Annotated in this window: 22 protein-coding genes (1 of these 22 only partly in view); 19 read left to right on the forward strand and 3 right to left on the reverse strand. The window is 34.1% G+C overall.

All coding sequences use genetic code 11. The annotated features are described in order from the left end of the window. From HGP29_RS19695 to HGP29_RS19730, 8 genes are all read left to right on the forward strand, one after another. Positions 1–1,518, forward strand: partial view of an FAD-dependent oxidoreductase gene (locus HGP29_RS19695; protein WP_168884142.1) — the 3' portion only. 414 nt of this gene lie to the left of the window's left edge; only the last 1,518 of its 1,932 coding nucleotides appear in the window; its start codon lies off the left edge, out of view; the stop codon is at positions 1,516–1,518. A 25-nt stretch (positions 1,519–1,543) separates the two neighbouring features. Further along, entirely contained in the window at positions 1,544–2,623 is a 1,080-nt protein-coding gene (locus HGP29_RS19700; protein WP_168884143.1) for a hypothetical protein, read from the forward strand. A gap of 201 nt (positions 2,624–2,824) precedes the next feature. After that, positions 2,825–3,217 carry a hypothetical protein gene (locus tag HGP29_RS19705; RefSeq protein ID WP_168884144.1) on the forward strand — a complete coding sequence of 131 codons (393 nt, stop codon included), beginning with the start codon at positions 2,825–2,827 and terminating at the stop codon, positions 3,215–3,217. A 274-nt stretch (positions 3,218–3,491) separates the two neighbouring features. Continuing rightward, positions 3,492–5,873 carry a hypothetical protein gene (locus HGP29_RS19710; protein ID WP_168884145.1) on the forward strand — a complete coding sequence of 794 codons (2,382 nt, stop codon included), beginning with the start codon at positions 3,492–3,494 and terminating at the stop codon, positions 5,871–5,873. 248 nt (positions 5,874–6,121) lie between these two features. Continuing rightward, positions 6,122–7,528 (forward strand): sulfatase, encoded by a 1,407-nt coding sequence (locus HGP29_RS19715; RefSeq protein ID WP_168884146.1) that lies wholly within the window; start codon positions 6,122–6,124, stop codon positions 7,526–7,528. A 271-nt stretch (positions 7,529–7,799) separates the two neighbouring features. Next, positions 7,800–10,832: a glycoside hydrolase family 2 TIM barrel-domain containing protein gene (locus HGP29_RS19720; protein WP_168884147.1), complete on the forward strand. Its 3,033-nt coding sequence runs from the start codon at positions 7,800–7,802 to the stop codon at positions 10,830–10,832. A gap of 74 nt (positions 10,833–10,906) precedes the next feature. Next, positions 10,907–12,151 (forward strand): glycoside hydrolase family protein, encoded by a 1,245-nt coding sequence (locus tag HGP29_RS19725; protein WP_168884148.1) that lies wholly within the window; start codon positions 10,907–10,909, stop codon positions 12,149–12,151. Positions 12,152–12,318: 167 nt separating this feature from the next. Then, complete coding sequence (locus HGP29_RS19730; protein WP_168884149.1) at positions 12,319–13,842, forward strand: T9SS type A sorting domain-containing protein; 1,524 nt, start codon at positions 12,319–12,321, stop codon at positions 13,840–13,842. Between the two features lie 79 nt (positions 13,843–13,921). Here HGP29_RS19730 and HGP29_RS19735 read toward each other — a convergent pair whose 3' ends face one another. Further along, positions 13,922–14,782, reverse strand: coding sequence for a sialate O-acetylesterase (locus HGP29_RS19735; protein ID WP_168884150.1), 861 nt, complete (start codon positions 14,780–14,782; stop codon positions 13,922–13,924). A 129-nt stretch (positions 14,783–14,911) separates the two neighbouring features. Continuing rightward, a complete protein-coding gene (locus HGP29_RS19740; protein ID WP_168884151.1) occupies positions 14,912–16,387 on the reverse strand; it encodes an arylsulfatase in 1,476 nt (491 codons plus the stop codon). Positions 16,388–16,817: 430 nt separating this feature from the next. Between HGP29_RS19740 and HGP29_RS19745 the strand changes: the two genes are divergently transcribed. From HGP29_RS19745 to HGP29_RS19765, 5 genes are all read left to right on the forward strand, one after another. Next, positions 16,818–18,311: a sulfatase family protein gene (locus tag HGP29_RS19745; RefSeq protein WP_168884152.1), complete on the forward strand. Its 1,494-nt coding sequence runs from the start codon at positions 16,818–16,820 to the stop codon at positions 18,309–18,311. Positions 18,312–18,473: 162 nt separating this feature from the next. Continuing rightward, complete coding sequence (locus HGP29_RS19750) at positions 18,474–22,580, forward strand: hybrid sensor histidine kinase/response regulator transcription factor (RefSeq protein ID WP_168884153.1); 4,107 nt, start codon at positions 18,474–18,476, stop codon at positions 22,578–22,580. Between the two features lie 249 nt (positions 22,581–22,829). Further along, positions 22,830–24,698 carry a right-handed parallel beta-helix repeat-containing protein gene (locus HGP29_RS19755; RefSeq protein ID WP_168884154.1) on the forward strand — a complete coding sequence of 623 codons (1,869 nt, stop codon included), beginning with the start codon at positions 22,830–22,832 and terminating at the stop codon, positions 24,696–24,698. Positions 24,699–24,712: 14 nt separating this feature from the next. Beyond that, the gene (locus HGP29_RS19760; protein WP_168884155.1) at positions 24,713–26,209 is read left to right on the forward strand and encodes a sulfatase-like hydrolase/transferase; all 1,497 of its coding nucleotides are present in this window, start codon (positions 24,713–24,715) and stop codon (positions 26,207–26,209) included. After that, complete coding sequence (locus tag HGP29_RS19765; RefSeq protein WP_168884156.1) at positions 26,209–27,756, forward strand: sulfatase family protein; 1,548 nt, start codon at positions 26,209–26,211, stop codon at positions 27,754–27,756. Before HGP29_RS19760 ends, HGP29_RS19765 begins: the two co-directional genes overlap by 1 nt. A 1,198-nt stretch (positions 27,757–28,954) precedes the next feature. Here the strand turns inward: HGP29_RS19765 and fbp are convergent. Beyond that, positions 28,955–29,992 (reverse strand): class 1 fructose-bisphosphatase, encoded by a 1,038-nt coding sequence (fbp, locus tag HGP29_RS19770; protein ID WP_168884157.1) that lies wholly within the window; start codon positions 29,990–29,992, stop codon positions 28,955–28,957. 597 nt (positions 29,993–30,589) lie between these two features. Here fbp and HGP29_RS19775 point away from each other — a divergent pair. From HGP29_RS19775 to HGP29_RS19800, 6 genes are all read left to right on the forward strand, one after another. Continuing rightward, a complete protein-coding gene (locus HGP29_RS19775) occupies positions 30,590–39,718 on the forward strand; it encodes a T9SS type A sorting domain-containing protein (protein WP_168884158.1) in 9,129 nt (3,042 codons plus the stop codon). A gap of 281 nt (positions 39,719–39,999) precedes the next feature. Beyond that, positions 40,000–44,097: a hybrid sensor histidine kinase/response regulator transcription factor gene (locus HGP29_RS19780; protein ID WP_168884159.1), complete on the forward strand. Its 4,098-nt coding sequence runs from the start codon at positions 40,000–40,002 to the stop codon at positions 44,095–44,097. 176 nt (positions 44,098–44,273) lie between these two features. Continuing rightward, positions 44,274–46,220 (forward strand): sulfatase family protein, encoded by a 1,947-nt coding sequence (locus tag HGP29_RS19785; protein WP_168884160.1) that lies wholly within the window; start codon positions 44,274–44,276, stop codon positions 46,218–46,220. Positions 46,221–46,273: 53 nt separating this feature from the next. Then, the gene (locus HGP29_RS19790; protein WP_168884161.1) at positions 46,274–48,670 is read left to right on the forward strand and encodes a fibronectin type III domain-containing protein; all 2,397 of its coding nucleotides are present in this window, start codon (positions 46,274–46,276) and stop codon (positions 48,668–48,670) included. 144 nt (positions 48,671–48,814) lie between these two features. Continuing rightward, positions 48,815–50,362 (forward strand): sulfatase family protein, encoded by a 1,548-nt coding sequence (locus HGP29_RS19795; protein ID WP_168884162.1) that lies wholly within the window; start codon positions 48,815–48,817, stop codon positions 50,360–50,362. Between the two features lie 518 nt (positions 50,363–50,880). Then, entirely contained in the window at positions 50,881–57,594 is a 6,714-nt protein-coding gene (locus HGP29_RS19800; protein ID WP_168884163.1) for a hypothetical protein, read from the forward strand. Positions 57,595–57,671 lie beyond the last annotated feature (77 nt).

Consider the following 57,671-nt stretch of genomic DNA (forward strand, 5'->3'; position numbering starts at 1 on the left):
AATCCGCAAGAATCTTACCCTGTTTGGGATCATGTGGTGTATGACTTTGTGACAAGGGAAAAGAATCTAGATGTAATGCTTAATACGCAGGCATTAGATACCAGTACTAAAAACAACAAAATCTCAGATATCCTATGTTGGCAGTCAACCACTGAAACCTACTATACAATAGAAGGTAAGATGTTTTGTGATTGTTCGGGTGATGGTTTAATGGCAGCTCAATCAGGTGCAGAATACCGTACGGGAAGAGAGGGGAAATCTGAATTCAACGAATCATTTGCTCCGGATAATGCTGATGGATGGCAAATGGGGGCTTCCGTGATGATGATTACAAAAGATATGGGCCGTCCTGTAAAATATTTCCCTCCTAAGTTTATGATTCCTTACGAAGCCGATAAGATGAATAAGAGAAGAATCAAACATTTTAAAGAAGGCTATTGGTGGGTAGAACTAGGAAGTGATTATGATATCATCGCAGACTATGAAGAAAATCGTCATAAACTATTGGGCTATATGCATGGTGTTTGGGACCATGTGAAAAATTCAGGCAAATATCCCGGGTCTGAAAACATAGTATTAGATTGGGTGGGTTCATTCCCAGGTAGAAGAGAATCAAGACGCTTCATGGGAGACCATATTTTATCTCAAACTGAAATGCAAAACAATAAACAGTTTGAAGATGCGGTGGCTTACGGTGGTTGGTCTTTTGACGAACATTGCCCTGGTGGTATAGAAAACCCGAGTGAACCTCCATCGTATTTTCATGCAAGGTTCGATGAAGTATATCAAGTTCCTTTCCGCTCATTGTATTCAAAAAATATTGAGAATTTAATGTTTGCAGGGCGAAATGTTTCTGTAACGCATGTAGCACTTTCTTCTACAAGGATACAAGCAACTTGTGGTCTAATGGGACAAGCTATTGGTACAGCTGCAAAATTATGCATCGATAATAAATGGTCACCAAGAGATTTGGCAAATAAGGATATAGCATCACTTCAGGAACAACTTTTAAGAGACGATGTTTATATTCCGAAAAGGCCAGCAAATGATAAAAATAACTTAGCGAAACAAGCATCTAGCATTATTGCCTCTTCTACAAGGTCGGGTGATAGTCAATTATTAGTAAATGGTATTTCTAGAGATGTAGGCGATGTGGTGCACCATTGGGAATCTGAAGGAAAGAATGCTGAAGTTTTATTAGAATGGGAGAAGAGTGTCTCAATTTCTCAACTTGAACTAAAAGGAGATACCAATCTGAGAAGAAATATGATGATGCATAAAAATCCTGATAAAAACGCAAAACAGGTTACTGCAGTTCCTCCAGAATTATTAAAGGACTTTACAGTGGAAGTAAGAGTAAATGGGCAATGGAAAGAAGTCGCAAAAGTGGAGGACAATTTAACTCGTTTGGTAAAGTTATCGTTCGATGCTACAAACACTACTGGAGTAAAATTGAAATTAAAGGATACTTGGGGTGCGGACAATATCCGATTGTATGAAGTGCGTTTATATTCTTAACTTTAGCTAAAGCTATCCAACAAATATGATGATACCGAAATTATTACTTGTACTATCTTTTGTGATGTATTGTTTATTCCCTGTAAATCATGATAGTGGAAAGGTGCAATCATTTCAAAAAATGTTATCCCATCCTGGATTAAAGGATGAAGGACAACAATTGCTGAGTTTTGAGATTGACAAGGAAACTTTTCAGGTATCATCAAAAGTAGCTTCAGTGATGTGCTATACCAATCAGTGTAAAATAATTACAGTTACTTTGGTTTGGGATAGATATGGTAATTTCCTTAAGGTAGATATTCCCAAAGGGCAGTCTCTAGAAAAACATGTAGATGGCCAAACCTTAGCATTTACAGTCAAAGACTATAAGAGGCTGTCTAGAATATTAAAGAACGATATATCAAAACTTGGAGAATTGACCTATAATGACCTTCAGGTTGATGAAGAAGATCTCGATGGATATTCTGGAGCTACAAGAGCTTTTATAGGTGAGAAAGATGTCGTTAAAGGAGCAACTTTAACCTGTTTCACATTGTGGCATTGGGCAAATCACCCAGAGATTAAAGAAGAAATTAGAAGTCAGAATAGAAAGTTATTGACAGAAACTTCATCCAAAGAACTTTTAGCATCGGGAGAAAAGGACGCTCAGTTATTTGTACTAGAATCGTTGAAGTTAAGTGGAGAATGTATCGATGTATACTGGAATGATTACATTCAAAAAGCCAATGAATTGACAAACCACGAGATGCTTTTGTTGCTCCAACTTACTAATGACTCGCAAAGACAGGAATTACTTCAAAGGCTAACAAATGTGACATTGAGAACTACGGTTTTAAATTACATTTTCAGTGAAGATGATTACAATGAAAATTGGTTAGAAGGAATACACTTCAACAGTTATCAAGAAGTAAGTAAACTCACAGATTACCTTTCAAGAAATAAAATTGATACACCGAATACTACCTCATTTTTGGTTCCAAAACTAAATGCTGAAAATGTTCTTATAAGTAGAAGTATCTATTGGTATCTTAAGTCAGTTTCTCTTTCTAAACAAGATCAAAAAGTGCTAAAAAAATACGAGAAGAAGCATAAGAAGAACTTGTGATTTACTATTTATTCTATCTTAAATTTCATCAATTATTAGATGATTAAATTAAGATATTTCATTTCGTAATAAAAATTTCTTTTTTCGTATTAAGCCTGTCATTTTTTAGTGTTTATATTATGTCGTTGAATGATAGTAGTTTAGACAACTTTTATTCACGAACGTATTTTTTTGATTAAACACTATTTAAATTAGACTTAAATGAACCTTCAAACTTCTCAAAAGGTAATCTATCTATGGATCATTCTGATCATCACTATGATTCTCCACTCGAATTATCATGTAGGAGAAATCTTTTATGGTATTGACATTGTCCTTGAAAGTGCAACAGGAGTAGTGCCAACCAGTACTCACATCATTAGAAATGTGTTTTATCATTTACCAATAATTTATATTATGCTTTTATTGTTAAATGACTCTAAAGTGCTTAAGCTAACCTTATTCATTATTGCTGTTTTATATACATTATCACATGCTATGCACCTATTTCAAGATCTTTCTCCATTTGATGGATCTCAGACTCCACTATTAACGATAACGTTAATCGCGTCAGTTTATCTTTCTATTGAACATTATAAATATTGGAAAGAATAAGAGAATTAAATTTGAAATAATTTGTGAGAGAGATGCTCAAAGTATGCCTATTTTTATAGATATACTTTGAGCATTTTTTTATATAACATCTAAATAAATGATCACTTTTTAGTGAGAACTGATGTGTTGTGTTGCTGTATATCCATAAATACACAAAGTGTACACCTAGGCACAGGAAAGGTTTCTATTTCGACCAATTTTGATTCAACCAAATGAAAAATGCGAACTATACTTTTTCGTATGAAATGAATTTTAAACGCAAAACATCAACGAAATGAAACAATTCAGGCTATCACTTTTTATCCTATCCTGCTTATTCTTTTTTGTGGGTTGTACAAAAGAAGATCAAGAACAAGTAGAAGATCTTATACCAGAACTATCTCCTGTATATGAAGTGTATCAAGGGGAAGAAAAAATAATGACAGTAACACTTGAAGATATTCTAAACCCAACAGAACAAGAGGATTGGGAAGTGATCCAACTGGTGTATGGTGATACATTAACCTTTAAAGATGTTACGACTGAAGGTGACCCAACAGGCAGATCTTGGGCACTAAATGGTAATGGAGATGGAGTAACATCTACTGAAAATGAAGTTTCCGTTATTTATAATGTAGAAGGAGAATATGCAGCCGGTGAGGTGACTTTTATTAGAGAAGGAAGTGATTATCCTGATGCATCAATCCAGACAGAAATTCCATTAAAAGTAAGTGTTGTAGTACCTGAATTATTACCGGCATTTAAGGTAATGTTGGGTGAAACAGTGGTTTATGAACTAAAAGAAGGAGAGACTATTCCAGAAAACAAAGAGGAATGGGCAACTGTTGAATTCGAACAAGGAGGAGAATTATCATTCATCAATACAACGAATGGAGATCTTTATACTTCAACATATTGGTTGATGGAAGGAGCCGAAGAAGACTCTACAAAAGGAAACGAAGCTATGATTCAATTTAATACAGCTGGAGAATATGCTGATCATCAGATTGTCATAGAAAGAAAAGAAGGCATGTATCCTGATTTAACGGTGAATGTGATAGTTCCTGTAGTGGTAAAAGTGACTGAACCTGTAGAAGAAGGACCAGCACCATTAACTGCAGGAGTGAAAGTATACCTTTCAACGGATCTAGAAAACGCTATCTATACTATTGACGCTGGAAATGAGGGGAGTAGTGAAAAAATTGCTATTGAAAATGGAACTTCATTAGTATTTATGGCTGAAGTAGAAGAAGGTATTGAGTTACTTTGGGCAGTAAATAACGGTAGTGAGCAAACATCTTCAGCATCTTCTTTTGAAGTAGCTTTTGAAGAAGATAACGCATCACTAACACCACACACATTAACACTGTCAAAAGAAGGCCATGATACTGAAGAAGTTGAAATACCTTTGACAATTGAAGTATTTACAACGGAAGATTTACAAGTAGCTTTCACAGTATATAAAAATGAAGACATGTCTAATGCTGTACATTCATTGGCTTTGGGAGAGGAAGAGGTAGCGAATGTATTAGAGTTGGAAGAAGGCGATAAGTTAACTTTTGTAGACCAATCAGCCGGAGAAGCAACAAGCAGAACTTGGACAATTAATAATGGAGTGGAAAATGTAACATCTCAAGAAGCAACGTTTGAAGTGGAATATTCGGCCGCTGGTTCAGATTTTGGAATTGCTTTGATGTTAGAAAGAAAGGATCATGAAAAGTATGAAGATGCAACATTAGATTTTACTTCTTTGGCAAAGGTCAATGTGGCTGAGGTTCAAAATGAGGCAACTGAAAAACAAGGTAAAATTATGGATAATGGGTCGGGAGTGATTTACTTCGAAACAACTCATGAAATTGCGGCCTTTACTTCTTCAGAGGTGGTCAATGATTTTACAATCTCTATTGAAAACATCGAAGCAAATTATTCGAATGCATCAGCAACAATTTCAGAGGTGAAAGTAGCTGATAATAATAACAAAATGATAGAAATCTATCTAGTCGAAAACTTCTATAACTCAGATGATATTACGGTCGCTTATTCTGGTAATAAGATTCAATCGGTATTGGATGTACCACTATCTACTTTTGATGCAGAACAAGTAGAGATGAATGGAGTGATGTCTTATCTAGACGAAGAAATGTCGGATTTTGAATTAATCAAATCTGATGAAGAACCATTGTCTCCACTAGGTTGGTTTATTAGCTTGAAAAACCCTAAAGAGGGTGAGTCTATTGAGAGAGTAACGACAAATTCATCTAAAGGAAATGCGAGTATGCACTTTAAGTTTGACCTAAGTAGCTCGAGCAATAGAGCACACAAATTCAGTACTTCAAAAAATGTCTTTAATTTCTCTGTTGAAGAAGGTGAGTACGAAATTTCAATTGATATTTTTGTGCCTCAGGCAACTAGTGCTTTGGATATTATCCGTACAAACATCTCAACAAATGATGATGCCGTAGACCAGGATGTATATGTAAATGTTCCATGGGACCTAAGTGAATATCCTCAAATGAAATACGGCGAATGGGTAACGTTACGTCAAAGAATTACCATGAAGAAAATTATTTATGGTGCCATCAATATGAATTTCAAAGAAGGTGATATGAAATTAGATGGTCTTCATGATTTCTACATGGATAACATTCAGATTAGAAAAGTAGAAGCTAGACAATAGTTTATTTATATAGTTTACAATAATTGAAACCTCGTCACTATGTAGTGATGGGGTTTTATTTTTTATAAGGATTGATCTAGAATAAGATCATTCAATTATTTTTGTGATGGGGAGTTTTTCTATATAGCAGCATCAAAAAGAAGTGTTTTCTATCAAAATAGACCTAGAGACACACTATTTAGATGCAAGTATACATCGCATAAGACCATATAGACGATTTTTGTAAAGTGAAATAAACTGAAATGGCAATGAAAAAATTCAAATTACTTTTACTTCTAATCGTAGGAGCAATGTCAACAGCATTTGCTCAAGATAGACCCAACATTGTACTCTTGTTTGTAGACGATTATGGGTGGTCAGACATTGGTTACAGAAATGAATCCTTCTTAACTCCAAACTTAGATCAATTTAAAAATGAGAGTTTAGAGTTTACGAGAGCCTATATACCGACGCCAACTTGTAGTCCAAGTAGAGCTTCTATGCTAACGGGTAAAGAAGCTGCTCGTATTCAAATGCCTCGTCATATTGGTCATGAAATGCCTGATGGCAGCAATACAAAAGAATTTGGTTTATGGTCTACAGATCCCGCACAGCGTGGGTCAAGAAACTGGCTTCCGTTGGAAGAAGTGACTTACGCTGAAAAATTAAAAGAATTGGGGTATTACAACGTATTTTTAGGGAAGTGGCATTTGGGACATGAACCTTATCACCCAATTCATCAAGGGTTCGATGAACAAATTGGAGTGAGTAACTTTGGTCACCCAAAGAGCTATTATGCACCATTTTTCAAAGACAAGAATGCATATCAAGAATTTAATGATCAAAAGGATGTGTATTTAACCGAGGTGATGACAGACACAGCTGTTCATTTTCTTGAGAATTACGATAAGCCACAACCTTTTATGATGACTTTATGGTATTATACCGTTCATGGTCCTCATATTGGTAAGAAAGAATTGGTACAGAAATATGTAGACCAAGGAATGTCGCAAAAGTATGCTGAATACCATGCCATGGTAGAAAGTATGGACCAATCAGTAGGTACTATTTTAAAAACACTTAAGCGTTTAAAAATGGACGAGAATACTGTGGTGATTGTGACTTCAGACCAAGGTAGTTTCTTTGAAAATACACCTTTAGCTGGCGGTAAAAGATACAATACTTTAGGAGAAGGTGGAGCTAGAGTACCTATGTTGATCAAACATCCAGCTTTAACTAAAGGAGGCAGTGAGTGTGCTACACCCATCCAAACAATTGATATTTTCCCGACAGTAATGGAGATCGCTTCTGGTAAGACTTATAAAGATGATAACATTCAGGGCAAGAGTTTAATGCCTGCTCTGAAGGGTAAGAAAATGAAGAAGAGAAATCTTTATTTCATGAGATCTTACGAAGATCAATATGCTGCAATAATGCAAGACAACTGGAAATTGGTGAAATACCATTCAGGAAAATTCGAACTTTTTAATGTAGTGGATGACATTTCTGAAGAGAAAAATATGATTGATGTGGAAATCAAAAGGGCATCAAAGATGAAACAAGAATTATTGAATTGGGAAAATGAAGTATATGCTGGGTGGAAAGAGGTAACACCACAAAATAGCCATTACTTCAAAATCAATAAGAAGAAAACAAATCGTAAAGACATTAAATAATTTCAGACAACAATCTTATACAGTATTAGTTACTTTTGTTATTGAGGTGATAGGTTTTTCTATCACCTCTTTTTTGTTGATTTCAATCGCAAAAAAGGGAAAGTCACAGATTTAGAAACTGTCTCATTGCGTGTTTCAATCCTTATGAAATTGGTTGTTAATATTCAGAAATACAGCTGTTTAACTTTGTAGGTACACATTATATACACACAGGTGCATGTTTTCGTGTGGAGAGTTCGACTTTTGGGTATCATTTAAAAATGAAATTCAAATGAAATATTTACTTATTATCGGGTTACTTTTTTCGACCCTACAATTATCAGCACAGCAGAGACTAAACTTTAATAAAGACTGGAAGTTTAAACTAGACGATCATAGTGGAGCTGAAAAGTTAAACTATAATGATAAAGATTGGAGAGACTTAAACTTACCTCACGATTGGAGTATTGAAGGAGAGTACGATAAAGACCATCCTATGGGAGGACAGTGTGGCTATCTTCCTGCGGGTATAGGTTGGTATAGAAAAACAATCAATGTACCAGAAGAATGGAAAGGTAAAGCAGTTCGTATTGCTTTTGATGGTGTTTTTATGAACAGTACAGTATGGGCTAATGGTAGGAAATTAGGAAATAGACCTTATGGTTGGATTTCATTTGAATATGATATTACAGAAGAGGTAGATCAATCAAATACGATCACATTTGCTGTACGCGTCGATAATAATGCTCAGCCTTCAGCAAGATGGTATACAGGGTCGGGTATTTATGCGAACACATGGATTGACATTAAGGAAAAAGTAAATATTCCTACTGATGGAATTTTTATTAGAACGGAGAAAAATGTCGTTAAAATAGAAACTGAGGTGAAGAACGAAGGCCGAAAAAAGGCAAAAGGTACTTTAACCACAGAAATTGTTGATCAGAATGGAAAAGTAGTTGCAACTACTACACAAAAATTTGCTCTTGAATCAGAAAATCAAAAGCTTTTAGAACAACAGCTAATCATTGAGAATCCTCAATTATGGTCTACGTCTACACCGAACTTATATAAGTTAGTATCTAGAATCGATGCGAAGAATATTCATGAGACCTATACTACCCGATTTGGTGTTAGAGATGTAGAATGGAAACCAGAAACAGGAGTTTGGATTAATGGTGAAAATGTAAAACTTCAAGGAGTTTGTAACCATCAAGATGCCGGAGCGTTGGGAGCTGCAGTTCCAGATAAAATACTCCGTTTTCGTTTAGAACAACTCCAAAAAATGGGTGTAAATGCTATACGAACAGCACATAATCCTCAAACTCCACAATTCTATGATATGTGTGATGAAATGGGACTAATCGTAATGGATGAAATTTATGATGGATGGCATAAAAAAGCACTAAATGATTATGGAGCACATTTCTTTGATAAATGGTGGGATAGAGATCTTACGGATTGGATTAAGAGAGATAGAAACCATCCTTCAATAATTATCTATTCGGTGGGTAATGAAACCAGAGGAGATGAAGCGGCAAAGGCTTTAGTAGAAAGATGTCATGAATTAGATAGCACTAGACCAGTTACTTCAGGACACTCAGGATCTGATTACATGGATGTATTTGGTGTAAATGGACATAGTGAAAGGAAGGGATTCTTTGACCACTTAAAGAAAGATCGCGTATTTATTGGTACAGAAAATACACATACCTTCCAAGTACGTGGATTCTATAGAACAAAAACATGGTATAGAGACGGTTACCCAAGTGTGCGTCATCAACCTTATGAATATCCTGATTTAACAGACGAAGAAGTTTTTACTTTTGACTGGACAACTTCTGCGAATAAAGCCAACTATAAGCAACTATTTAATTCAAGTTATGACAATGCTATGGTACGTCTGACTTCTCGTCAAAATATTGAGCAATTACGCGATATGCCTAATTATGCAGGTTCTTTCCGTTGGACTGGTTATGACTATATCGGTGAAGCAACATTTGTACATGGAGGCTGGCCTTTCAAATCCTTTATGGGAGGAGCAATTGATATGGCCAATTTTGAAAAAGACTTGTATTACCTCTATCAATCACAATGGACAGAAGAACCAATGGTTCATATTCTTCCTCATTGGACACATCCATTATTGGAAAAAGGGACTGAGATTCCTGTTTGGGTATATTCAAATTGTGATGAAGTGGAGTTATTCTTTAATGGTCAATCACTTGGTAAACAAAAACCAGGATTATCATGGGATAAAATGCAATGCCAATGGATGGTAGGCTATCAAGAAGGTACATTAAAAGCGGTAGGATACAAAAACAATAAAATCGTTTCTGAAGAAACAATTGCAACGGCAGATCAGCCATCAAAAATTAAACTGTCTATTGATGGTAAACCATTAAGTAATTCAAAAGAGGATATCGTTCAGTTAAGAATTACAACTACAGATGACAAAGGGGAATTTTATCCATATGGAGAAAACAGAAACTTCTTTAAAGTTCTTGGTGCTGGGCAAGTAAAAGCATTGGACAATGGTAGTCCTGTAGATGTAGAAAAACATTATTTAGCTACTGATAGAATTGGGTTTTATGGATTGACAAGAGCTTACATAGAATCTTTAGATGAGACAGGTGACGTAAATGTTATCGTTGGTGCTATACTTGGTGAAAAGAGATTATGGACATCTAAAAAAGTGAGTATAGACGTCCAAAAGATGACCTTAATAGGAGCTCCGGTTGATGGTGATTTTACCATTTATTATACTCTTGATGGACAAGAACCGACAACGGCATCTACAAAATATACAACAGCTTTTGACATAGAACTGGGAACCACAGTGAAGGCATTAGTGCTATTCAATAATACAGAGGTACTTCGTATGTATGAAAGATTTGCAGAGGATGAAGGTTTCGAAATGGACCCTGTTGTAACGGCTGCAAACCTTGGAGGAGACCAGGCAGAAGATGCCGCCTTTGATCAAGTAACAATCTCTGCTGAAGGAGCTAATTTTAACGGTGATGGCTATATCGATTTCGGAAAAAATCAAGGGGGCTATATCGAATGGTACCAAGAGAATGACGGAAGCGAAGGCGTATATACCTTAAAAATTAGGTACTCGGCTTCTAAAAAAGACATGCAAGAACACAAAGTATTATTGACAATCAATGGAGAGAGTCAAGAATTAATACTTCATGCTGTAGACAAATATAGAAGTGATTGGAACGAATATGAAGTGAATGTAACGTTGCAATCAGGAGCAAATACCATTCGTCTTACAACCCTTCATGCTAACGGTTTATGTGTAGACGAACTTAAGGCCATTTAATTTTTAAACTTATTACGTTGAATTGAATCACTTTTCGTTGCTCAATTCAATGAAATCCAATAAATTTTCGTGAAATGAAAAAACTTATCGTAACATTAGGTGCTTTATTGGTAAGCGCTAGTATGACTTATGCTCAAAAAGAGAGCGATTTTTACAAAGACAAAATCAAGCAAGTGTCTAAAACTGTTGACCTAGTGAAAGACTATAAGGTAAACAACAAAGACAATCAAGATGATAGTGACAAACTTCAGAAAGCGATTGATGACATGACCTCTTTAAAAAATGGAGGGCGTATCAACATCGGTGCTGGAACATATTATTTTGGTAGTATTGAGGTAAAATCAAATGTACATATTGTGATTTCAAAAGATGCCTTGATCTATCCTGTAGCTCCGGAAAAGAAAAACAAAAACTACGGCATTTTTGATTTCGGAACGAATGGTAATTATGTAGAAAACCTTAGTGTAAGAGGGGATAAAGGCCAATATACTGTAGATGTTAGTAAAGCAGAAAATAAGAGAGTAAGGGTATTTAGCATGAACAATGCCCATAACTTTTTAATTGCGGATATGAACTGTATTGATGACAACTCAAGGTTCTCGTCTATTACTATGGGCTATGCAAAGTACAATGGTAAATATGTGATGTCTGACAATGGTGTGGTTAAAAATTGTAGAATAGAAAAAGCACACTATGGTTATGGGTTAGTACAATCACAAGCCTTAAAAAATGTATTCTTCAAAGATCTTTGGGGCGATGGTGGTGTAACGCTTCGTTTAGAAACTGGCTTAAAGAAAATGAACAATGCCCAAACTGGCGGTAATCATGACATCTATGCGAAGAATATATATTGCCAAAATGGAAATGCCAGTGTGATGATCTCTCCACATGCGATTAAAAATGGACATGTAGAAGTAGACGGAGTCGAAGCCGTAAACACTGGATTTGCAGTAAGGATTGACAAAGGATATGCGAGCAAAGACCAGAAAAAGCTAAACCTTAAGCCAGGTTATTATGCCAATACTTCAATCGTTAAAAATGTAAAGGCCACTTATGGCGATAATGCACAAGTAAAGCCTAAGCACTTTAAATACATTACTTGTTATGCAAAACCATTAATCCATTCAAAACCTCACCCAGACGGTGAGAGTTATCCAGCACCTTCTGTTGCAGCTATTCTTTACAGAGCAGATGGAAATGCAGATAATGCCAATGGTTATTACAAAGTAGAAATTTCTAATGTAGAAGCCATCGGTTTCCCTTACCAAAAGAAAGCAGTCATCAATGAAAGTGATGAAGTAGTTAACTGCGAACAGTAATCAGAATTAGATAAATATAGAAGAATCACCTCTTGTAAAAAGGGGGTGATTTTTCATCACATCCAAGCATTTGTGGTAGGCAATCAAGCACTAAAAAAAGTGTCGGAATGATTGCCCTTGGAAGCATATGCACTATAAACAATTACTTACCTTAAATTTTAAATGAAATGAAACGAATTTTACTTACAACATGTGTAGTCTTATTCTCATGGGCGACACTTTCTGCACAAAACGAAAGCGACTTCTATACTGAAAAACTCAACACTGTAGATCGAACAGTAGACCTTGTAGTGGATTACAACGTAGACAACACAGACACCGGAGATGATAGTGAAAAACTACAACAAGCTATCGATGATTTAACGGTACTAGAAAATGGAGGAAGAATTAATATTCCTGGTGGAGAATATTTCTTAAAGGACATTCAGATAAAGTCTAATATCCACATTGTCATCCACAAGAATGCAACGATATACCCAACTGATCCAGGTGACGATAAAAACTTCGGAATTTTTAATATCGGGAAGGATGGAGAATATACCGAGAATGTGAGTATACGTGGTAAAAGTGGTCAATATACCATTGATGTTAGTACTTCAAGAAATACCAATGTAAGGGTATTCTCATTATTTAATACTCAGAATTTTTTACTGTCTGATGCAAGTGTGATAGATGACAATACTAAATTTTCTGCAATCATGATGGGCTATTCAGAATACAATGGCGAGTATGTGATGTCTGAAAACGGTGTGGTAAGAAATTGTAGAATAGAAAAAGCACATTATGGCTATGGGCTAGTGCAATCTCAAGCATTAAGACATGTATTCTTTAAAGATATTTGGGGTGACGGTGGTGTAACTTTACGTCTTGAAACGGGCTTAAATAAAATGAATGAGTTACAAATTGGTGGTAACCATGATATATACGCTAACAATGTGTACTGTGAAAATGGAAATGCCAGTGTGATGATCTCTCCACATGCGATTAAAAATGGACATGTTGAGATTGATGGAGTAGAAGCTGTAAATACAGGATTTGCTGTACGAATTGATAAAGGGTATGTTACCAAAGAGCAAGATTCTTTAGGAATTACACCGGGTTATTATGCAAACACATGTATTGTAAAGAATGTAAAAGGAACTTATGGAACTACTGCTCAAGTGAAATCAAAACATTTTGGTTACTTACCTTGTCAGGAGAGAGAGCTAATTGGAACAGAATACAATAAAGATGGTGAGAGTTACCCTGCTCCAGCAGTTGCTGCAGTATTGTACCGTGGAGGTAATGGCAATAATGCTGAGGGGTATTATACCGTAGATATTTCGTCAGTAGAAGCCATTGATTTCAAATATCAGGAAGCGATTATTGTCGAGGAAACTTGGATTGATGACTGTTCTCAAGTACCTGTTGATCCAACTAATCCTCCCGTTGATGGTGAGCCAACATCAAAAGAAGATCTATTGAATTTAGGTTATCAAGTTTATCCAAACCCAAGTGATGGAGTTTTCAATGTGAAAGGAACTACCATTAATGATGCTTCTACTATTGTGATTTATAATCTACAAGGGCAAGAAGTAACACCTGTTTTACTCAGAAGATTCCAACGTATTAAAGTGGATATAACAGCTTATCCTTCTGGATTATATATGGTTAATGTAGATGGAAATAGTTTTAGAATATTGAAAAATTAAAAATCCATTGATCGAATAAAAAAGGCCATACATTATATTTTATAGTGTATGGCCTTTTTTGTTAGACAACCATCTATGATTAATAATGACTATTCTGAATTAATATATCACCAAAGGCAGTTCCTAGTTTTTTCTGGCCTTGTGTATTGTAATGTACATTGTCACCTCTCTTAGGGAAATCATCCCAATCTTTATTCATAGATGTATTTATCATAAAAATATTTTGATCATTCTGCGCAATATGTGCCATTTGCTGACGAACAACCTCAGTGCCATCAGGAAATTTTGTTCTTGGAGGGCAATTGATCTGTCCGAAAATAAAAGGCATTTTCTCATGATTAAATGTCTGTCGATAACTCTTTATCAATAATTGGAAATTCTCTCCATAAGCAGTGGCTGTGGTTTCCAATCGAGAGTCTTTTTCTCCTTGCATCCAACACATTCCCATAAGCACAGGTGTTTTTCCATCAGACTTAATTCTTTCCAACGTTTTATTGATTGTTTCTACATGTCTAGAATACAATTTCATTTGTTGTCGTTTATCGTCAATTTCTCCAATCTTTGCTTTTTCATAAGACCATTCCGGATTCCAAGCACCATAAAGTGAAGTACCTCCTTTTGCTTCTTTGATAAAAAAGAACTTACGATCTGGATATTTCTCATGGAGTAAGATACCTGCAAATAGCTCAGGCCCAAAGTTAGTTTGTCGTTTATCTGCTCTTATATAAGAAAGTGGAACAGGTTGTTTTTCCCCATTAATGATGGAAATATATTTTGAAGCTTCTTCGACTTTTTGTTTGTCTTCTTGACTTAAACTTTGGTATTGGCCTCTCCCTGCCATATTGGATTGTCCAGCAAATAAAACGATATAGATCTTATCATCCTGACCAAAAGAGAGAAAGTGTAAAGCAAATAGGGTTGTAAATAATAGAAATCGCATTATTTCATTGTTAAAAAAGGGTATCACAAAATACCACTTAGTATGAATGGTTTTAATAGATCATTGAGTAATGATCCATAACATCATAACGAAGCATATATTTTATGATACCCTAGAGTAATCATCAAATTATTTAGAATCTTGTTTCCCTTTAAATAGAGGGAACATTTCGGAGTTAGTTCTAGCAGTCTTCATAATGCCTGCAATTTCTTTTACTACTTCAGGATTCTCTTTACTTACATCAGTAGATTCTTCTGGATCATTGACAATATTGTAAAGTTCTATAGAAGAATTTCCATTATTCACTTTGTATCTAACGCCTTTCCAATCGCCTAATCGTACAGCTTGACGACCGCCTTTAAGGTTTAATTCCCAATAAAGGTATGGGTGCTGTTCTTGTTCTCCTTTACCAATCATTGTTGGATAAAATGAGATGCCGTCCACATCGAAACGATCTCCTTTTCCTACAATATCTGCGAAAGTGGGTAAGATATCCCAGAATGCAGAAACATGGTCAGTAGTTGATCCAGCTTTAATCTTACCAGGCCACTTAATAATAAATGGTGTACGTACTCCACCTTCATATAAATCTCTTTTGATCCCTCTTAGATTTCCACCACTATTAAAGAAAGTAGGGTCGGCTCCACCGGCTTTATGTGGCCCATTATCACTGGCAAACATAATTATTGTCTCATCAGCAATTCCTAATTCTTCTACTTTAGCAACGATTTGCCCTACATAATTATCTAATCGGTTGATCATTGAAGCAAAAGCAGCATGAGGAATTTCTTGTGAACAATACATGTGTTTCTGAATATTTGGACCATAATCAGATGTATATTTATTGTCTACTGTATACGCCGTTTCTGGATATTTACCCTTGTATTTAGCTAAGATTGAATCTTCTGGAGAGATTAATTCTGCATGAGGTAGAATAAAAGGAACATATGCGAAAAATGTATTGTCTTTATTATTCTCGATAAAGTCTAATGTTGCTTCTTGAATAACATCGGGTGCGTAAGTTACCGTATTTGTCCAATCATTACCTTCTAAGAACACTTTTTGGTCATTATGCCAGATATATTCAGGGTAATATCTATGAGCAGCCGCTTGACATACATACCCAAAGAACTCATCGAATCCTTGTTTATTAGGGTCACCTTCATGATTTACAAAACCAAGTCCCCATTTACCAAAGGCACCAGTAACATATCCTTCTTCTTTTAATAGTTCGGCAATCGTAAACGAAGCTGCAGGTAATGAAACTTGGCCTTCCCCTTCAATTTCTTTGTTACCACGAATAGGAGTGTGCCCTGTATGTTGTCCTGTCATTAAAGATGATCGGGAAGGAGCACAAACTGCAGAACCGCAATAGTGTTGTGTAAACTTTAAACCAGATTCTGCTAATGCATCAATGTTGGGAGTAGTAAATTTTGTTTGACCATAACTACTTAAATCTCCATACCCTAAATCATCTGCAAGGATATATATGATGTTTGGTTTCTTTTCTTGTTGTGCTGTTGATTTACTTTTAGATGAAGAGGCACACCCTACACTAAGTATCAACAGTACAAATGAATACAAGTAATTTCTTATGTTCTTCATTTCTCTACTTATTGAATATTGAACGTTGCTTTTAAATAATCCGTGTGAAAGAATTTACCTCTGTTTGAAAGAGGTAATGTAAATAAAAAACACCTAGAGTTAAAAGCTGTATGTTATGGTTAGCTAAATGTATGCGATAGTTCATCTGAATTTGAAGGTACAATTTTTTTCAAATTTATGGTCAAAAATCAACCTTTTAACCTCTATTTGAATCGAAAATTTCATAGTGAAATAAAAAGATAGAAGGGTGTGTCTTACCATAAAGTTAATTACTGATGAATACAAAAATAGATAGGTAAGTTGTTGTAAATGAATTGACTGTACGCAGAGATACAACTTAAAAATACGGAGAGACAAACGAGTGAAAATCACTTCTGATATTGCTTTTACGTACGATTATGAGCTATATATGTTATAATTTTTTATAAGTATGAAATACTATCTACATCAAATAATAATATCTAGTATCTTTAGATACTTGAGTACCGTTTTCTGTTTATTATTACTTACACTACCTGCTTGTCACACTACTAAAAATAGTGTAAGTCAACAGGCTGAAAAAAGGCCTAATATAATACTGTTCGTCTCAGATGATCATGGAAAAGATGCATTGGGATGTTATGGGAATCCAGTGGTTCAAACTCCCAACTTAGATCAATTAGCCAGTGAAGGGACTATTTTTAATAACGCTTATTGTACCAGTGCTAGTTGTGCAGCGAGTAGATCGGTAATGCTTACAGGAAAATTTGGGCATGCCACAGGATCATATGGACATACGCATGATTATCATCACTTTAGTACATATGATACCGTTAGTTCTTTACCGCTAATCATGGAAGAGCATGGGTATTATACTGCTCGAATAGGCAAATATCATTTAGCACCAGAGAAGGTATTTCATTTTCAAAATGTGATTAAAGCCAATCAGAGAAATACTGTAGAGATGGCGGATAAATGTAAAGAAGTATTTGAAAAAGAAGCTCCATTTTTCTTGTACTTCTGTACAGGAGACCCACACAGAGGGCAACCAACTGGACCGAATTGGGATGATCCAAATAGTTTTGGGAATAGAAAGAAAGGGTATAAAGGCGTAAAAGAAATTACCTACTCACCTGAAGAAGTTTTAGTCCCAAGCTTTATTTCAGACACACAAGAAGCGAGAGAAGAGTTAGCACAATACTATCAGAGTGTATCAAGAGTAGATACTGGTTTTGGTTTACTTATGGAACACTTAAAAGCTTCGGGTAAAATGGAGAATACGATTGTAATTTATATTTCTGACAATGGAATTGCATTCCCTGGAGCAAAGACGACCTTATATGAGCCAGGAATGAACTTACCTTGTATTATTAAGAACCCTTTACTTGATCACCAAGAGAAGGAAAATAATAGCTTTATCTCTTGGGTCGACCTGACGCCAACGATCTTAGACTGGGCAAATATCAACTTTGAACCTAAAGAATTTCATGGTACTTCTTTTACAGGAGTAGTAGATGGAACGGAAAAGGAAGATAGAGATGAAATCTATGCTTCTCATACATTCCATGAGATTACCATGTATTACCCAATGAGAGTGGTAAGACATGAAAATTACAAATTGATTCTAAATATTGCTTCGGGCTTAGAATATCCTTTTGCATCAGACCTCTGGGTCTCTTCCACTTGGCAAGAAAGATACCGTTCGGGAGCGAAATATTATGGTAAAAGAACGGTCGAAGATTATCTGCATCATGCAGAGTTCGAATTATACGATTTAGAAAAAGATCCTGATGAAGTAAACAATCTAGTCGATAGTAAAGAGCATCAGGGAGTATTAGTGAAAATGAAGAAGAAGTTAAAAGACTTCCAGCAAGACACTCAAGATCCTTGGAAAATTTTTTGGGAGAAAGATTACAGTTTACAAGGAACAGGATTGGACTTGTAAAGAGAAATGATTTCGTGATGTGTGACTACTAACAAAGAATGTTCTTATTTAAATTCAATATAATAAGACATGTAAGTAAAAAACCTTATTTTTACATGCGTACTAACAGAATAAGAACATTCTTCTTTAAATTTTTTGAGATACTATTAACCGACTTTGTTGATGAAAAGAATTATTACGAAAATAGTATTACTACTTGTTGGATTTTTTCTACCCCTTATAAGTAGTGCACAAGACGAATATTTTGAAAGAGGAATATTAAATGCCTATTCAATGCCTCAAGGGTTATCTCACTATGGTGTTACTTCACTATTAGAGGATCAAAACGGATTACTTTGGGTAGGTACATTTGATGGATTAAATAGTTATGATGGTTTTGAGTTTAAGACCTTCAGAAATATCAAGAACTTGAATAGTAACCGTATACGTTCTCTATTTCAAGATGAATACAACAATATTTGGATTGGTACAGATCATGGTGTGAGTATCTATAATTATACTACACAAAAGTTTGAAAGTATCTACCTTTCTCAAACAAAGAAAGGAGTTAAAATAGGACCAATTGTTAGGCAGATCTCAAAGTATAAAGGGTATATCTTGTGTACCACAGAAGAAGAAGGATTGCTCTTTTTTGATCCAAAAACGTATAAGTTAAAAAACAATATTACCCTAAGTGAAAGCACAATTGCTTATAAAACTGAGCCATTAGACAAGCATAACCTATTAGTTGCTACTTCTAAGGGTTTGTATATTGTTAATTACCCAAATAGAACAAAAACAAGAGTCAATGGAGCTAACATTGATAAATACATCGATTTAGTAAAGTATAATGAGCATAGGTACTACAGTATAGCCAACAATGGTATCGTTATCCTAGATCATAATAAGGGGGATATAACATTGAATCATATTTTGAACCGTCAGAAGTTTCAAACGATTCATGTCGACTCTTCTAAAAATATATGGTTAGGACATAAAGAATTAGGTCTATATAAAACAAACAAGGAAGAGTTAGATCAAAAAACAAAAAAAGATATATTGGAGAAAGAGGCATACCCTATCTACAGGGTTAGTACGATGTCTTCAAATGATAAAGGAGACTTTTGGGTAGGATCATTTAGAAAAGGTTTATACCATTTACCTACAAAAAAATATAACTTCAAATACTCCAACCTTAAGACAAATAATCAATCTGGCGAATGGTCTAATCACGTATTAAACCTTCAAAAATGGACAGATACCAATGTTCTAATCAACGTTCATTTTAGAGGAATCCTAAATTTTAATACAGAAACGAATAGTATAGAACCATTACCTCCACACATCAAAAACTTAGCAGGAAAAGCAAATACTTTACTTTTGATGGATGATAAAGGAGGACAGTTTGTAAAGCTACAAGGAAAAACATCTAGAAACTTCTATTACAGTAAAGCCCTAAATAAGTGGGTTCCTCTGATAAGTAAGCTAGACCCTTCATTTGCAAATGCTAAAATGAGAGGGGTAATGCTAGATAAGTTTGGTTATCATTGGGTGGCATGTAGTGAAGGATTATACCGTTTACGTCTTACAAAATATGGTAAAATCGAAGACATACAATTTATGGATCAGCATCAAGGTTTTTCTTCTAAAAGTATAAAAGAAGTGAGATGCATCTATGAAGATCCCAAATACAATTATATCTGGATAGGAACAAAAAGAGATGGGTTAATTCGAATCAATAACAACCCGAAACGTACGTTGAAAAATATGAGGAAATCTCAATTTGTTCATGACCCCGATAACAAATATTCTATTTCCAGTAATTATGTGGCTTGTATCCAAAGATTAGATAATGGTGAGTTATGGATTGGTACAGAAGAAGGCGGTATTTGTTTAGTAGAGAACTCTCAGTTGGCTTGTGTTTTTAAATCTTTTATGGAAAAGGATGGACTGGATAATAATATTGTAAAAAGTATTCTACCAGATAAAGAAAAAAGACTTTGGATTACGACAAATAAAGGTTTAAATGCTTTTGATCTCACTTCTAGAAAGTTTAGAAATTATACCATTAGTGATGGAGTGCCTATTTCTCCATTCGAGCCATCAGCAACAATTTTGAAAAATGATGAATTGATTTTTGCTGGTGGTAATGGATTACTTTACTTTGACCCATCTCAAATTCAGGAAGAAGATCAAATGCCGAATCTATTATTGGGTGACTTTAAATTATTCAATAAGAAAGTGAATGTTTTAGACACTCTAGATGATCATGTAATCTTACCAAAGGCATTAAATGAAACTGAAAAGATTGACTTGAATTATGATCAAAATATCTTCTCATTAGAGGTGATTTCATTGCACTATTCCGATAAAAAGGGAAACTTAATTCGTTATAGAATGTTGCCTCAAGAACAAGAATGGGTGACAACACCATCTGAAATAAAAGTAGCCAGTTTTAATGGGTTGCCTCCTGGAAAATATACTTTTGAAGCTGCCGTTTCAAATTCTAAAAAAGCATGGTCACCATCAAAAACTATTGAGATTACTATTCATCCTCCTATATGGAAAACGACGGTTGCTTATATCTTATATTTTGTCTTGTTTGTAACGATTTTGTTTGTAGTTATCCGTTTTATCTTAAAGATGAATAAGATTGAACATGATTTACAAATAGAGCAAATGGACAAAGAAAGAATTGATGAGTTGAATAAAACTAGAACAAGAATGTTCATGAACATCGCTCATGAATTTAGAACACCATTAACGCTAATCTCGGGACCACTACAAGTACTTATTAAGATTTTTGAATCGAATAATGATGCGTATAAGCATCTGAGCCTAATTGAAAGTCAATCTAAAAAGATGTTCCAATTGGTCAATCAAGTACAGGATTTTCAAAAAGCAGAGCAAAGTCTACTTAAATTAAAGATGACTTCTTTCGAATTCACTTCTTTAATTTCTGAAGTGAAAAAAGGATTTAATCAACTGGCAGAACATACAGAGAGAAAATTTGTAGTCAACGGAGATGCGAATCAGTTATTTGTGGTAGCAGATCGACAAAAATTAGAAATTGTCCTTAACAACTTACTGAATAATGCCTTTAAATTCACAAAATCGGGAGATACGATTACCTTGAACTATGGAGTCGAAAACGACAAATTAGTATTCTCTGTAAGTGATACGGGTGTTGGGATTAAAGCAAAGGACTTACCATATGTTTTTGAGAGGTATTATCAATCAGAAGATGTAAATACCGCCACAGTAGGTTCGGGTATTGGATTGGCTTTTTCTAAGAGAATCGTTGAGTTACATTACGGTACTATTGGTGTAGAAAGTAAGGTGAAAGAAGGAACTCAGTTTAATGTTATCCTTCCTGTTGAAATTAGTTTGGAAGACACTTTTAATGAAGAGCGTCTTCAAGAAATTTTAAACATGGAGTCTGATGATGAGAAACAAAGAATCTTACCAAAAGGCATCGAACTTCCAGAGAGTTTAAAAGATGACTCATTAAAAGAATTAAATGTGTATTACGTTGAAGACAACGATGACTTAAGAGATTTTGTTCATTCGTCTTTATCGGAATATTTTAATGTGAAATCTTTTGTGAACGGTAGACAGTGTAAGGAAGCTGTAGAAAACGAATGGCCCGACTTGATAATTAGTGATATTCTGATGCCGGAATTAAATGGTTTAGAGCTTTGTAAAGGCATCAAAGCAGATATTCGTACAAGTCATATTCCTGTCATTCTACTTACTTCTAGGTCATCTGTAGATGATCAAGTATCTGGTTTTGAAAGTGGTGCGGATGCTTACATCAGTAAGCCATTCGATTTGAAACAACTGATTGCTACAGCACAAATGCTATTAAAAAATAGACGTCAGTTAAGAGAGAGGTTTAGAATCGATTTCCCTGTAGAAGTAGAGAAAAAGAATAATAATAAGAGCGAAAGAGTCTTTATGGAAAAACTCTATGCGTTGATGGAAAAACACCTTGATGATGAAGAATTAGATATCAATATCTTTATTAAGGAATTGCATTTAAATCGTACACACTTCTACCAAAAAGTGAAAACAATTACGAACCATACTCCTTATGAGTTATTGAAACTTTATCGTCTTAAAAAAGCAGCTGAAATGTTGGTCAATGAAAAGCTGACGGTTTCTGAAGTTTATCTCCGCACAGGATTTAAAAGTAGAACACATTTTAGTAGAATGTTTAAAGAACATTACGGTATAACACCGGGTAAATATGGAAAAGAACAGGCTGTTGAAGTAGAAGAAACAGCTTAATATATTTAGGCTACATCAAAATTTTGGTGTAGCCTTTTTTGTTTAAATACTATTGTAAATCAGTGTTTTGTATGCTATGACACACTAGATTTACTACTGCATACTATTGTTTCTTACCAATCATACACTTTTGTTCTGTGAAAGAATTATTACCGATCTAACAACTATTACCTTCTAACTATGGAATAAGGGAAAAATGGATCAGGTGCAATTAATGAGACTACTAAAACAAAGAATTTTAAAAAGACAATGAAGAAATTAATATTTATCTTTTCTCTCTTGGTTTCTTTTTCTGGTTTTTGTGATAAACCAGGTGAGGTGATCCAAGTAAAGAAAACTGCTGCAATAACAGAAGATGCCACTCCTTATGTATTAAAAAAGATACTAGAAAATAAAGAGGCAAAAGGAATTAAATTTGAGAAAGGAACCTATCATTTCTATCCAGATAAAGGCTTAACGAAGTTTGTATATATCTCAAACCATAAAGATGTTTTTGTTAACCTTGCTTTCCCAATTGATGGATTTAAAGATTTTACCATTGACGGACAAGGGTCTACTTTTATCTTTCATGGTAAAATGATTCCTTTTTTAGTCGATAATAGCGAAAACGTTTCTATTAAAAATGTAACAATAGATTGGGCAATGGCTTTTCATAGTGAAGGGGAAATAATCGCACACAATACAGAAGAACATTCTTTTGATGTTCGCTTTGGAGACGAATACCCTTATGAAATCCGAAATGGAGACATTTACTTTATCAAAGAATATTACGAGCATGATTTAGGGCAAACGATTATCTACGATAAACAAAGAAGAGCGATTGCTTATAACGACAAGAAATTCAGCCCGATTGCGACTTCTCAAAAATCGACTGTTCAACACGGTATTGACCAAGTTAAATACAAGTATAAAGTAGATAAAAGTGACCTTACTCTTCGAAAAGTAGGTACAGAAAGTCGTCTCAACTTAAAACAAGTGGCTCCAGGTGTGGTTAGGTTCTACAATCATAAAAAACAACTACCGCCAATTGGTACTATCCTTTCTACTAAGGGGCAACAAGGAGAAAATAGAGTCGCTCCAGGTATAAGAGTTAACAACACCAATAATTTTCATTTAACGGACGTTACTATTCACCATGCAGGTGGTATGGGACTGTTAGTAGAAAACTCTGAAGATATTTACATTGACAGATTAAAAATCACTCCATCGGGTGATAGAATGGTGTCAACAACGGCCGATGCTACGCACTTTGTGGGATGTAGAGGTTTTATCAAGATGACTAATTCTCTATTAGAAAATCAGTTGGATGATTGTGTGAATATCCACGGTGCTTACCAAGAAGTGGTAGAACAACTGGGAGAGAAGAAGTTAGGTATTAGAATGGGACATCACCAACAAGAAGGCTATGTGATTGGTAAAAAAGGAGATACTATTGGGTTTGTAAAAATTGATGAATCATTTACCCCTTTTGATAAGTTGACTATTGAGTCTATTGAGAGGGTCAACCAGCGTTACCAAGTGATCACATTTAAAGAGAAAATTCCTAAAGAGGTCGTACAGGGTGATTATATCGAAAATATCTCTGCTTATCCTGAAGTACTTCTAGAAAACAATAAATTCCAAGGGAATAGAGCTAGAGGCGTTTTGTTATCTACTCCTAAAAAAGCAATTGTAAGAAACAATTATTTCCACTCTGAGATGGAGGCGATTTTCTTACCAGTTGAAAGCTCAAAATGGTATGAATCAGGGGCTACATCAAATTTATTGATTGAAGGGAACACATTTGATAACTGTAATTTTGGAGGAACAAGTAGAGGAATTATCCGTCTTGTTACTGATGAGGATAATGAAAGTATTGCGTTTAATGACATCACAATTCGAAAGAATATTTTTAAAATGTTCGATAACCTAGTACTTGAAGCAAGCAATACTGATGAACTAAAATTTGAAGAAAATACCATTCTTTCAAGTGATAGGTTTCCTCAATTATATCCTGAAAACCCTGCCTTTATTTTACGTTCATCAAAAAATGTGACGTTTAAAAATAATGATTTCCAAGGAAAGGCGACAAAGATGATGGAGAGTGATAAGAGTACTATTAATGTTGATTTTCAATAAGTAATTATCTGAAGATGAAAAAAGGAATAGTACAGCTATTGGGTATACTTCTTTGTATATCCAGTAGCCTTTGCGCCCAAGAACGTCCCAATATTTTATTGGTAATGGCAGAGGATATCAGTAATGATTTAGCTTGTTACGGAATGCCCGAGGTGAAAACACCAACGTTTGACCAACTGGCGAAAGAAGGAATCAGATACACCAATTGTATTGGCACAAACTCTATTTGTTCACCAAGTAGATCTGCTTTAATGTTGGGTACACATCAGAATATTACCAATACTCACAACCATAGAAGTAATAGAAAGGTCGTATTGCCTAATGAGTATACGCCGATTACAAAATTGCTTGCTGATGCCGGATATAAAACAATCGTTGGTAGTAAGTTAGTAATGAAAAAAGGAGAGAAGATCGATTGTAATTTTATGCATCAATCGACTGGAGAGTATAATGGTTCTACTGATTTTGGGTTATTTAATGAAAAGTCAGCCGTATTAAAAAATGATGGAAAACCTTTTTTTGCTCAAGTTCAATTGAAGGTGACACATCGAGGAAATTGGTGGAATTCTATTAGAGAAAAATCCCAACATCCAGTGGACCCTAGCAAGGTAACCCTTCCACCATTTATTGCCGACACTCCAGCTACAAGATTGGATTGGGCGACTTATTTGGACCAAATAGAATATGCTGACCATGAAATGAAAATGTTGATGGACCAACTAGAGGAAAATGGGGTGGCGCAGAATACAGTGATCATTTTTATGGGAGATAATGGAAGAGCGAATATTAGAGGTAAAGGATATGTATATGATTCGGGTTTAAGAATTCCTTTGATTATTCATTACCCAAAGGCATTGAAAAAAGATAAAGTAGATGATCAGTTATGTTCATTCACAGATATATCTGCGACTATTCTTGAACTTGCTCAAGTAGATGTACCAACATATTTTTCGGGAACGTCTCTCTTCGATAAGCAGGAAAGAGACTATGTATATTCTGCTAGAGACATTTGGGATGAGATCAAAGATCGATCTAGAGCGATAACGACAAAACGCTTTAAATATATAAAAAACTATATGCCAGAAGTACCTTATGATGCACATCAAGGGTATTTAGAGTACAATCGTCCAGCAGTACATGTAATGAGAAAATTATATTCTGAAGGCCATCTTACTTCGGCTCAAGCATATTTTTTCTCCCCAAAAAAGGAAGTAGAGGAATTGTATGATTTAAAAAATGATCCTGATGAACTAGTTAACCTGATCCATGACCCAAAATATAAAAAAGAGTTAGAAAAACTTAGAGGGTATATGAATGAATGGCAATTAGAGCATATCGATAGAGGTTTTGAAGATGTTGCACCTGAAGGTTTTAGAGGTGTTGCTTTTGTGAAGTATTTAAAAGTGTATCATCCAGAATTATGGTCACAGCTTGAAGAAGGAAAGCTATTAGACCTTACAAAAGAGCAGTCAGATTTTAGTAAGAATCACTACAAGAAAAAAACGAAATAATGAAATCATATTTCTTAATATTATTGGTATCCACCTTCTTTTTCGGATGCAGTTCCTCTAAACCTGAAAAAGAAAATAAAACTAGTGCCAAACCCAATATCTTACTTATTTATTTGGATGATCTAGGCTATGGAGATATGGGGGCCTATGGGGCATCCAAAAGATTAAAAACACCCAATATGGATTTTTTAGCTCATAATGGGGTACAGTTTACTAATGGTTATGCTACCTCAGCTACTTGTACACCAAGTAGATATGGGTTATTAACGGGCACTTACCCTTGGAAGAATGTGAATGCAAAGATCTTACCTGGTACTGCACCGTTGATCATAGGTACGGAGCAACTTACTTTGCCGAAAATGTTAAAGGCTGAAGGGTATGCTACAGGTATTGTAGGCAAGTGGCATTTGGGCTTAGGTAATGGGTATGTAGATTGGAATAAGACAATCTCTCCAGGCCCAAATGAGGTGGGCTTTGATGAAAGTTATATCATGGCTGCAACGCAAGATAGAGTTCCTACAGTTTATATAGAAAACAATAAGGTAGTGGGGTTGAATCCTCAAGATCCAATTCAAGTAAACTATGAGAAAAACTTTGAAGGAGAACCAACAGCTATATCAAACCCCGAAATGGTAGACATGAAATGGCATCATGGGCATAACAATAGTATCGTTAACGGTATTCCAAGAATTGGTTTTATGAAAGGAGGAGAAGCAGCAAAATGGGATGACTATGAAATGGCCGAGCACTTCTTAATCAAAGCGAAAGAATATATTGAACAGCATAAGGATCAACCTTTCTTTTTATATTATGCACTTCAACAACCTCATGTACCAAGAACTCCCCACCCAAGGTTTAAGGGTAAATCAGGGATGGGACCAAGAGGCGATGCAATTATAGAAGCAGATTGGTGTATTGGTGAACTAATAAAAACACTTGAGAAACAAGGCCTATTAGAAAATACATTAGTCATCCTTTCGAGTGACAATGGCCCTGTACTTAATGATGGATATTATGATGAAGCAGAGGAGAAATTAGGCGATCATCAGCCAGCAGGTGTATTAAGAGGAGGAAAATATAGTTTATTTGATGGAGGAACACGTGTTCCCTTCCTAACGTATTGGAAAGGAAAAATTAAACCGACAAAGTCTGATGCTTTAGTTTGCCAAATGGATTTGCTTTCATCGATTTCAGCGTTAGTTGGTAGTAATTTAAAAACAGATGACAGTGAAAACTTACTATCTGCTTTTTTAGGTAAGAGCAAAATAGGTAGAGAAGAACTAATTTTAGAAGCCACATCAAGAACAGCATTTAGAAAGAATGATTGGTTATTGATTCCTCCTTATGAAGGTCCCGTTGCTTTAAAGAAAGTAAAAATTGAAATCGGTAATAGCGATCAAATACAATTGTACAATTTGAAAGAAGATCCTTCTCAACAAAATAACTTAGCAAAGATTCACCCTGATAAGGTAGCACAAATGATGCAAGCGTTTAAGGCTGTCAGAGGTGATTTTAAGAAGGATGTAAAAGTTTATAAATTAAGATAAAACTATCAGTAGACCAATATTTAATAATTACCTCACCCGGCATTGGGTGGGGTATTTTTTTATTCTCATCAACCCAAGATAGCCCTGGGTTAATGAGAAACATACTTTTTACAAGATGTATTTACTGAACATCGCCACAATTATTACAGGTAAAATCAATCCTGAATAAGTATATATTATTAATTTCTTAAGGTATCTTTTTTTTGGAGCATCATTGTCCTCCACGGCTTTATGATAATTGATATATACAATGTATCCGGAAATTATGATACACAAAGCACATAATATATTGGACAATATCTGATTATCAAAAATCGCAGAAGCAAATAGGTAGGCTATCGCATTACAAATCACAAAATATACCAATAGGTTTAGTCTTTTATCGATCATGGTTAATGTAAGTTTAATAGTTTTTAAGGTTATACATCTTAGACTACCACCTACTAAATTTGTCATCACTTCATATGTATTACGTAAGATTGAGGATGTTTTTTGAAAATAAAAAAGGTTTTATCATACAATAAAACCTTTTTATATAAGATAGTCACAACAAAATATTGAATGCTATACATAAATTTCTATATGCATATTTCTACAAATTATTATAGTTTCTAGCCGAATCTTATATTCATAATAATAACCTGAAAGCAAAGCTATCCAACAAAGGGAATTGAAGTGGAAAATATTTAATCTATAATAGAGGTTGATTTGACAAGTACCTTTAAATGAGTGGTATAAGTCGATGTTTTATGGTGGTTATGTTTGATTGTTATTTTTTTACGATCACATAAATAAAAAAGTCTCCATTATCAATAGAGACTTTTTCTAGGCTTTAGTTAACTTCTTATTCTATTACATTTTTTGTCGATTTACTTTCTTAATTCTTATACCACAAAACTAAACTAGATCATTTATTTAATGCGGGAATAATTAGTCAATGATGGGGTGAATTTTGCTCAATGTTACCTTTAGACTTTTTTTGCCCCAAAAGTTCTTGCAGTATTATTCCCAATAGTTTAAGTGATCTGTAAAAAAAAGAAATTTATTATCCATAAAACCAATACAAAGAGTATCAGCAATGTCCCACAAAGTCGAATAAAAAGATCCTACTCAAAAAGTATTTCTACTTTTTAGAATAGGATCATATTCACACATCATCAATAAATCTATACGTCACACAACAAAAACATTATTCTTGTTAGAAACAGATCAAACTTCTGATCTCTTCATATTCATCCACTAATTTTTTTGAACCAATAATAATAGGTGTTCGTTGATGTATATCTTTTGGTTTTATATCCATAACTCTAGCTGAACCGTTTGTCGCTTTACCTTTTGCCTGTTCTGTCAAAAAGGCCAAGGCATGGCACTCATACATTAGACGTAACTTACCTTCTTTATATTTATCGGTAGACGGATACATATAAACACCGCCTTTCAGAAGGTTTCTGTGAAAATCACATACTAATGACCCTACATATCTTGTCTCCATTTTACGAGACTTCAATTCATAAAGATAAGTTTTAAAGTCTCTAGAAAACTCTCCTTGATCTCTCTCATTGATACTGTAATATTCACCATTTTCAGGCTGTATAATGTTAGGGTGGGAAAGAAAGTATTCCCCTAATGAGGATTCATATGTAAAGCCATTTACTCCATATCCAGTGGTATAAACAAGCATGGTAGAAGGGCCATATAAAATATATCCGGCCGCAACTTGTTGATCGCCTTTTTGAAGAAAATCTTCTTTTTTATAAGGTTTTCCTTGTGGGCTAACTCTTTTATAAATGGAGAAAATGGTTCCAACAGATACATTCACATCAACATTCGATGAGCCATCCAAAGGATCAATAGCCACTACATATTTTGCATTATGATTTCCTGTATCTATTATTTCATCACTTTCTTCGGAAAGAATTGCACATACCTGCCCACCATTAATTAATGCTCTTTTAAAACGCACTTCTGCAATGATATCCAACATTCTCTGAGGCTCTCCCTGTATATTTTCTTCTTCAGTCATTCCTTCAATACCACTTAAGCCGGCTCTATTAATCTCACGGCTAATAATTTTTGAAGCAATAACGATATCTCTTAATAGCTGAGATAATTCACCTGTGGCATGAGGAAATTCACTTTGTCTTTGAGCAATAAAACGGTCTACCGCAATGCCAATATGTGAAGTAAAAGTTTCAATATTAGCATTGGACTTTTCAGTAGTAGTAATACTTTCCATAGTAATGTAATTATTATTTTTGAGTGAATACGGTTAGAGATTTTGCTCCATGAGCATCTATTACAAGAGATTACTCAATGTCAGCGGTTATTTTTAGAAGAGCTAGAGATAAATACTCTATAAACTTTTAGTTCTGTTTTATAATGATAGATCAAAAGTAAGTGATCACTGCATAGTAAGTATCCTTTAGTTTCCTGTTTACCTTGCATGAAACCATAGGACATTAACTTAAAAATAAATACTAGTATCGTTAGGTTGAATAGTGTTAATGGGGTAAAGGATTTACCTTCTTTTTATAAAAAAAATTAGAATAGCTAATGACTAAATGTATTGTGTCAACCCGATTCATTTCTTTATTTTTTGAGAACAATTAGCGTATAAATCCTTTTATCAAGGGGGGTAATTCGGTTTTACTAGACTCATTTATAAGAAGTAAGGTAGTTTATTGGTGGATACTAAATATTATTGTTTAGAAACTTCAACACCACATTTTTTGACATGAAGTATGAATATATAGGAATGGTTACTTGTATGCTATGAAAGTATACCACCTGTATCGTTGTAGATAATTGTTAAACAAATTTCTTCACGTTTGAGATGAAAACAAAACAACTACTTTTCTTCAAGCTAATATTTTTCATTATTTATTTTTTACCACTAGACAAAGCTTTTGGTACTTACAACTATGATAATAATTCGATTTACCCCTCAGCAACGTCTTCTGCTGTTAGAGATATTTACTCTAGGAATGGCACTTATACTTTGGAAGCAACAGATGCTTTTTCATTAAACTCTAATGGAGTAGGAAGTTATACTAATGCACAAAGTGGAGATGTATTGCATATCCTTAAAGATTCTTATTATACAATCACCCAAGACAATCATCTTTTTTCTAAAGTAATTATAGAAGAAGGAGGAACGTTAAGAGTTGGAAAAACTACCGGGCATAATTTTACCATAATTGAAGGAACAGGAATTTTATTTCTTAGTGGTGATAGTGATCAAATAATAAATCTTCCACAAGGTGATGGAAAGCTGACTGAAGAGGGGTTCTATCAATATAACACCTTAACAGGAAAAGGAGGAACTGTAGTTTTTGAAGGAGATCAAGATATACAAGTTGATGCTACAGTAAATGAATTGAGTAACATTATCGTCAATATTGGAGAAACAAATACTTTATTCCTACAAAGTATTACACTAAATGGAAATTTGATGATCAATAAAGGGATTGTTAGTTTTGGTTCCTTTAATGATTCTGACCAATGGAATTTAGGAGCAGCTCAAAACCTTACAATATTTCAGGACTTAAGTATATCATCAGCGGCTCAGTTTATTCAAAACTCGAATGATAACACTTTTAATCACTCTATTGAATCATATGGAAATATAACAATAGATGGTAATGTGACGTTACCCAATGTCAATCTAAAAGCATTGAATCAAGAAATAGATCAGAACGAGAAAGCTAGTCAATTATTTCTATTTAATGAGTATACTACATTTCGTTATTTAAATATCAACAAGCCTATTACCTCTACTTTAAAACTTGAAGCAAGTAGTAATGGAATGCTAACGTTAAATACTGATGGGTATGCCTTAGACTTACAATCTGGTACTTTAGAGATTGGTAAAGGGATTTCTTATGATTTATCAGGGGCAAATTATACAATACCCACAGGAAGTGAGGTGATTGTGTCAAATGGAGGAGAATTAATTAAGTCAGGAGTAAATGCTTTTTACCTAGAAGGTAAACTTAGCGTACAAGGTGGACTGGTAGATATTCAGACTGTTGTTCCGAGTGGAATTACATTAAGAGAAAAAGGAATACTGGAAGTAAATAATGGCACCTTAAAAGCCGTAGCCATTCGACCTACTATTGCTTCAGCAATCTCTTTGCATAGAGGTTCATTTGTGCAGAACGGAGGCACAGTAATATTGGGTAAAAATGCCCAAGGTATACAGAGTTTCCATACCTTAAATTTACCGTTTGCAGACAATTCATTCGAAGTTCATAATGGTGGTATTCTTAATGTGTATGCTCAATCTGGGTGGGGGATTCATATCGGTTCAGATCCAGAAAATGTAAAAGTGGATGGTGGGGAAATCAATATCTATGTGGCAGAAACGCCGAATGATTTCGATCCTAATGTTGCTACTCCAGATTATCCAACGTTTATTGTCAATTCGAGTTCTCCGTTATATGATGTTGCTTCATATTACCAAAAAAGTGATTCAGATAGCTATACAAATTATGGCAGAGTAAAATTAGATACTGCTTCATTTTTTAATGGAGACAAGACGATTATATCTTCAGAGGCGAACCATTTAGAAATAAAAGGATCTCTATCTTTAAATACTTACTTCGATGGTAATAACAAAGACTTATTTATCTATAAAGATCTTCACCTTAATATTTTAGATGCCATTGTATATACTGGGACATTAAGGTCAACCAATGAATCAAAGTACTTTAAGTCAACTGTCAATTGGTTAAATTTTGTAGGGAATGAAAACTCAATTCTAAATATTAATTATGAAGTTGAGGAAGATATAAAGGCTGATCTAACGAACATATCTTTTGGAAATTTCAGAATAAATAAAGATTCTCGTGATGTAAAAGTGACTTTACAAGCAGACCCTAGTTTTTCTATATCTGTCAATACTGAAGCTAATTTTGCGAATACGCCGGTAGATAAAGTAGGACATGGATTAATCCCGAAAGATAAAAATGGAAACCCTGTTAATGGAACGGATGGCTCAGGTTATGATAAAGGAGAGCGATTCGAAGATTACTCTAACCTCGTAGATTTTGAAGGAGATTTTGAACTTTTAGAAGGTACTTTCGACCATAGAAATTATTCAGTAAGGATGTTTAGAGAAGGTGCACAAGTTAAAAATTATGGTGTTTTTGGCCTCTACTCAGGTCAATCTTCATTAGAGGATACAGAAGGAACATTTGGTGTGCAGGCGCTCTTAAAATTTAGGGAGGGAGACATCACTTTGGAAACGAGTCAGAACTCAGAATTTGGGAATGTAAGAATCTTTTTAGAAGATCATACTTTATCATTAACCAGTGATGTTAAAATAAATAGGATACAGTATGTATCAGGTACTGTAGACCTATCAAATCATCAGTTGACTATTGACAGAATGAGGTTCGATCGTTCATTGAATAGCTATTGTAAAGACCTTAGTGATCCAGATTATGATCCTGCTTGTATCGCTGAAAAAGTACCAACCTTTGGTATTTCTAAATTAGTAAAAGGTAGTGAAAGCTGGAAAACGATCAATTATCATAATTTCTTTGTGACGGATGGGAAACCTTCCAGTGGTGGTTTAAAAATTAAAGTAGATAATTTTGATCGACTCCATAAGATGTTGACAAGGATCTATACTGATGAGAAATCATATCACTTCACGAATAATTCAAATTATATTGCTCAAGCGATTACTACATCAAATAGTCGAGAGTTATGGCGTTCTTTATTATTTCCTGTAGGAATAAAAGACAATGGAAATCTCTATTACACTCCAGCTTTATTGCATCTAGAAAATGGCCCTGTAGAGATTACGAATACAGGGTATGTTTCTGTACGACCTGCTTTGGGTATTCTTCCAACAGCTGGTAGTGATCCATCCAATGAGTTGTTAAATATCTATTGGAATGTAGAAAAGCATGATTTTACAAATAATACAGCACTACCAAAAGTCAATTGGTTCTTTAGTATTTCAAATGATTTTGCTTCTGGGAACAATCCATTTACACAATCTGGAAACAACTTAACCAAAATGGATCTTGAAGATAGAGTACCAGGAAAAGTATTGAACGGAGATGACTATATCAGACAAATCAACAATGATGTTATAAGTGCCTATCAAAGAAAAGGGTTTGCTGCTCCAACTTATAATAGTGATAATCATATCGTCTCAGGGCATATTCAGCAAAATGTACTTTTGCAATCAGAATATGATAACGGAAGTGCGTTTAATCCATCATCAACAGATGAAGATAAGGTGTATGCGGGTAAGTTAGTCTTCGAGTTTGAAAAAGATTATGATGCTACGAATGGACGATTTTACTTAGAAAATGCAAATTATACTGTAGGTCCTGAATCTGCTTTTAATGGATATCCGGGGATATACGTTTATCAGAATAAACTATCTGAAAGTGGTGGAAAATATAGTTATCATTATAATGATGGAGAAGGGAGTAATACTTGGGACAATATTTTAAATTGGTATGTATTAGAAGAATCATCACAGACTTTATCACAAGCATATACTATCCCAAGTTTAAATGACGTAGCCATCTTGGGAACAGAAGAAAAGTACACTATTGTTAGTGGAGCAATGACAGAAACAGTTCCAAGTACAACAAAAAGTTTCACCACAAGCTATGAAGGCGTTGATATCGAATTAGCACAATTGATTTTCAATCATTCTACTTTAAGAAGAAGTGCCTTGAAAATTAAAGGAGCGGATTTAAAAATCGGAAAAGTGGTTGGCTCTGGAGAAATTGAACTGGACTTTGGAGCAGATAAAGAAGATACTTTCTATCGTCCACAATTAATAGGAGATTTTGGAGACTGGGCAGCCAACGAAAAAAGTATTCTTAAAATTACTCTGCCTAAAGAATTAAAAGATGATGATGATCCTAGTTTAGGGTACAATAGAGTAGATATTGGTACGCAACGCTTGACAGAAATTGAATTGTATGATTTGCCAAAACTTCCATATGTTGAGATTCACTCTGGTGCAGGATATTTTACTGAGGATTTACGAGCATATCAACTTGATATTTATTCTAACGCCACTGTACTTGTAAGAGCAGATTATGAAAATGGAGATATTACCGCTGATAATAATATTCGTTTAAATAATAATGGTGCATTGATTTTCCAAAAGGGAGGAAACTTTGATAGAACAGTAAAAACTGGTGGAATTATCAGTACACTTACAACGTATAACAATGGTAATAACGAGAGAAACTACAATCATATTTATGTTGAACAGGGAGAAATAAGTACTGGAACACCTCGTCAACATCAGTTATATGTTTCTGGGAATATTGCTTTAGCAGATATTGTAAATTTTGATTTATTTGGAGCAGGGAATGATTTATGGACACCTTACATTATAGGAAACAATCAGCAGGTAGATTTTGAATATGATCCTGAAAATATTCCTCAAGTGATAGCTGATTCCGCTAATGTATCGAAGGTGAGTTTATATTTTGATGGAGAGACCGACGGAAAACTAACACATGCTGATAATGAATATAGGATTCTTCCTGAATTCTATGATATCGTGATGAATAAGTCGAAATCCACCAAGTTTACTATTGAAAGAGGGTTTAATTTAGCAAAACATAGTCAGGGTAATAAAGCAGAAAAACCACTTCAATTAGTTAGTGGGGAGCTAAAATTTGATCTTAAATTATTGACAGATCAAGCTGTTTTGGGAAATCCAACGGATCAAAACCTAAATATTGATGTCAACACAGGTGGAGAAGAATTTTATATAGCCTCAGATGCAAAATTGACGCTTGGTAATGCATCGACAATTTCTGTTTCCTCTATAGAAGAAATGGGTGGAGGTATTTTATTAGACGGAACATTGGAAGTCATTGATGGTGGAGTGGCAAGGGTATACAATGGAAGTCAAACTAGTAATAATTATATTAGTTATGGTAGTTCTGGATCTGCAAGAATTAATATTTTGGAAGGAGCTGCGTTGATAGTAGGTTCACAATTACGACGACAATTGTCAAGTGAGAGAGGTACGATTACCCTTTATCAAGAAGGTGGGAAAATTGAAATTGGTGGACAAGATATTCCTGATGAATTAAGGGGTAGAGCTATTTTAGAGATAGTCGATGAAGGAGCTATTCAACTTAACTATGATGTAACAACCTTAGATGGAAATCTGAATTACTTCAAACTAAAAGGTTCAGAATCATATGATTCAAATCAAGTGAGTTTATTGTTTACTCCGAATTCTCCATCTTTAAGTTATTTCTTTAAAGACAATACGATAACGACTCCATCTAGATTTATTATTGAAGGAGTTTCGGGGAAAGATTTTATGATCAATTCTTCTCTTCCTTTAGGAAATACAGATATTATCAATGGGCATGTAGGGGTTATCACTAATGACCTTTCTTTCTATGGTAATTTGATGATCAATGAAGATGTAATCTTTAATCAGCATGAAATGAATATTTCTTTTTATGGGAATATTTATAATAGTGGTACTTACACTGGCAATAGTAAAACAGCCAATTTTATTGGAGGAAAGCCACAATACTTAGGTGATTACAATGCTGTAAATTCAGGGAAAAAAGGGAGTTATAACTTTGGTCATGTTCACCTAAACGGATCAAATACAGACTTAGTAGTTCAATATGGAAAACAACAGAATAATGCAGATGGGGTAACTGTTGAAGGGAACTTAGTAATAGAAGGAGAGGCGGATATAGTATTGGATATTCCTCTAAGCTTGGAAAGAAACCTATTAATTCATGAAGGATCTTCAATAGAAGGAACTTCTGCAATTGCTTTTGAAGGTACAGAATTACAGGAACTTTATTCCGAGAATGGAGTGATAGAAAACTTGATCATCAATAATGAACATGATGTACATATTCAAGACCCGAACAATGAAACATTGTTTTTAAAGTTGTCTATAAATGGTGATTTAACGTTGGCTAAAGGGAATTTAGTGATCGATGAAAACTCACTTTATCTCGGAGAACAGGCCAACATTTTAGGAAGTGGCAACGGAAATAATAGAGGTGAATTTAATGCCTCAAGAATGTTGGTATTATCTGATAGAAATAGAGATGGTGGAGTGATCAAATTTATTGAAGCAGGTGATACGAATAACTTTTGTCTTCCAGTTGGTGTGTTAGGTAAATATACACCCATTGCCATCGACTTATCTTCCAATGTTATTGATGAAACGATAGGTATTGAGATAAAGTTATTAAACGAGAAGCCTGTAAAAGCGTATAGATCATTGGTTTACAATAATTCAGAATGGGTGAATAATCCGGTGTCTTTTGAAAATTCGGATATTCTTAACTATGCTTGGTATATGGATATTGTAAAGACGGATGGTACAAAATTCAATTATGATCAATTACCGACTTTAGATTTTGATGTCACTTTCTATTATGATGTGAATGACGTAGAGAATGATGAATCTAAATATTTACCTGCTATTAGTATTGGTAGTGGTTTTAAGAACTTCACAACCGATGAGGTGAATACTACAGACCACTCGGCTAAGATTTTAATAAATAATACCTTAATAGAATACTTTGATAACATCAATGGTGTCAATGAGTTTAGTGCATTAATCGCTGTAGGTGATCCTGACCATATTGCTTCTACGGTACCTATTTATCGATCAAAAAATGTAGCAGTATCTCCAACGGAAGAAAATTGGGATGATGCTTCAATTTGGGAAGTGAATTTAATTGGCGGTCATAATAGCGATGAAGAGGGTAATAATGCCTGGTTAAACACTACATCTTATCCTGACGGTGGACCTATTGTTATTATCCAAAGAGGAACAAAAGTAAAATTAGACCTTGAAACGGTCATTTCCGAGTTAATTATTGAGGGGAACAACGATAGTTACCCTGCCGGTGAATTTATTGTGGAAAGTAACACTGATAAATCTGACGTAAATAACTCAATAGTAGGTAATATTTCTGGTCAGGGAATTCTTGTGATGAGAACAGATAATATTCTTGATGATAATTGGACAGAATTCTTAACTATCAATAATGGCAGTTTAGTACTGGAGAAGAATGATTTTCAAGATAATTATTTCTTTCATGGTGGATTATTTAATGAATCGGATATTACAGATATGCCAAATAATAAGTTGATTGCTATTTCCGCAATTAACGCAACTACATCCGGTATTTATTCTTTACAAACTAAAGCCGCTGATGTAGAGGCAAAACAATCCTACCCAGTATATCATTTAAAAAACAATATAATGATAGGAGAAGGGGGTGTTACCGTTAATGAATATTCAGCGTTAGTAGTAGGCGATGATGGAGTCAATATTACTATGGAGACATCCACACTGAACTTAAAATCAAATTCAACACTAGCGTTAGCTGGAGGCTCTAAAATAGTGGTGAATGGAACTTTCAATGTCGAAAGTGGTACTAGGATTTATTCTTATTCCAACAGTTCTGGAGTAGAACGAATTCTTGAGTTCAAAGAGGATATTAATATCATTTCTGGAGTAGATTTGTCCGAAGATGCATTCACATTTGCATTAACGGGCAATGGCCAACAACAAATGATCAATGCGAATATTACAGGTAGTAATAGCTTAAGAAAGCTAGTAATTGATAATAACTATAACGAAAAGCTAAACAACCAAGCAGCAGTACACCTTTTACAAGAGATAAATGTCAATGATTTAGAATTGATTGATGGTATTTTAGATGTAAAAAATGGATTATTAAACCATATCGGAGATATCGCTATAGAGCCTGATGATATGATGAATACAATGGAATCTTATATTGTTGGACTCGCAAAATTTAGGGTGCCAAGTGATCATAAAGAAAACACCTTTTTTCCGGTAGGTACCATTCAAGAATTCCACCCTATTGGTATTGGCAGACATGAGGTAAGACCGGGTGCAGGTGATGATAATTTTAGTAAGAACTTTCCCGGCAGTTATATCACTTGGGAAGTAGGTTTTACATCTGGAGCAGCTGATTTGTTGATTCCGGATAATAGTATCAATGATGTTTATGAAGGATATTGGGAATTAAACCCTATCAACCTTTCAGCTTCGGAGAAATTTACAACTACCGTCAATTTTATTTATACAGGGAAATTAGACAAGAAAGGGGCTTCAGTAGAAGATTTAAGAATCTTGCATCAAGATATTGACAACATCAATAATATAAATAGTAACTGGAACTTCATAACTGGCGATTTAGATACGGAGCCTGAAGATATTACCACTTCAGGTTCCAATAACATTGTTCAATCTCAGCCAATTACATTTAATCATTCTTCTAATTCTAGTGTTCGATGGAGTTCGAATACAAGGACAATGACAGAAATATCTACACCATCTAATGAAGATAATGTAATAACTGTAGCATCATTAGGGGAAGATTTACCAATTGAACTATCTCACTTTACTGCCTCGGCAAAAGAAGGAAAAGTGTATTTGGCTTGGCAAACACTTACAGAAATTAATAATAAAGGATTTGCCATTTATAGAACCAAGGATGGAAAAAATTATGAGAAGGTTGGATTTGTGGAAGGCTATGGCAATTCAAATGTAAAACTAGACTATAGTTTTGTGGATGAAGCTCCATACAGTGGTATTTCTTACTACCGATTAATTCAAAGTGATTTTGACGGAAGGTCTGAAAGCTTTGGTCCAGTTGAAGTGACGATAGGTAATAACGGTCCTCGAGAGATTACAGAAAATGCAGTGGTTATCTATCCTAATCCTTCGAATGGTGAAGATGTAAATATGGAGTTATATCAAATGGAAGGAATCATCGAAATCAACCTAATAAATAATGAAGGTAAAATATTATCCACAGAGAGAATAAATACAGATTATTCAAGAAAGATGCTGATTAAAACATCTTCATTGAAGTCGGGCATCTACTTTATAAAAGTAGTCAATGGCTTTGATAGAATCGTGAAGAAGTTGATCGTTCAATAAACGTGATGCTTTGATGACGATTAAATATCACTCAAAAAAGGAGTACGATGAAAGTATTCCTTTTTTGTCCATAAATAATAAGTGAATTACATAAATACTTATTATTTTTAGGAGAGATTATGTAATGAAAATATAACTATCCATTGAAATGAAATCTACCCTAGTTATGTTTTTTGTCTTATAGTAAATGTTTAGAACCAAGAAGAGAAAAATAGGCTTTTTATTAAAATCACTTGTTTTCTTGAATGCATTCTAAATAGTAAATGAGTTTATGTATTGTTATGAAGTATATATATCAAGTAATTTTTTTAGTACTTTATTTACTAACACCTATTAATAGTCTTGGAGTTGAAAACTTTGAAATCCAAAAGTTGACAGTTTCCCAGGGATTAGCCCATTCTGATGTTAGAGGAATCTGTCAGGATGACTATGGTTTTTTATGGATTGCGACTCTAAAAGGGTTGAGTATGTTTAATGGTAAAGAGGTCACCAATTTTCAATACAACCAATTCAATAAAAGTGATTTTCCCACCAATAGAATTATTGCTATGAAGAAAGGGAAAGGTCCTTACTTATACCTACTACTAGAAAATCATGGTATCTCAATTTTCAATACAGACGATTACACCATAAAAAATTTCCATCTTTTAAATGACAAGGACAATGTGAATCTATTGGATTTAAGGACAATGTCATTGCTCTACATGGATGGCTATGGTGATAAACTATTTTTAGCTTCAAGAAAAGGATTTGTCTATCAAGTGAACCTTGATGCTAATGGTAAGCCTGTACAAATCGAGAAGTTGAAAATCATCAATGACTTGACAAAAAAAGATTATAGAATTCGAAGTATTCTAGCAGATGATGATGGTAATTTATGGGTTTGTTCAAGAAATGGTCTTTACTTAAGACAGAAAGGAGATGACATTAAGAAGGTGAATTTCAAAAATAAAAATATCACCGATCTAAAAAAGATCTTCAAAATAAATAAGGATAACTATTTAATTGGTACAAACCAATCGGCCTATAAATTTAACCTGAAGACAGGAAATGTTAAGAGGATACTTGCCAACAAAAAAATCAACGAAGTAACCGGTTTCTTAAAAAGAGAAAACAATGAACTTTGGATTGGTACAAATAACGGCATCTGGATTAAACCAGAACATGGTAAACCAAGACATCTGATCCCTGATGAATCGTCTATGGTGAATAGAATTTCAGTATTATACAAGGATAACTCGAACTCTCTTTGGATCGGCTGTAATGCTATTGGAGTAAGATATATCAACACCAAAAGCCAAGTAGTTGATAATATCCCTTTAAAAACCGGACAGGAAGATGGTATAAAGAAAGGGTTCATCACAAGCATTAGTAAGATTGATAATTATTTATTGATCGGAAGTATGGATACTGATTTATACTTCTATGACTTGAATAAAAAAGAGTTTACTACTTCTAGGGTTTTTAATAATAGTAATTTTGTTACAAAAATTTTAGTCACAAAAGACCGTAGAATTTGGATTGGTACAAGAAATAATGGCCTAAAGGTATCGAAAAAACCATTTACTTCTATCGCAGATTTAGAATGGATAAATGCGAGAAATGAAATAAAAAATGCAGAGAAAGTAAGAGGTAAGATATCGTATATACAAGATCTATTTGAAGATAAGTACAACAATCTTTGGGTAAGTAGTCATGATCTACCTCTATTTAGATACAACATCTCAGAGAAAACAGTTCAGTTGTACGAAGGGTACGATAATAATGAAATTCAGGTATCCAATCTTTACTATGAACCCACAAAAGATCTGATTTGGTTAAGTACAATGAACTACGGTTTATTTAGGTTGACGGTAGAAAATGATAAAATTAAGTCTACTAGACATTATAAAAGTAACCTAAATGATGCAACAACTATATCATCAAATTATACCTGGTCGGTAGTAAGAGACTTTAATGATAAGATATGGGTAGGAACCATTGGTGGTGGGTTGAACCTTTTAAAAGATGAGGAAAAAGGGATATTCGAAAAGTTAAATGCGACGAATTCGGATAGTGATATTGAATGTTTATTAGTGGATGCTATTCAGAAAAAGATCTGGTATGCAGGAGGTACAATTGCCAGTTACGACCCTCAAACGAAAGAAAATATTATCTACTCTAGAGTGGATGGGGTAAAAAATGAAAATGGTTTTAAAGTAGGAGCAGATTACCTTGCAGAAGATGGTATTATGTATTTCGGTGGTGTCGAAAACCTCTCATTTATTGATCCAAATAAATTAATACACAATAATTTTAATCCGACGATAAACCTTACAAGCCTGAGTGTTAATGAATCGCCTGTACATATTGGTCAAGAAGTAGATGGTAGAGTTATTTTGGAGAAAGGACTGCATATTACAGATAAGTTTGTTTTGGGTCCTGATCAGAAAAACTTTAATATCAGCTTTATTGCTATTTACCCTTCAGCGGTGAATCAGGTAGAGTATCAGTATAAACTTGAAGGTTATGATAGTCATTGGATTCGAGTAAATAAAGGGGAAAATAAGGTCTATTTCTCCAATTTACCTTCTGGAGAATATACTTTTAATGTACGAACTAGAATCAGTAACGGCGAATGGTCTATACCTGCAACTGTAAAAATAAAAATTGAAAAACCTTTCTGGAAGCAATGGTATTTTATCCTCACTTTGATCATTGTGGTTATGGTCATCCTTGTGATCATCAACATTAATTATCTAAGACAACAGAAACTAGCTCATAAATTGGAAATCACTGAGTTAGAAAGAGAAAAAGACCAAGAATTAATTGATCAGAAACTGAAATTCTATACTAATATCAGTCATGAATTAAGAACACCTTTAACTTTAATGAAGGGACCTCTAGAGGATTTAGTTTCTAATCATTCTATCAGATCATCTTTAAGAGAAAAAGTACTATTGGCTTATAATCAGACAAATAAGCTATTGGATTTGGTGAATCAACTCCTTGATTTTAGAAAGATTGAGAATGAAAAAATTCAGCTAAACCTTCAGAATGGTAACTTCTATGACTTTATTCATGAGATATTTACCACCTTTAATTATAAAGCCAAATCGAAGCAAATAGATTACAAGTTTACATCGAAAAAAGGAGACTATATCATGGCCTTTGATAAAAGTAAGATGGAAACTGTGTTTATGAACCTATTTTCGAATGCTTTTAAATTTACTGAGGAAGGAGGTGCGATAAAGCTTAAATTAAATACGTTTGAGAAAGACAACCAACCTACATTATCTATTACAGTAGAAGATAATGGTTTAGGAATTGACGAAAAATCGATCAGTAAAATATTTGATAGATTTTATCAGACAGGAAATGCAAATTCTATCAGAATCTCAGGTTCTGGCATCGGGTTATCTATCGCAAAAGAAATTATCGAGGTGCATGAAGGATCACTATCTGTAACAAGTAAAGAAGCTGTAGGAACTACATTTGTGATCGAATTGCCAATGAAAACAGTCGAAAATAATACGTCTGAAGTCCTTCCTGAAAACTATTTTATTGAAGATGTAAATCTAAAACAGGATGAAGAAGAAAATCAGAACATAGAAGGAGCTAAGATTTTGATAGTTGAAGACAACACTGATATTCGAAACTTTATCATCAATTTATTTGAAGGGTCTTGTGAAGTGTTGGATGCAGAAAACGGGCAGGAAGCTCTAAATATCATAAAGAAAGACAAAGAAATAGATCTTATTATTAGTGATATCATGATGCCAGTTATGGATGGACTGGATTTCTGTAAGCATGTTAAGAAAGATCCCGATACATGGCATATTCCAATATTCTTATTAACGGCAAGAACGTCTACTTCTCATGAATTAGAAGGCCTTGAGTATGGTGCAGATATGTACATTACCAAGCCATTTAGTCCTGCGGTCCTTAAGAAAACAGTATACAATACATTAAAACATAGAAAAAGGTTATCGACGATGTACAATGATGTTATCAAGTTGCAAAAACCGATTTCGTTGTATGAAGAAGAAAAAGAAGGAGAGTTCTTAAAAGAGATGGTAACAATTGTAGAAAAGTATCTGAGTTCGCCAGATTTTAAAGTACATACTATTGTTACAGAAATGGGGATGTCACAATCTGTGTTATATAAGAAACTTAAGGAAGTGACAGGTAAATCTATCATCGAGTTTGTGAAAGACATACGTATGAGAAAAGCTGGAGAACTACTTCTGAAAGGCGATAAAAAAGTATTTGAGATAGCTGATGAAGTAGGTATTGGCGACATTAAATATTTTAGAAAATGTTTCAAAGAGCATTACGGTATGTCATCGACTGAATACATGAAAAAAATGAAAAGTTTCTCTGAAGAAACACAAGAATAAAGGGAAAAACACCTTGTGGAATATAATACTACAAGGTGTTTTTGTAAATGGTTATTTCATTTTTAAGAGGGGGCATTTTAGTTAATACTCCATTTGCAAGAATCCTCACCCCAAAAATCATTAGGTGTAAATTATACTTGTATAAAGAAATTTTAGAGCACTTATTTTTTTATATAATGAAAGAATTATTATTAATAAACATACTGGTATTCATCTCCATTATGTCAGGGTCTGCTCAGAATAAAGCTGACAAACCTAATATCTTATGGATTACCTTTGAGGATACATCTCCTCATATGATATATGATAATCCGGCGGCAAAAACTCCTGTAATGGATAAGATGGCTGAAACAGGTATCCGATTTAATTCTGCTTTTTCAACAGCAACAATTTGCTCGGCATCTAGGTCTGCAATTATAACAGGTCTACATGCGACTTCTATTGGTACAGGTAATCACCGTTCAAAAGTCAACTTACCTAGTCAAGTGAAAGGCTTTCCTTACTACTTAAGAAAGGAAGGGTATTATACCACGAATAACAAGAAGAAAGACTACAATGTGATGAAGACTCCAGCTTTCACAAAAGAAGCATGGGACGAATCAAGTGGAAATGCTCATTGGAGAAATCGTCCAACTAAAAAAACACCTTTCTTTAGTGTCTTTAATATCATGTATTCTCATGCGAGCCGTAAGTTTGTAAATCCTGAGAAAAAATACATTGAGGAGGTATATAATAATCTTCCAGAAGAATTTAGAACAACACCGGAAGAAGTGGTACTGCCAGAGTATATAAAAGATACGCCTAAAATGCGTAAACATTTTGCTAGAATTTATAATTGTATCAACTATACAGATTATACGATTGGAAAAATATTAGATGAATTAAAGAAAGACAAGCTAGAAGATAATACGATTGTATTTATCTATTCTGACCATGGAGAAGCGATGCCTCGAGGGAAAGGAAATGGCTTGAATACAGGACATAGAGTGCCTCTTTATGTATATGTTCCTAAGAAATACCAAGGACTTACTCCATTTAAGTCGGGAAAAGCAACGGATCAGGTAATGAGTTTTGAAGATTTAGGTCCTACTGTATTATCGTTAGCTGGTGTAGAAATTCCATCACATATGGAAGGAGGAAACTTCTTATCTTCTTCTTTTAAGAAAGAAATGTTTTATGGTGCAAAAGACGGAACAGACGATGCTAGAGATATCACAAGAGAAGTTTCAGACGGGCGTTTTATCTATTCTAGAATTTACAATCCAATTTTACCAGAGCTACAATACAAGCATTACACAGGGCATTCAAAGATCTATGTTACCATGAGAGATGATCTTTGGAAAAATCGATTAAAAGGATTTCAAAAGTCAATTTTCACAGAAGAAAGAGCTTACGAAACACTTTATGATTTAAAGAATGATCCTTGGGAAATGAATAACCTTGCTGATGATCCTGAATTTAAGGAGCAATTAGAAAAAATGAGAGCATTCTGCCAAGAGCAAATTTTAGCGACTAGAGATCTTCAATTTATGCCTTCAGGGGAGATGCTTAGGTTAGATAAAGAATCAGGATTAACACCATTTGAATATAAAACGGATGAGGAGATCTATCCATTAAGTAAGATTCTTCCTATTGCAGAGTTAAGTGGAAAAGGCAAAGAAGTTATCGAGCAACAAGTGGAAGCATTGAATGACAATGAAGATTTGGTACGTTATTGGGCTTTATTTGGTTTGAAAAATCAAAAAGAAGATGCTGAACCATATCTTGATAAGATTATTAAGATGATGGAAAATGACAAAGCAGCTTTTAATAGAATTGAGGCGGCTACTATTGTACATGCTCTGAAAAGAGACGATGCTTCTAAAGCAGTTCTTAACAAATATGCATTGAGTACAGATATGTTTTACCAATGGTATGCGTTAAGAAATATCCAAGATTACTTACCAAATCAACTTGATTTTGTAGATACTTACAATACAGCTTTGAGTAAGCTCAAACCTAACAAGAGTTTACCTGAAGATTTGAAGAATGTGAGGTTTGATGTATTTGATACTTGTAAAGGAGCATTATATATGATCAAACAAAAGCAGAAGTATAATTTATTACCTGCTCAAGCAAATTAAGATAAGATGATTCTACCCTTATTGATATAGGGGTAGAACTTAAAAATATAAGTATGAAAGTTATATTATTACTAACGGCACTATTTAGTGTTACGTGGGCTCACTCGATGTCTTTGAATGATTCAACAACTGTAGCAGTTTTCGATGAAGAAGAGCCGAATAGTAGTTATGTCAAATCAAAGATCAATATAATTACTAAAAACCCTATTAAACTTCATCAAGGATTTGCAGGATTCAATATGCGTATTGGAGATACACCTTGGACATATAATAATCCGGTGTTTAGAAAGGGTGTCCAACAAGCCAATCCAGGTTTTTTACGATACTTTTCAGGAACAAGAAACGATTATCTAGATTTCAATACAGGATTATATATTGAAGAGCATCATGAACAAATTAAAAGTGCCAACAAAGAAGATGGTGACGATGGGTGGAAGGAAAAGGTTCCCAATGATATAAAATGGGTAAATGGAAAAATTCCAAATAGATTGTCTGATATGTATGATCTGTGTGGATCTGTGGGCTCAAGGCTAATCATTACGCTTAACCCTTTTGTACAATCTCCGGAAGAGGTAAAGACTTTTATTAAGTTTATTAAGGACAATAATATCATTGTTGAGGCTTACCAATTGGCTAATGAACCGCAATTATATAGAAAACCGAAGGGAAAATATTTCTTCAAAAATGGCGAAGACTTTGCCTATAAAGTAGATGAAATTATAAAAGCGGTAAGAGAAATTGATCCCGACGCTAGAATAGCTCATAACTATGCCTTTGATAATATTTCCTCAGGAAAATGGGCTGAAGGGATTAAGAAGTATCATAAAGAGAATGGAAGAAACTGGGACTATGTATCTATGCACTCTTATTTATTCTTTGGAACAGGTAATAAGGATTATGACAAAGAATTAGAAAGAATCAGAACAAGAATCAGGAAATTTACAAGTGATGATTTCTTTGATGGCAGATTTACAAAAACATCGTGGGAAGATTCTAAACTGATCATTACGGAATTTAGTTTATGGAACAAGACAGTGCGATATACTCATGCGTACGGTAACTTGTTCAATCCGGAGTACTTAATGAGAATGTCTGTTCAGCCGAGAGCTTACATGATTGGTAATCACTATCTGGGTGAGGCTATAAGAGCAAAAAATAAGTACAAAAATAAAATATTTGAGGCGTATAATAATCACGAACATTTTGATCCAAGTAATCTACCTAACAGTTACACTGCTCGAGAGGAAAAAGTTGCATTAGGACATATCTATGGAGTATTAAATAACAGTGATCAAAGCTATATCACAAAGATTTCGGGTTCTGCTAAAGTTTCCGCTCAAGAAGAAGAGGTGGATGCATTGTACGCAGTAGGTTATAGAGGAAATGAAAGGGTCGATTATCTAATGGTTGTCAATACTTCTAATAAGGGCCATAAGGTACAAGTAAAATTAGATGGTACACTTATCGATAAAAAGTTAGCGATCAAATATTCATATGGAGAAACTCCTCAGGGCGAAATATTACATGGAGAGGAAAATGCTATTAGTAGTGAAAAAGTGACAATTCGTCCTTATAGCGTTACCATTATTTCTTGGCCGAAAGATCAATTACCAACTCCAAAACCAACAAGAATATATTCTATTCGCCATGAGAAGAATGCTGCCACTTTAAAATGGTGGAAAAGAAATACCGCAGATGAGTATATCATCAAGTACGGCACCTCAAAAAATAACCTTAATCAAACTGTTAAGGTGAAAGGAGTAGAAACAAAGACAATAAATGGGTTAGATCATAGCAAAGAGTATTTCTTTTCTGTTGTAGCTAAAAATCAATCGGGAAGTAGTGAGTCTTCTAATATTGTCAATACCAAAGTGAATAAGCCTGATGCACCAAAATTAGTGCGTTCTTACAAATACGATGGAAAAGTGATTGTACATTGGGAGTCGGTTCCTTTTGCCAATAGTTATAAGGTACAGTATAAGACTAAAAACGGTGACTTTTCTGAAGAAGTAGACGCTAAAAACATTACAGGTTATGTTATTGAAAAACTAATAAATAACATTGAATATGAAATAAGTGTAACTGCTTATAATGGAAATGGCAATAGTCAATCATCGAATGTGTTTAATGTGACTCCCTCTGGGAATATTCCATGGACACCTTATTGGTTGAGAGTTTCAAATGAAAAAGGTGAAGGAGTAAAATTAAAATGGCAACCTTCTGATAATAATAAAGGAGGGAAGTACTCGGTATATTACTGTCCATCTCCTTGGGATGAGTCTTCTTATGAGTTAATGGCAGAAGGGCTAACATCACCTGAATTTGTAGATACAAAGGAAAGATCGGGCAATAGATGGTACTACAGAGTGAAATCAGTTACAGAAGATGGAGCAAGTAATTTCTATTCTAACATTGCCACATTTACGACGAAAAAGAAAAATACAAAGTAATAATACTATGTGTTCTGTTTTCATTCTATTCGAAAATAGAAAGACATTTCAATTAAGATGTGTGATTTAAATTATAATCCTCCTTTTTTAGGAGGACTACTTTTTACCACTCCATCTTAATAGTTGAACAAACGAAATAAGAAAATGAGAAGAGTAATATTTTATATAGGTGTAGTTTATTTATTATTGAATACCGGATGTACTAAAACAATTACTTCCAGTACTCAACAAAATAAAGAAGTACTAAAACCTAATATCATTTTTGTGTATTTTGATGATCTCGGTTTTGGAGATATTGGTGTAAATGGTGCTGACAAAAACTTAAAAACACCTCACCTTGATGCTTTGGCTTTAGGTGGGATTAACTTTAAAAATGGGTATGCTACTTCAGCCACTTGTACACCATCAAGGTATGCAGCATTTACAGGGCAATACCCATGGAGAAAAAATGCACAGATTCTTCCAGGATCTGCACCAATGCTTATTGATACTACTCAAGTTACATTACCTAAGATGCTTCAATCTGCAGGATACACTACAGGTATTATTGGGAAATGGCACTTGGGGCTTGGAACAAATGATAAAGATTGGAACAGGCCAATTTATCCTGGACCTAATGAGGTCGGATTTGACTTATCTTATATTTTGGCAGCGACTCAAGATAGGGTGCCAACCGTATATATTGAAGACGGTAATGTAGTAAATTTAGATCCGAATGATCCAATTGAAATTAACTACAAAGAAAATTTCGATGGACAGCCTACAGGTAAGAGTCACCCTGAACTTACTTCAATGAAATGGCATCATGGACATAATGCTTCAATCATAAATGGTATTCCAAGAATTGGTTATATGAAAGGTGGTAAAAGTGCCACCTGGAGTGATATAGATATGGCTGACCATTTCTTAGCTAAAGTAAAAAGCTTTATTGTTGAAAATGCTAATGGAGAGAAACCCTTTTTCTTAACTTATACTATGCAGCAACCTCATGTTCCTAGAACTCCACACCCTAGATTTGTAGGAAAATCGGGTATGGGACCAAGAGGAGATGTAATTATTGAAGCGGATTGGTGTATTGGTGAATTAATGAAAACGATTCGCCAACAAGGTATCGAAGAGAACACACTAATTATTCTATCTTCCGACAATGGACCAGTACTTAATGACGGGTATTATGATGAAGCGGTTGAATTATTGGGGCAGCATGATCCAAACGGTGGACTTAGAGGTGGAAAGTATTCATTATTTGATGCAGGGGCACATGTTCCTTTTATCACTTATTGGAAAGGTAAAATACAGCCAAGCACATCAGATGCATTAGTGTGTCAGGTAGATTTATTTGCCTCACTTGCAGATCTTGTTGGTAGTCATCAAAAAGCTCAAGATTCAGAAAATGTGATGGATGCTTTCCTAGGGAAATCTTCAGAAGGAAGAGAATCTTTAATATTAGAGGCAAGTACCAAAACATCATATCGAAAAGGTGATTATGTATTGATACCAGCTTATAAAGGAAAGAAGGTGAATAAGAAGGTGAATATTGAGTTAGGGAATTCTCCAGAAATGGCTCTTTATAATTTAAAGCTAGATCCCTCTCAGAAAAAAAATATTGCAGAGGATAATCCGGAGCTAGTGAAAACACTATACAATGAGTATTTGATCAAAAGAGGAATTCAACCAAAGAATATGAAATAACTCTTTTAGTTAGAATGCTACAAAAATTAAGGTCACTATAACCATGTAGTTATAGTGACCTTAATTTTTGGTTTAAAAAAAGACCTCATCAATGATAAGGTCCTTTACTTTACAATATTTTTATGAAATGAAATGAAAATATCTGCTACTTTCATAATTTTTTTACCTAATACAAACTTAGCCAATAGAAGGTAGATATAAGAAACAATTTAGTTTCTATAAAGGGTCTAATTATTCATTCTATTTGAAATACTTAATCAATGTATTTCAAAAGGTCGATTATAAGATAAAAGATACTTTATAAAAACATAATAACCCATTAATAATCAATCAGTTTATGAGAATAAATAAAATTCTATGCTATTATAAATTCCTGATAATAAATAATTTAAAATTGAAAATGAATTCATCCCCTCTTTTCAACTAAATATTTTCCATTTCAAGATCAACCGATGTCATATTTACACTTATTAAGCTAAATACGTATTTACTAACTGTACATTAAATAAATAGTAGAAATGAAAAGAATTTTACTCTTTTTATTTACAATCTTACTTCTGATTGTAAATAAAAAAACAGAGGCAAATGATGGTGCCTTTAAAAAAATAACTAATCAATTCAATCTTTTTTATAGTAATGAATATCAAAATTGTTTTGTCGTAGAGGAAAGCTTTGATACCTCAAATTTACCTACAAATTGGGTAGAGTATTCTTCTTCTGCTCAGGTCTATACAAACAATGGCTTCTTAGTATTGGACCGAAAAGAAATTGGAGGAAACACGGTTACTCCAAAAGTATCCTATACCATCGAAGAATTACTAGAAGAGAAGTATTCTATTGAATTCAGTTTTTCCTGCTCAAAAAATTACTTCGTAAACAGAGTAGATTTTTTAACAGATGAAGGGAAGTATCTCTTTTCCCTTAAAATCGGAAACCTTTCTGAATACAACATCATTTATGATATTGATCTTAGTGGTGAAAGGCCAACTACTTTTCCAGTTGAAAATAAACTTTTGGCTTCAAATATTGAAAAAGAAACACTTTATCAGGTAACTCTAGAGTTAGATGCAAATAACACACTTGGAATTTATATCAATGACCAATTAGTCAAAAGTAATATAGCATTACCTCTAATTGATTTAAAAACATTGAAGCAAGTGAATTTTGAGTTTAACTCTGCTTATCAGAATAATGGTCTATTCAGAATAGGAGATTTTAGTATTGAAAATAAAACAGAGTATTCGTTACTCAATACATCGATCGCAGAAGCAGAGAGTTTTCTTGCTTCTGTAACTATTGGAGAAAACCCAGGCGAGTATTACCAAACTGAAGTCTCAAATTTTCAAAAGGTAATTGATGAATGTAAGCTATTGGTATCGAATTGTGCTTTACAACTTGAGGTAGACAACCAACTAAAGACATTAAATACGGCGAAAGCGGTTTTTGAGAAGAGTGTAATTCCTGATTTTGGGTTGCCAATATCAAAAGATCGAGAATGTATACTTATTCAAGAAGACTTTGAAATAACAGAACTCACATATGAATGGACCAATGACTCAAAAAATAAAGAGCAACTCTATGTTAGTAATGGACAATTAGTTTTCGATAGAATGGAAATTGATGGAGCCATCAAATCACCCAGAACTACATATTCTTTGGAGAAGTCATTGGAAGATAATTATCGTATAGATTTTACAGTTGGAGCTAATCTTAGTGAAATTAATACGAGAATAGACTTTTTATCCTTGAATAATAAGTACCTCCTCAGTTTGAAAGTAGGTAATCAATCGAACATTACTTTTGATTATACCAATGATGGAACAAAGCCAACGGTTTTCCCTTCATCAAATAAATTATTACCTACGACTTTTATCAATGACAGAGAGTATCAAATCACTTTGGTTCAAAAAAGCAATCATCAATTAGATATTTATATTAATGGCCAATTAAGAAAAGAGAATATTGTTTTAGCTGATGACATTAGTTTGGATAAGATTTACTTCGATTTTAACTACTCAGTTGGAACAGGTGTTTTTACTGTAAATGATTTATCAATAGTAGATTATATTCAACAAGAGGAGTTTGAAAAAAGGATAATTGTTGCTCAAGCTTTATTAAATCAAACTTCGATTGGAACCAAGCAAGGTCAAATCGTTGCCACAGATTTTACTAGGTTAGAAACAGAAGTCAATAAGTCTCTTGAGTTAATAGAAACTCAATGCCCTTCACAGCAAGAAATAACTTTACAGCATCAGAATTTAGAAATTGTAATTTCAGCTTTTGAAGCCAATATTATTGATGATTCTGGTATTTATGAATGTAACAATCTATATCATGAAACATTCAGTAATGTAGCTGTACCTAATGAGCACCTTAGTGTGAATTCTGCAGATCATGTCTATGTAGAAAATGGTCATTTGGTAATGGAAAGAAAAAAAGTAAACAACAGTTACTTAACTCCCGAAGTGACTCAGACAGTTCCTACTATTAATGGCGATGAGTCGTATAAAGTTGAATTTTCTTTTTCCTCATCAAAGAATTCTGTAGGGAATAAAATTGATTTTATAACCTCCTCAGGTCTTCATCTTATTAGTTTAGTTTTGGGGAACGTTGCTGAGAAAAATATTTTTTATGCTATCTCAGAAGATGGAAATGAAGTGACAAACTTCCCATCAGATCAGCAACTATTGGATGAACTCTATGAGAAAAATACCAACTATAAAATTGAATTGTTTTTTTATAGTAATAACACTGTAGACATCAGTATTAATAATTCCATAAGAGCAGAAGGGATTGCATTGTCTCCTCAAAAAAATGAGCCGCTTCATCAGGTGAAATATTCCTTTTTTAATGCATACAGCAATACCGGTTTTTTCTATTTTGATGATTTAAAAGTAGCTACAATCACAAATTATAGTAAGTTACAGAAAGAGATATTCAACGGATACTTATTATTAGAAAAAGTATCCATTGGTAATAATTATGGAGAATATCCCGAACAGTCTGCGGATGCCTTTAGAGCCTCTCTTGATGCTTCTAATGAATTATTAAGAACATGTATTTCTAGTTTGAATATAGATGCGGAAGTTGAAAAAACAAAAGTTGCCTACTCCTCATTCTTAAATTCAATACAACTTTATACCCCTGGACAAAATTGTCGGGTATTGGAAGAGTATGACTTTGTTGATTCTACTTTGCCTTCAAACTGGGTGGATACCAATCCAAATGATTGCATTTATATCCAAGATGAACAATTGGTTTTGGAAAGAAAAGCGTCTTCTGACGGAAGTGTTAAAACGCCAAAACTGACCTACACTATTGAAGAACAATTGGGCGATGATTACAGTATCATGTTTGAGTTCAATGCCTCAAAAAATACAATGATCAATCGATTAGACTTTTTATCTAATACAGGTGAGTATCTTTTAAGTCTTAAAATTGGTGATAAGAGTAATATTACGTATGCAATTAGTGAAAATGGTAATCGACCGACAACTTTTTCAAATGATTCGAAGTTATTAGAGACTAATTTCACAAAGGAAACGAAGTATGGAGTACTTCTTAATTTGAAGCAAGGTAATCTGCTAGATATAAGTATTAATGGTTATAAAAAATTTGAAAATATACCTCTTTTTACTTCCTATAAAGACTTAGAAAATATAAAGTTTGATTTTAATTCTGCATATGAAAATACAGGACTTTTTTATCTAGATTACTTCTATGTATTGAATGGGAATAAACCAAGTATTATAACTGATATTAAAAGCAATATTAATACTACAGAGCAGTTTATTTCAACAATAGTTGTTGGAGATGAAATAGGTTCATACCCAAAATATGAGGTGGATTATATACAGAATCAACTGTTATTAATGAAATCAACTTTATATCAATGTGACGCTTCTATTAGTGAGTTAGATAGTATAAATAATCAACTATTTGTAGACAAAGAACAACTTTTACAAAGTAAGATATATAAAAATACAGAGGTGAAACTGTCTATTGATGCAGAAGATATTTTGGCTCATAAAAATCCTTTGTGGTTTGGGGGAAATAATATCTTTAGTGATGCAGGTCAAGGGATATGGGACGTAGAAAATAATGAAGCCAACCAAGATGTAATTGAGAGAGCAAAATTTACGGGTGCTTCCCTTTATCGTTTTCCAGGAGGAACCATGGCCAACCTTTACCATTGGAAAAATGCAATTGGTCCAGTCGAAGATAGGAAACCCAATTTATATGCTCATAATGATGCAAGACCTGCAGGGAATGAGTTTGGCCCAGATGAGTTTGGTAAGCTTTTACAAACGACCTTTATTGATAAAGGAGTGATGGTTATTGCTTTCCAATACGAAACACCAGAAGATGTTGCAGACTATGTTGAATATATGAATGCTGAAGTAGGGGAAAACCCAAATGGTGGAATAGATTGGGCGGCAGTTAGAGCACAAAATGGCAGTTTTGAACCTTATAATATCAAATATTGGGAAATAGGAAACGAAGTATACGGTAATTGGGAATTGAGTGTCTTTAATTATCCCTACGACGGAGATGAAATTAGAGGTGGTGATCGTATTCTTGGAGGAAAGGCAAAACACTATGTAAGAGGAGGAAGCAAAGCATTCACCAATCAATTGGCTTGTGCTGATACTTCTTGGGTAGCTGATCAGTGTACAACGACAGGAATGGCTTCACAAAAGCTATATGTAAAATTTGCACCGGTTAAATTATCTGAAACCTTCCGTTTAAGCATTAACGATATCACTTGGAGTAGAGTAGATAATTTTGATAATTCGACTGCGTCTGATCTTCATTATACGGTAGACAGTAAAACTGGTGAAATTGTATTTGGTGATGGAATACAAGGAGCAATACCTCCAGTAGGCTATAACGTAGTTTTAGATTATACCTCAGGAGACCATGCTACTTTTTCAGATTATTATGATGCGATAAAGTCAGTTGACCCATCGGTAACTGTGATTAGCTGTTTTGAAAAAGAAGACTTCTATAAACTAATGGCAGAGGATAATAAACCTTATGATGGGGTAGCCTATCACTATTACCCAAATAATCATGCTAAAGACCTACCGGATAGTGTACAGCACAAACGTAGTATTTGGGAAGGCCTAAATTGGAAAAATAAAATAGCAGCTCACAAGAAGTACCTTACCAAATATAATAATCCTACCATCATTCCAGAAAATGTTAAGTTTCATATGACAGAATATGGAGCAAGGAAAACCTATCTTGGTATACCTTTAATTTCAACCTTATTTTATGATGTAGTGAATACCTATTCGGATGATTTAGGGTTATCTTTGATTCACTCTTACTTTAAAAATGACAACACTCCAATGGTAGATCCTAGGGGAGAATATACTAGTGCTAAAGCGATGGCTTATCATCTTTTTACTCATTTACATCAAGATACTTTTGTAAAAGTGAATTATACGGGCGATAGCTACGAGTATAATGGGTTTACTATTAATAAGACGTATCCTACAGCAAGTATCAATCAAGATTCTACTGTCTTCTCTTTACTCTTGCCAAATACCACAGATGACGAGAAGTTAAATATACAAGTAGATATTACCAATTACCCTTTTTATGATAAGGATAGTGTGGTGTTGAAAAAATGGGTGGTTAAAACGGATGATGTATTATTAAGCAATTCGATTGCAGAACCAGATAATATTCTTCTTGAAAAGGTAGAGAATTTATCTATTGAAGCAGATAGTTCGATTACTTTTGAAGTTGCTCCTGCAACTACTGTTGTGTATCAATGGATAGTAAAAGAAAATGATTACGATACCCTGATCACTGTCAAAGATATTGTGATCGACCAAGATACTGTAGTAGGAGATTTTATTATTGAAGATCAATTTAACGTCACAGTATCAAATAATGCTACCCTTGAAATTGTGGGTGATTTAACTGTTGATGGAAACTTAACCATTGAGTCAGGAGCTTCATTAATAACTTACCAAGGTAATCGAAAAGGGCTGGTTAATATTGAAAGAAAACTTCCTGTTAAAAATAGTGAGTATACTTTATTTGGTTACCCAATAAAAAGTAATCAACGTATTCAATTTGACTCATTAGGTGAATATGTCTATCAATATAATGAAAGTGGTCAATGGGAATCTGTTTTGTCCAATAGTTCTATGTTAGGAGAAGGATATGCTATTTCTGGCAACGATAGTATTACTTTGAGGGGAATACCGAATGATGGTAAAATAGTGGTAGATGTCTCTAATACCAATGATGGATGGAACCTGTTAGCCAACCCATATCCTTCGGCAATTTCAGTAGATGCTTTTCTAAAACATAATGTGAATTTAGTACAAGCGGTGTATTTGTTATATGATACTTCTAGCAATGGTAAGATAGAGACTTCTGATTTTATCATTGTCAATGGAGTTGGGATTTTAGCTCAAAATTCAAATGATAACAGTACAAATTACAATCGTCATTTAGGAACTACTCAGGGATTTTTTGTGAAACTCTTTGATATTTCATCAGCTGATATGGTAGAGTTTAAAGAGGAAATGAGAGTTGCTGGCCATAATTCTGAGCAAAGCTCTTTTAGAGAAAAGCAAAAGCCTTTTACTTCCTTTACACTCGAATTGAGTACTGCAACACAATCAAATAGAACAATGATTGGACTTACAGATGATGCTTCCTTTGGTATAGACCGTCAATTTGATGCAGAAAGCTTTGGAGAAAAAGATTTTAAGATCACTACTTTGATAGAAGAGAAGGAATATTCTATTCAAGGTATTCCAAGACATTTTGAAAGTACAGTGTTAAAGCTTTCTATTCAATCAAATCAAGAAGGGAAACATACCATCTCACTTCAACACCTTAATATGCTATCGGATATATATCAGTGGATATTGATAGATCAGAAATTGAAATTAGAATATCCGCTAACATCCGAAAATGCGTACACTTTTGATCATGACTTTAAAGACAGTCAAAATCGATTTATACTTAGGGTGGAAAATTCATTCGCTGATTTAAATGAGTTGGAGACCATAAAATTAACATCAAGTGGTATTATTGGGCTAAATCCATCTTCTGCCTACTCTATTAAAATCTATGATGTATTAGGGAATCTATTATACTTTTCTGAATTGAAAAATGTAATCAAAGTCCCTTACAATTTCAGAAAAAACAAGTTTTATATTATCAATATTAATGATCATCAATTTAAAACGATCTTCCATTAATTAGACATAATAGCTTAACAATAAGGTTTGTACTACTACAAACCTTATTGTTTTCTAGTAGCAAATCACCGATTACA

It is taken from the genome of Flammeovirga agarivorans, assembly GCF_012641475.1.
GTDB classification, from domain to species: Bacteria; Bacteroidota; Bacteroidia; order Cytophagales; family Flammeovirgaceae; genus Flammeovirga; species Flammeovirga agarivorans.

What these genes read in the sequence shown, in the direction of transcription:
- HGP29_RS19700 (WP_168884143.1), top strand. Translation starts at nt 1,544, where the DNA reads ATGATGATACCGAAATTATTACTTGTACTATCTTTTGTGATGTATTGT.
- HGP29_RS19775 (WP_168884158.1), top strand. Translation starts at nt 30,590, where the DNA reads ATGAAAACAAAACAACTACTTTTCTTCAAGCTAATATTTTTCATTATT.
- HGP29_RS19800 (WP_168884163.1), top strand. Translation starts at nt 50,881, where the DNA reads ATGAAAAGAATTTTACTCTTTTTATTTACAATCTTACTTCTGATTGTA.
- HGP29_RS19765 (WP_168884156.1), top strand. Translation starts at nt 26,209, where the DNA reads ATGAAATCATATTTCTTAATATTATTGGTATCCACCTTCTTTTTCGGA.
- HGP29_RS19715 (WP_168884146.1), top strand. Translation starts at nt 6,122, where the DNA reads ATGAAAAAATTCAAATTACTTTTACTTCTAATCGTAGGAGCAATGTCA.
- HGP29_RS19710 (WP_168884145.1), top strand. Translation starts at nt 3,492, where the DNA reads ATGAAACAATTCAGGCTATCACTTTTTATCCTATCCTGCTTATTCTTT.
- HGP29_RS19735 (WP_168884150.1), bottom strand. Translation starts at nt 14,782, where the DNA reads ATGCGATTTCTATTATTTACAACCCTATTTGCTTTACACTTTCTCTCT.
- HGP29_RS19795 (WP_168884162.1), top strand. Translation starts at nt 48,815, where the DNA reads ATGAGAAGAGTAATATTTTATATAGGTGTAGTTTATTTATTATTGAAT.
- HGP29_RS19790 (WP_168884161.1), top strand. Translation starts at nt 46,274, where the DNA reads ATGAAAGTTATATTATTACTAACGGCACTATTTAGTGTTACGTGGGCT.
- HGP29_RS19720 (WP_168884147.1), top strand. Translation starts at nt 7,800, where the DNA reads ATGAAATATTTACTTATTATCGGGTTACTTTTTTCGACCCTACAATTA.
- HGP29_RS19745 (WP_168884152.1), top strand. Translation starts at nt 16,818, where the DNA reads ATGAAATACTATCTACATCAAATAATAATATCTAGTATCTTTAGATAC.
- HGP29_RS19705 (WP_168884144.1), top strand. Translation starts at nt 2,825, where the DNA reads ATGAACCTTCAAACTTCTCAAAAGGTAATCTATCTATGGATCATTCTG.
- HGP29_RS19755 (WP_168884154.1), top strand. Translation starts at nt 22,830, where the DNA reads ATGAAGAAATTAATATTTATCTTTTCTCTCTTGGTTTCTTTTTCTGGT.
- HGP29_RS19750 (WP_168884153.1), top strand. Translation starts at nt 18,474, where the DNA reads ATGAAAAGAATTATTACGAAAATAGTATTACTACTTGTTGGATTTTTT.
- HGP29_RS19785 (WP_168884160.1), top strand. Translation starts at nt 44,274, where the DNA reads ATGAAAGAATTATTATTAATAAACATACTGGTATTCATCTCCATTATG.
- HGP29_RS19730 (WP_168884149.1), top strand. Translation starts at nt 12,319, where the DNA reads ATGAAACGAATTTTACTTACAACATGTGTAGTCTTATTCTCATGGGCG.
- HGP29_RS19760 (WP_168884155.1), top strand. Translation starts at nt 24,713, where the DNA reads ATGAAAAAAGGAATAGTACAGCTATTGGGTATACTTCTTTGTATATCC.
- HGP29_RS19780 (WP_168884159.1), top strand. Translation starts at nt 40,000, where the DNA reads ATGAAGTATATATATCAAGTAATTTTTTTAGTACTTTATTTACTAACA.
- HGP29_RS19725 (WP_168884148.1), top strand. Translation starts at nt 10,907, where the DNA reads ATGAAAAAACTTATCGTAACATTAGGTGCTTTATTGGTAAGCGCTAGT.
- fbp (WP_168884157.1), bottom strand. Translation starts at nt 29,992, where the DNA reads ATGGAAAGTATTACTACTACTGAAAAGTCCAATGCTAATATTGAAACT.
- HGP29_RS19740 (WP_168884151.1), bottom strand. Translation starts at nt 16,387, where the DNA reads ATGAAGAACATAAGAAATTACTTGTATTCATTTGTACTGTTGATACTT.